Annotated in this window: 66 protein-coding genes (1 of these 66 cut by a window edge); 29 read left to right on the top strand and 37 right to left on the bottom strand. The window is 62.2% G+C overall.

Annotation, left to right across the window (positions count from 1 at the left end; translation table 11 throughout):
- The 11 genes from IE095_RS14595 to IE095_RS14645 form a co-directional block, all read left to right on the top strand.
- The coding region (locus tag IE095_RS14595; RefSeq protein ID WP_229804698.1) for an EF-Tu C-terminal domain-related protein at positions 1-72 on the top strand (72 nt) is incomplete at its 5' end.
- 55 nt (positions 73-127) lie between these two features.
- Complete coding sequence (rpsJ, locus tag IE095_RS14600; protein WP_164626364.1) at positions 128-436, top strand: 30S ribosomal protein S10; 309 nt, start codon at positions 128-130, stop codon at positions 434-436.
- A 12-nt stretch (positions 437-448) separates the two neighbouring features.
- Complete coding sequence (gene rplC / locus IE095_RS14605; protein WP_189412417.1) at positions 449-1,174, top strand: 50S ribosomal protein L3; 726 nt, start codon at positions 449-451, stop codon at positions 1,172-1,174.
- A complete protein-coding gene (rplD, locus tag IE095_RS14610; protein ID WP_189412418.1) occupies positions 1,171-1,791 on the top strand; it encodes a 50S ribosomal protein L4 in 621 nt (206 codons plus the stop codon). Before rplC ends, rplD begins: the two co-directional genes overlap by 4 nt.
- Positions 1,788-2,084: a 50S ribosomal protein L23 gene (locus tag IE095_RS14615; protein ID WP_189412419.1), complete on the top strand. Its 297-nt coding sequence runs from the start codon at positions 1,788-1,790 to the stop codon at positions 2,082-2,084. Before rplD ends, IE095_RS14615 begins: the two co-directional genes overlap by 4 nt.
- A 268-nt stretch (positions 2,085-2,352) precedes the next feature.
- Positions 2,353-3,189, top strand: coding sequence for a 50S ribosomal protein L2 (gene rplB / locus IE095_RS14620; protein WP_189412421.1), 837 nt, complete (start codon positions 2,353-2,355; stop codon positions 3,187-3,189).
- A gap of 3 nt (positions 3,190-3,192) precedes the next feature.
- A complete protein-coding gene (gene rpsS / locus IE095_RS14625; protein ID WP_189412422.1) occupies positions 3,193-3,471 on the top strand; it encodes a 30S ribosomal protein S19 in 279 nt (92 codons plus the stop codon).
- 3 nt (positions 3,472-3,474) lie between these two features.
- Complete coding sequence (gene rplV, locus IE095_RS14630) at positions 3,475-3,855, top strand: 50S ribosomal protein L22 (protein ID WP_189412423.1); 381 nt, start codon at positions 3,475-3,477, stop codon at positions 3,853-3,855.
- Positions 3,855-4,565 carry a 30S ribosomal protein S3 gene (gene rpsC, locus IE095_RS14635; RefSeq protein ID WP_189412425.1) on the top strand — a complete coding sequence of 237 codons (711 nt, stop codon included), beginning with the start codon at positions 3,855-3,857 and terminating at the stop codon, positions 4,563-4,565. The genes rplV and rpsC overlap by 1 nt, the downstream gene beginning before the upstream one ends.
- Positions 4,566-4,579: 14 nt before the next feature.
- Positions 4,580-4,993: a 50S ribosomal protein L16 gene (gene rplP, locus IE095_RS14640; RefSeq protein WP_189412427.1), complete on the top strand. Its 414-nt coding sequence runs from the start codon at positions 4,580-4,582 to the stop codon at positions 4,991-4,993.
- 78 nt (positions 4,994-5,071) lie between these two features.
- Positions 5,072-5,695, top strand: a complete 624-nt coding sequence (locus IE095_RS14645; protein ID WP_189412429.1) for a TIGR02466 family protein — start codon at positions 5,072-5,074, stop codon at positions 5,693-5,695.
- Between the two features lie 212 nt (positions 5,696-5,907).
- Here the strand turns inward: IE095_RS14645 and trxA are convergent, their stop codons facing one another.
- From trxA to nth, 3 genes are all read right to left on the bottom strand, one after another.
- On the bottom strand, positions 5,908-6,234 hold the full coding sequence (gene trxA / locus IE095_RS14650; protein WP_189412430.1) for a thioredoxin: 327 nt from the start codon (positions 6,232-6,234) through the stop codon (positions 5,908-5,910).
- A gap of 123 nt (positions 6,235-6,357) precedes the next feature.
- On the bottom strand, positions 6,358-7,347 hold the full coding sequence (locus IE095_RS14655) for an adenosine kinase (protein WP_189412431.1): 990 nt from the start codon (positions 7,345-7,347) through the stop codon (positions 6,358-6,360).
- Positions 7,344-7,988 carry an endonuclease III gene (gene nth / locus IE095_RS14660; RefSeq protein ID WP_189412432.1) on the bottom strand — a complete coding sequence of 215 codons (645 nt, stop codon included), beginning with the start codon at positions 7,986-7,988 and terminating at the stop codon, positions 7,344-7,346. The genes IE095_RS14655 and nth overlap by 4 nt, the downstream gene beginning before the upstream one ends.
- A gap of 156 nt (positions 7,989-8,144) precedes the next feature.
- On the opposite strand from nth, the gene IE095_RS14665 reads away from it, so the two are divergent.
- Positions 8,145-8,798, top strand: coding sequence for a YiaD family glycine zipper/OmpA-like lipoprotein (locus tag IE095_RS14665; RefSeq protein WP_189412433.1), 654 nt, complete (start codon positions 8,145-8,147; stop codon positions 8,796-8,798).
- A gap of 80 nt (positions 8,799-8,878) precedes the next feature.
- Here IE095_RS14665 and IE095_RS14670 read toward each other — a convergent pair whose 3' ends face one another.
- The 5 genes from IE095_RS14670 to IE095_RS14690 all read right to left on the bottom strand — a co-directional run bounded on the left by IE095_RS14670 (position 8,879) and on the right by IE095_RS14690 (position 11,434).
- A complete protein-coding gene (locus tag IE095_RS14670) occupies positions 8,879-9,439 on the bottom strand; it encodes a F0F1 ATP synthase subunit B (protein ID WP_189412434.1) in 561 nt (186 codons plus the stop codon).
- Between the two features lie 4 nt (positions 9,440-9,443).
- On the bottom strand, positions 9,444-9,980 hold the full coding sequence (locus IE095_RS14675; protein WP_189412435.1) for a F0F1 ATP synthase subunit B': 537 nt from the start codon (positions 9,978-9,980) through the stop codon (positions 9,444-9,446).
- Between the two features lie 83 nt (positions 9,981-10,063).
- Positions 10,064-10,300 (bottom strand): F0F1 ATP synthase subunit C, encoded by a 237-nt coding sequence (locus tag IE095_RS14680; protein WP_189412437.1) that lies wholly within the window; start codon positions 10,298-10,300, stop codon positions 10,064-10,066.
- A gap of 56 nt (positions 10,301-10,356) precedes the next feature.
- Positions 10,357-11,109 carry a F0F1 ATP synthase subunit A gene (locus tag IE095_RS14685; RefSeq protein ID WP_189412439.1) on the bottom strand — a complete coding sequence of 251 codons (753 nt, stop codon included), beginning with the start codon at positions 11,107-11,109 and terminating at the stop codon, positions 10,357-10,359.
- Positions 11,099-11,434 carry an AtpZ/AtpI family protein gene (locus IE095_RS14690; protein ID WP_189412440.1) on the bottom strand — a complete coding sequence of 112 codons (336 nt, stop codon included), beginning with the start codon at positions 11,432-11,434 and terminating at the stop codon, positions 11,099-11,101. Before IE095_RS14690 ends, IE095_RS14685 begins: the two co-directional genes overlap by 11 nt.
- Positions 11,435-11,638: 204 nt before the next feature.
- Between IE095_RS14690 and IE095_RS14695 the strand changes: the two genes are divergently transcribed.
- Entirely contained in the window at positions 11,639-11,977 is a 339-nt protein-coding gene (locus IE095_RS14695; RefSeq protein WP_189412441.1) for an ArsR/SmtB family transcription factor, read from the top strand.
- Between the two features lie 231 nt (positions 11,978-12,208).
- Here IE095_RS14695 and IE095_RS14700 read toward each other — a convergent pair whose 3' ends face one another.
- From IE095_RS14700 to rplS, 5 genes are all read right to left on the bottom strand, one after another.
- On the bottom strand, positions 12,209-13,003 hold the full coding sequence (locus IE095_RS14700; RefSeq protein ID WP_189412442.1) for a division plane positioning ATPase MipZ: 795 nt from the start codon (positions 13,001-13,003) through the stop codon (positions 12,209-12,211).
- Between the two features lie 93 nt (positions 13,004-13,096).
- Positions 13,097-13,861, bottom strand: coding sequence for a hypothetical protein (locus tag IE095_RS14705; RefSeq protein WP_189412443.1), 765 nt, complete (start codon positions 13,859-13,861; stop codon positions 13,097-13,099).
- Positions 13,858-14,391 (bottom strand): hypothetical protein, encoded by a 534-nt coding sequence (locus IE095_RS14710; protein ID WP_189412444.1) that lies wholly within the window; start codon positions 14,389-14,391, stop codon positions 13,858-13,860. The genes IE095_RS14705 and IE095_RS14710 overlap by 4 nt, the downstream gene beginning before the upstream one ends.
- A gap of 85 nt (positions 14,392-14,476) precedes the next feature.
- The gene (gene rpmE / locus IE095_RS14715) at positions 14,477-14,698 is read right to left on the bottom strand and encodes a 50S ribosomal protein L31 (protein WP_189412445.1); all 222 of its coding nucleotides are present in this window, start codon (positions 14,696-14,698) and stop codon (positions 14,477-14,479) included.
- An 11-nt stretch (positions 14,699-14,709) separates the two neighbouring features.
- Positions 14,710-15,087, bottom strand: a complete 378-nt coding sequence (gene rplS / locus IE095_RS14720; RefSeq protein WP_189412447.1) for a 50S ribosomal protein L19 — start codon at positions 15,085-15,087, stop codon at positions 14,710-14,712.
- Between the two features lie 295 nt (positions 15,088-15,382).
- Here rplS and IE095_RS14725 point away from each other — a divergent pair, with 295 nt between their 5' ends.
- Positions 15,383-16,252, top strand: coding sequence for a DMT family transporter (locus IE095_RS14725; protein ID WP_229804824.1), 870 nt, complete (start codon positions 15,383-15,385; stop codon positions 16,250-16,252).
- On the opposite strand, the gene trmD is transcribed toward IE095_RS14725, so the two are convergent.
- The 12 genes from trmD to IE095_RS14785 form a co-directional block, all read right to left on the bottom strand.
- Positions 16,243-17,061: a tRNA (guanosine(37)-N1)-methyltransferase TrmD gene (gene trmD, locus IE095_RS14730; protein ID WP_189412452.1), complete on the bottom strand. Its 819-nt coding sequence runs from the start codon at positions 17,059-17,061 to the stop codon at positions 16,243-16,245. The two genes, IE095_RS14725 and trmD, sit on opposite strands and share 10 nt — an antisense overlap.
- 43 nt (positions 17,062-17,104) lie before the next feature.
- The gene (locus IE095_RS14735; RefSeq protein WP_189412455.1) at positions 17,105-18,004 is read right to left on the bottom strand and encodes a hypothetical protein; all 900 of its coding nucleotides are present in this window, start codon (positions 18,002-18,004) and stop codon (positions 17,105-17,107) included.
- A 50-nt stretch (positions 18,005-18,054) separates the two neighbouring features.
- Entirely contained in the window at positions 18,055-18,558 is a 504-nt protein-coding gene (gene rimM, locus IE095_RS14740; RefSeq protein WP_189412457.1) for a ribosome maturation factor RimM, read from the bottom strand.
- Positions 18,559-18,567: 9 nt separating this feature from the next.
- Positions 18,568-19,233, bottom strand: coding sequence for a 5,6-dimethylbenzimidazole synthase (gene bluB, locus IE095_RS14745; protein ID WP_268247725.1), 666 nt, complete (start codon positions 19,231-19,233; stop codon positions 18,568-18,570).
- On the bottom strand, positions 19,230-19,583 hold the full coding sequence (gene rpsP, locus IE095_RS14750) for a 30S ribosomal protein S16 (RefSeq protein ID WP_189412459.1): 354 nt from the start codon (positions 19,581-19,583) through the stop codon (positions 19,230-19,232). Before rpsP ends, bluB begins: the two co-directional genes overlap by 4 nt.
- A 96-nt stretch (positions 19,584-19,679) precedes the next feature.
- Positions 19,680-19,976, bottom strand: coding sequence for a chorismate mutase (locus IE095_RS14755; protein WP_189412462.1), 297 nt, complete (start codon positions 19,974-19,976; stop codon positions 19,680-19,682).
- Positions 19,963-20,541 (bottom strand): GNAT family N-acetyltransferase, encoded by a 579-nt coding sequence (locus tag IE095_RS14760; RefSeq protein WP_189412464.1) that lies wholly within the window; start codon positions 20,539-20,541, stop codon positions 19,963-19,965. Before IE095_RS14760 ends, IE095_RS14755 begins: the two co-directional genes overlap by 14 nt.
- On the bottom strand, positions 20,538-21,050 hold the full coding sequence (locus IE095_RS14765) for a GNAT family N-acetyltransferase (RefSeq protein WP_189412466.1): 513 nt from the start codon (positions 21,048-21,050) through the stop codon (positions 20,538-20,540). Before IE095_RS14765 ends, IE095_RS14760 begins: the two co-directional genes overlap by 4 nt.
- Positions 21,047-21,583: a GNAT family N-acetyltransferase gene (locus IE095_RS14770; RefSeq protein ID WP_189412468.1), complete on the bottom strand. Its 537-nt coding sequence runs from the start codon at positions 21,581-21,583 to the stop codon at positions 21,047-21,049. The genes IE095_RS14765 and IE095_RS14770 overlap by 4 nt, the downstream gene beginning before the upstream one ends.
- Positions 21,580-23,088: a signal recognition particle protein gene (ffh, locus tag IE095_RS14775; protein WP_189412469.1), complete on the bottom strand. Its 1,509-nt coding sequence runs from the start codon at positions 23,086-23,088 to the stop codon at positions 21,580-21,582. Before ffh ends, IE095_RS14770 begins: the two co-directional genes overlap by 4 nt.
- A 293-nt stretch (positions 23,089-23,381) precedes the next feature.
- A complete protein-coding gene (locus tag IE095_RS14780) occupies positions 23,382-25,091 on the bottom strand; it encodes an alpha/beta hydrolase (protein WP_189412470.1) in 1,710 nt (569 codons plus the stop codon).
- 16 nt (positions 25,092-25,107) lie between these two features.
- A complete protein-coding gene (locus IE095_RS14785) occupies positions 25,108-25,575 on the bottom strand; it encodes a hypothetical protein (protein ID WP_189412472.1) in 468 nt (155 codons plus the stop codon).
- Between the two features lie 183 nt (positions 25,576-25,758).
- On the opposite strand from IE095_RS14785, the gene IE095_RS14790 reads away from it, so the two are divergent.
- Both IE095_RS14790 and IE095_RS14795 read left to right on the top strand, forming a co-directional pair.
- Positions 25,759-26,640, top strand: a complete 882-nt coding sequence (locus IE095_RS14790; protein ID WP_268247727.1) for a LysR family transcriptional regulator — start codon at positions 25,759-25,761, stop codon at positions 26,638-26,640.
- Positions 26,641-26,650: 10 nt separating this feature from the next.
- Positions 26,651-27,565 carry a DMT family transporter gene (locus IE095_RS14795; protein ID WP_189412476.1) on the top strand — a complete coding sequence of 305 codons (915 nt, stop codon included), beginning with the start codon at positions 26,651-26,653 and terminating at the stop codon, positions 27,563-27,565.
- Here the strand turns inward: IE095_RS14795 and IE095_RS14800 are convergent.
- A complete protein-coding gene (locus tag IE095_RS14800; RefSeq protein WP_189412478.1) occupies positions 27,562-28,380 on the bottom strand; it encodes a sulfotransferase family protein in 819 nt (272 codons plus the stop codon). The two genes, IE095_RS14795 and IE095_RS14800, sit on opposite strands and share 4 nt — an antisense overlap.
- Before the next feature lie 113 nt (positions 28,381-28,493).
- Between IE095_RS14800 and IE095_RS14805 the strand changes: the two genes are divergently transcribed.
- The gene (locus IE095_RS14805) at positions 28,494-30,071 is read left to right on the top strand and encodes a DUF5928 domain-containing protein (RefSeq protein WP_189412480.1); all 1,578 of its coding nucleotides are present in this window, start codon (positions 28,494-28,496) and stop codon (positions 30,069-30,071) included.
- A 3-nt stretch (positions 30,072-30,074) separates the two neighbouring features.
- Positions 30,075-30,437, top strand: a complete 363-nt coding sequence (locus tag IE095_RS14810) for an HIT domain-containing protein (RefSeq protein ID WP_189412482.1) — start codon at positions 30,075-30,077, stop codon at positions 30,435-30,437.
- Positions 30,438-30,440: 3 nt separating this feature from the next.
- Here the strand turns inward: IE095_RS14810 and IE095_RS14815 are convergent, their stop codons facing one another.
- The 8 genes from IE095_RS14815 to IE095_RS14850 form a co-directional block, all read right to left on the bottom strand.
- Positions 30,441-30,794, bottom strand: a complete 354-nt coding sequence (locus IE095_RS14815; protein WP_189412484.1) for an MmcQ/YjbR family DNA-binding protein — start codon at positions 30,792-30,794, stop codon at positions 30,441-30,443.
- 40 nt (positions 30,795-30,834) lie between these two features.
- On the bottom strand, positions 30,835-31,191 hold the full coding sequence (locus IE095_RS14820; RefSeq protein ID WP_189412486.1) for a hypothetical protein: 357 nt from the start codon (positions 31,189-31,191) through the stop codon (positions 30,835-30,837).
- 16 nt (positions 31,192-31,207) lie between these two features.
- A complete protein-coding gene (gene polA, locus IE095_RS14825; RefSeq protein WP_189412488.1) occupies positions 31,208-34,027 on the bottom strand; it encodes a DNA polymerase I in 2,820 nt (939 codons plus the stop codon).
- A 56-nt stretch (positions 34,028-34,083) separates the two neighbouring features.
- Positions 34,084-34,902 (bottom strand): class A beta-lactamase, encoded by an 819-nt coding sequence (bla, locus tag IE095_RS14830; RefSeq protein ID WP_229804826.1) that lies wholly within the window; start codon positions 34,900-34,902, stop codon positions 34,084-34,086.
- 95 nt (positions 34,903-34,997) lie between these two features.
- Positions 34,998-35,885, bottom strand: coding sequence for an energy transducer TonB (locus IE095_RS14835; protein ID WP_189412492.1), 888 nt, complete (start codon positions 35,883-35,885; stop codon positions 34,998-35,000).
- Positions 35,882-36,304: an ExbD/TolR family protein gene (locus tag IE095_RS14840; RefSeq protein WP_189412495.1), complete on the bottom strand. Its 423-nt coding sequence runs from the start codon at positions 36,302-36,304 to the stop codon at positions 35,882-35,884. Before IE095_RS14840 ends, IE095_RS14835 begins: the two co-directional genes overlap by 4 nt.
- A 1-nt stretch (position 36,305) precedes the next feature.
- The gene (locus IE095_RS14845; RefSeq protein ID WP_229804828.1) at positions 36,306-36,704 is read right to left on the bottom strand and encodes an ExbD/TolR family protein; all 399 of its coding nucleotides are present in this window, start codon (positions 36,702-36,704) and stop codon (positions 36,306-36,308) included.
- Positions 36,705-36,708: 4 nt separating this feature from the next.
- Positions 36,709-37,431 (bottom strand): MotA/TolQ/ExbB proton channel family protein, encoded by a 723-nt coding sequence (locus IE095_RS14850; protein WP_189412497.1) that lies wholly within the window; start codon positions 37,429-37,431, stop codon positions 36,709-36,711.
- A gap of 301 nt (positions 37,432-37,732) precedes the next feature.
- Between IE095_RS14850 and IE095_RS14855 the strand changes: the two genes are divergently transcribed.
- The 7 genes from IE095_RS14855 to IE095_RS14885 all read left to right on the top strand — a co-directional run bounded on the left by IE095_RS14855 (position 37,733) and on the right by IE095_RS14885 (position 45,679).
- Positions 37,733-38,794 carry a hemin-degrading factor gene (locus IE095_RS14855; protein WP_189412498.1) on the top strand — a complete coding sequence of 354 codons (1,062 nt, stop codon included), beginning with the start codon at positions 37,733-37,735 and terminating at the stop codon, positions 38,792-38,794.
- Positions 38,794-39,624 carry a heme/hemin ABC transporter substrate-binding protein gene (locus IE095_RS14860; protein ID WP_189412499.1) on the top strand — a complete coding sequence of 277 codons (831 nt, stop codon included), beginning with the start codon at positions 38,794-38,796 and terminating at the stop codon, positions 39,622-39,624. The genes IE095_RS14855 and IE095_RS14860 overlap by 1 nt, the downstream gene beginning before the upstream one ends.
- 1 nt (position 39,625) lies before the next feature.
- Positions 39,626-40,687 carry a FecCD family ABC transporter permease gene (locus IE095_RS14865; RefSeq protein ID WP_189412500.1) on the top strand — a complete coding sequence of 354 codons (1,062 nt, stop codon included), beginning with the start codon at positions 39,626-39,628 and terminating at the stop codon, positions 40,685-40,687.
- Positions 40,684-41,469, top strand: a complete 786-nt coding sequence (locus IE095_RS14870; protein ID WP_189412501.1) for a heme ABC transporter ATP-binding protein — start codon at positions 40,684-40,686, stop codon at positions 41,467-41,469. The genes IE095_RS14865 and IE095_RS14870 overlap by 4 nt, the downstream gene beginning before the upstream one ends.
- A 120-nt stretch (positions 41,470-41,589) precedes the next feature.
- Positions 41,590-42,627, top strand: a complete 1,038-nt coding sequence (locus IE095_RS14875; protein ID WP_229804830.1) for a calcium-binding protein — start codon at positions 41,590-41,592, stop codon at positions 42,625-42,627.
- A 47-nt stretch (positions 42,628-42,674) separates the two neighbouring features.
- On the top strand, positions 42,675-44,636 hold the full coding sequence (locus tag IE095_RS14880) for a TonB-dependent receptor domain-containing protein (RefSeq protein WP_189412502.1): 1,962 nt from the start codon (positions 42,675-42,677) through the stop codon (positions 44,634-44,636).
- Positions 44,637-44,659: 23 nt separating this feature from the next.
- Positions 44,660-45,679 carry a calcium-binding protein gene (locus IE095_RS14885; protein ID WP_189412503.1) on the top strand — a complete coding sequence of 340 codons (1,020 nt, stop codon included), beginning with the start codon at positions 44,660-44,662 and terminating at the stop codon, positions 45,677-45,679.
- 16 nt (positions 45,680-45,695) lie between these two features.
- On the opposite strand, the gene IE095_RS14890 is transcribed toward IE095_RS14885, so the two are convergent.
- The 3 genes from IE095_RS14890 to IE095_RS14900 all read right to left on the bottom strand — a co-directional run bounded on the left by IE095_RS14890 (position 45,696) and on the right by IE095_RS14900 (position 47,179).
- Positions 45,696-46,337 (bottom strand): DUF2459 domain-containing protein, encoded by a 642-nt coding sequence (locus tag IE095_RS14890; RefSeq protein ID WP_229804832.1) that lies wholly within the window; start codon positions 46,335-46,337, stop codon positions 45,696-45,698.
- Between the two features lie 38 nt (positions 46,338-46,375).
- Positions 46,376-46,561, bottom strand: a complete 186-nt coding sequence (locus tag IE095_RS14895; protein ID WP_189412505.1) for a zinc-finger domain-containing protein — start codon at positions 46,559-46,561, stop codon at positions 46,376-46,378.
- 69 nt (positions 46,562-46,630) lie between these two features.
- On the bottom strand, positions 46,631-47,179 hold the full coding sequence (locus tag IE095_RS14900) for a DUF1285 domain-containing protein (RefSeq protein ID WP_189412507.1): 549 nt from the start codon (positions 47,177-47,179) through the stop codon (positions 46,631-46,633).
- An 84-nt stretch (positions 47,180-47,263) separates the two neighbouring features.
- Between IE095_RS14900 and IE095_RS14905 the strand changes: the two genes are divergently transcribed.
- The 4 genes in view from IE095_RS14905 to IE095_RS14920 are tightly spaced (at most 1 nt apart) and all read left to right on the top strand, a layout consistent with a single transcriptional unit that may run on beyond the window.
- Positions 47,264-48,262, top strand: a complete 999-nt coding sequence (locus IE095_RS14905) for an AAA family ATPase (protein WP_189412508.1) — start codon at positions 47,264-47,266, stop codon at positions 48,260-48,262.
- Positions 48,259-49,137 carry a DUF58 domain-containing protein gene (locus IE095_RS14910; protein ID WP_189412509.1) on the top strand — a complete coding sequence of 293 codons (879 nt, stop codon included), beginning with the start codon at positions 48,259-48,261 and terminating at the stop codon, positions 49,135-49,137. The genes IE095_RS14905 and IE095_RS14910 overlap by 4 nt, the downstream gene beginning before the upstream one ends.
- A 1-nt stretch (position 49,138) precedes the next feature.
- The gene (locus IE095_RS14915) at positions 49,139-51,898 is read left to right on the top strand and encodes a DUF4159 domain-containing protein (RefSeq protein ID WP_189412510.1); all 2,760 of its coding nucleotides are present in this window, start codon (positions 49,139-49,141) and stop codon (positions 51,896-51,898) included.
- On the top strand, positions 51,899-53,938 hold the 5' portion of the coding sequence (locus IE095_RS14920) for a glutamine amidotransferase (RefSeq protein WP_229804833.1). It continues 42 nt past the right edge of the window; 2,040 of the gene's 2,082 nt are visible here — the first part of the coding sequence; the start codon lies at positions 51,899-51,901; its stop codon lies off the right edge, out of view.

A 53,938-nucleotide genomic window follows, 5' to 3' on the forward strand; every position in this document is an offset into this window, starting at 1 on the left:
AAGCTCCGCTTCGCCATCCGCGAAGGCGGCCGCACCGTCGGCGCTGGCGTCGTGTCGAAAATCATCGAGTAACCAGAACGCGTGGGATGGGTGGAAACACCCATCCCGCCTAACGAAGGGCATGAAAATGCAAGGCCAGACTATCCGCATCCGGCTGAAAGCCTTCGATTACCGCGTCCTGGATGCCAGCACGCAGGAAATCGTCAGCACAGCCAAACGGACCGGCGCCACCGTACGGGGCCCGATTCCGCTGCCGAACAAGATTGAGAAGTTCACGGTTCTCCGTGGTCCGCACATTGACAAAAAGTCGCGCGACCAGTGGGAAATCCGCACGCACAAGCGTCTTCTCGACATCGTTGACCCCACCCCGCAGACCGTGGACGCGCTGATGAAGCTCGACCTCGCTGCTGGCGTGGACGTCGAAATCAAAGTGTAAGGGGGCATCACCATGCGCTCTGGCGTTATTGCAAAGAAACTGGGCATGACCCGGTTGTTCCTCGAAGACGGCAAACAGGTTCCTGTCACCGTTCTTCAACTGGACAGCCTGCAAGTCGTGGCTCAACGCACCGCAGACCGTGACGGCTATACCGCCGTCCAACTGGGTGCAGGCGTGGCGAAGGCCAAGCGGACCACCGCTGGCATGCGCGGCCATTTCGCGAAAGCGAATGTCGAACCGAAACGCAAGATCACGGAATTCCGGGTTTCCCCGGAGAACTTGATCGATGTGGGGGCCGAGATCACGGCTGACCACTATCTGGCGGGTCAGTTCGTCGACGTCGCAGGCACCTCGATTGGTAAGGGGTTCCAAGGGGCGATGAAGCGGCACAACTTTGGCGGTCTGCGGGCCAGCCACGGTGTGTCGGTCAGCCACCGTTCGCACGGTTCGACGGGCCAATGCCAGGATCCTGGCAAGGTCTTCAAAGGTAAGAAAATGGCCGGCCATATGGGTGCCGTTCGTGTGACGACGCAGAACCTGCAAGTCATGCGCACCGATGCAGACCGTGGCCTGATCATGATCAAAGGCGCAGTCCCCGGTTCGGCCGGTGGCTGGGTCACGATCAAGGATGCGGTGAAAAAGGCGGCTCCGGCTGGCCTGCCGCTTCCGGCAGCGATCCGCTCGGCCGTTGCAGCAGCTCCGGCAGCCGAAGTGGCTGTCGAAGGGGGTGAAGCGTGAAACTTGATGTGATCCAACTGGACGGCAAGAAAGCCGGTTCGATTGACCTGAGCGAAGATCTGTTCGGGCTGGAACCGCGTGCCGACATCCTGCACCGTGTTGTGCGCTGGCAGCGGGCGCGTGCCCAAGCTGGCACCCATTCGGTGCTGACGCGTGCCGAAGTGTCCTACTCCACCAAGAAGATCTATCGCCAGAAAGGCACCGGCGGCGCGCGCCACGGTTCCAAGAAGGCACCGATCTTCCGCCACGGTGGTGTGGTCAAGGGCCCGATCTCGCGCAGCCATGCGCATGACCTGAACAAGAAGTTCCGGGCTTTGGGTCTGCGCCATGCTCTTTCTGCCAAGGCGAAGGCCGGCGAGCTGATCATTCTGGATCAAGCCGTCATGGCCGAAGCCAAAACCACCTTGCTGGCCAAAGCCGCCAAGGAACTGGGCTGGAAGCGTGTGCTGATCATCGACGGTGCCGAAGTCAACGCAAACTTCGCTTTGGCCGCACGCAATGTCGAAGGTATCGACGTGCTGCCGACGATGGGTGCAAACGTCTATGATATCCTGAAGCGTGATCAGCTCGTGATCACGAAAGCGGGTATCGAAGCACTGGAGGCTCGTCTGAAATGAGCGCGAAACCCGAACATTACGACCTGATCAAAAAGCCGGTCATCACAGAAAAAGCCACGATGGCGTCGGAAAACGGCGCTGTGGTGTTCAACGTGAAGATGGAAGCGACCAAGCCGCAGATCAAAGAGGCCGTTGAGGCCGTCTTTGGTGTGAAGGTGAAGGCCGTGAACACGACGATCACCAAGGGCAAAGCCAAGCGTTTCCGTGGCCGTCCCGGTGAGCGTTCCGACCGCAAGAAAGCCTATGTGACCTTGGTCGAAGGCAACACGATCGACATCTCGTCGGGCCTCTAAGCCCCAGAGGCGTCTGGTAAAGGCCCCTGCTTTGGCGGGGGCCTTTTGCATTGCGGCTGTTGCGACCGGACGCTGCGTTAGCCCCCAAATGAATCTTCGCAAAACCGATACAACCGCACTGGACGCGCCCAAGGATTTCCCCTATGCAGCGCCCTGTCGCTTGGCCCCGGATTCGCTCCGGGGCTTTGTGATTTGTTATCTGGGATCTTCGGAGCCCTTCACCCGGAACCTCGCAAAAGGTTCCGCAAGCAAACGGAAGACAGAAAGCATGGCACTCAAGTCGTATAAGCCGACGACGCCAGGCCAGCGTGGGCTGGTTCTGATCGACCGTTCGGAGCTTTGGAAAGGACGTCCGGTTAAAGGCCTTACAGAAGGTCTTACGAAAACCGGCGGACGGAACAATACCGGACGCGTCACGATGTGGCACAAGGGCGGTGGCGCAAAGCGTCTTTACCGCATCGTGGACTTCAAACGCCGCAAGTGGGATATGGCCGCTGTTGTGGAACGGATCGAATATGACCCGAACCGCACCGCCTTTATCGCTTTGGTGAAATATTCGGACGGCGAGCTGGCCTATATCCTGGCCCCGCAGCGTCTGGCCGTGGGTGACAGCGTTGTCGCCGGCGCCAAGACTGACGTGAAACCGGGCAACGCGATGCCGTTCTCGGGGATGCCGATCGGGACGATCGTGCACAACGTCGAACTGAAGCCAGGCAAGGGCGGCCAATTGGCCCGTGCAGCTGGCACCTATGCCCAGTTCGTCGGTCGTGACGGTGGCTACGCCCAGATCCGGCTGTCGTCGGGCGAACTGCGCATGGTCCGTCAGGAATGCATGGCGACCGTTGGTGCCGTGTCGAACCCTGACAATTCAAACCAGAACTTTGGTAAAGCCGGTCGTCGTCGTCACATGGGCATCCGCCCGACCGTTCGCGGTGTTGCGATGAACCCGATCGACCACCCGCATGGTGGTGGTGAAGGCCGGACCTCGGGTGGTCGTCACCCGGTTACGCCTTGGGGCAAGGGCACCAAGGGCAACAAGACGCGCAGCAACCGCGCTACGGACAAGTATATCGTTCGTTCGCGTCACGCGAAGAAGGGGCGCTAAGCCATGGCACGTTCAGTCTGGAAGGGCCCGTTCGTCGATTCTTACGTCTTGAAAAAGGCCGAGAAAGCGAAGGATTCGGGCAAGAACGAAGTGATCAAGATCTGGTCGCGTCGTTCGACGATTCTGCCGCAGTTCGTTGGTCTGACCTTTGGGGTCTACAACGGCAAGAAACATATCCCGGTCAACGTGACCGAGGAAATGATCGGTCAGAAATTCGGGGAATATTCGCCGACGCGGACCTACTATGGTCACGCCGCCGACAAGAAAGCGAAGAGGAAATAAGCCATGGGTAAGGAAAAGAATCCGCGCCGCGTGGCCGATAACGAGGCGATGGCCAAGCTGCGCATGCTGCGCACTTCGCCGCAAAAGCTGAACCTCGTCGCCGGTCTGATCCGGGGCAAGAAGGTCGACAAGGCGATTGCCGACCTCACCTTCTCCAAGCGCCGCATTGCGAACGACGTGCTGAAATGCCTGCAATCGGCCATTGCCAATGCCGAGAACAACCATGGCCTTGACGTGGATGAACTCGTTGTGGCCGAGGCTTGGTGCGGCAAGAACCTGACGCTGAAGCGTGGCCGTCCGCGGGCACGTGGCCGTTTTGGCAAGATCATGAAACCGTTCAGCGAGCTGACCATCAAGGTGCGGCAAGTCGGGGAGTCTGCATAATGGGTCAGAAGGTCAACCCTATCGGGATGCGCCTACAGGTCAACCGGACCTGGGACAGCCGCTGGTATGCGGACACCAAGGACTACGGCAATCTGCTGCTGGAAGACCTCAAAATGCGCGAATTCGTGCATGAAGAGTGCAAGCAGGCTGGCGTGTCGAAGGTGATCATCGAACGCCCGCACAAAAAGTGCCGGGTGACGATCCACACCGCACGTCCGGGCGTGATCATCGGCAAGAAAGGTGCAGACATCGAAGGTCTGCGCAAAAAGCTGGCGAACTTCACCAAGTCGGAACTGCACCTGAACATCGTCGAAGTGCGCAAGCCCGAGATGGATGCTCAGCTGGTGGCCGAGTCGATTGCACAGCAGATGGAACGTCGCGTTTCGTTCCGTCGTGCCATGAAGCGTGGCGTGCAGAACGCGATGCGGATGGGCGCTCTGGGCATTCGGGTGAACGTTTCGGGCCGTCTTGGCGGCGCTGAAATTGCACGTACCGAATGGTATCGCGAAGGCCGGGTTCCGCTGCACACGCTGCGGGCTGACATCGACTATGCCCTGTCCGAGGCGGAAACGCCTTATGGGATCATCGGTGTGAAGGTCTGGATCTTCAAAGGCGAGATTCTGGAACACGACCCGCAGGCGCATGACCGCCGGCTGGCCGAAGCCCAGGACGGCCCCGCACCGCGCGGCGCTCGTCGCGATCGCGCGTAAGGGAGTAGGGACAAATGCTGCAACCGAAACGGACGAAGTTCCGCAAACAGCACAAGGGCCGGATCAGCGGCGAAGCCAAGGGCGGCTTTGACCTGAACTTTGGCACCTATGGTCTGAAAGCGACGGAACCCGAGCGGGTCACCGCTCGTCAGATCGAAGCGGCCCGCCGCGCGATCACCCGCCACATGAAACGCCAAGGTCGCGTCTGGATCCGGATTTTCCCGGATGTTCCGGTCTCGGCCAAGCCGGTCGAAGTGCGGATGGGTAAAGGCAAGGGCTCGGTCGACTATTGGGCGGCCAAGGTAAAGCCGGGCCGGATCATGTTCGAGATCGACGGCGTTGCCGAAGTGATCGCGCGTGAGGCTCTGCGTTTGGGCGCGATGAAACTGCCGGTCACGACCCGCGTCGTGGTGCGTGAAGACTGGTAAGGAAGATGGGCAGATTGCCCATCCTACAAATAGAGGCCCCGCCGGAAACGGTGGGGCCTTTTCAACAGGGAGAAGACCATGGCCGAGATTTCCACGCTTTTCGTGACCCGCCTGTATCGCGCGGCTTTGAATGATCTGGCGAAGGTGCCGGTGGATTATGATGAGCTGAAGCGGACCTGCGAGACCTTTGCTGAGGATGACGAGGCGGGGCAGCAGTGGTGCGAGGACAACGGCTATCCCGGCTATACCAGCTATGCCTCGCTTTCTGATCTGGCCTGGCGGTCTCCCTTGTTTGCCGACCTGACGAAGGCGCTGGACAAGCATGTGGCGGCGTTTTGCAAGGCGTTGGAGTTTGATCTGCAAGGCAAGAAGCTGAAATGTGACAGCCTGTGGATCAATATCCTGCCCGAGGGCGGCACCCATGCCAGCCATATTCACCCGCATTCGGTGATTTCCGGCACGACCTATGTTTCGATGCCCGAGGGGACCAGTGCCCTGAAACTGGAAGACCCGCGCCTGCCGATGATGATGAATGCCCCCCTGCGGAAGAAGGGAGCGGATCAGGCGGTGCGGCCCTTTGTTTATGTGAAGCCTTTGGTGGGCGATGTCCTGCTGTGGGAAAGCTGGCTGCGGCATGAGGTGCCGATGAACATGGCCGAGGAAGAGCGGATTTCGGTGAGTTTCAATTACAACTGGGGCTAGGTTTTCACGCGTGAAATTGGTTCTATAGTACTGACATTGATTATATATTTAGACTATAGAATATATTAAACGGCCAGCCGAAGGCATCTGCTGTGGCAAGTCGCGTCAATTGGGGCGGATCTTGCCGCAGAGCGCTGGGGACCTGGTCGGGACACCAAGCGCAAAGAAAAGGCGGCCCCGAAGGACCGCCTGTCATTCCGAATGGCAGGGAATCAGATCGCCGTCTTGATCCAGTTTTCCAACGCGGCTTTGGGCGCAGCGCCGACCTTGTTGGAAATCACTTCACCGCCCTTGAACATGAAGAGGGCAGGGATACCGCGAACACCCAGTTGCGCCGGGCTGTCCGGGTTCTCATCCACATTGACCTTCACGATCTTGATCTTGCCGGCGTATTGCGCGGCAAGTTCTTCCAGCGCCGGGCCAATCTGGCGGCAGGGGCCGCACCATTCGGCCCAGAAATCCACGACAACCGGCACATCCGACTGGCGCACTTCGGCGTCGAAGGTCTGGTCGGTTACGGCAACGGTGGCGACGCCCATGATCCATACTCCTTGGATGCGGCTTGAACAGGACCATGAACCTAAGAACCTGATCTAGCCCCGTCAAGGGCAAGAGCCGCAATCCGTCGTATCAAAGCCGCCTTGCATGGGCCGCATGGCAGCTTAGATCAGGCCCGCGCTGCGGAACAGCGCCTTGACGTCTGACTGGGGGCGCGCGCCGACATGGCCGATCACCTCACGCGCGGCGATGACACCCATTTTGGCGGCGCGTTCCAGCGATTGGCCGGTGGCCATCCCGTAAAGGAAGCCCGCCGCGAACTGATCGCCCGCGCCGGTGGCATCGACGGGGGTGACGCGGCTGACGGGCGCCTCGGCGCGTTCATCGCCGTGGAAAACCAGCACGCTTTCGCCCGAACGGGTGCAGACCACCGTTTCACAGGCGGCCCGTGCTTTGGCCAAGGCGGCATCCAGATCGTCGGTTTGGTAAAGCGAGGTCCATTCGTGGACATTGCCGATCACGAAATCCATCTGTTCGTTGATCAGCCGAATGAAATCGTCGCGGTGACGGTCCACGCAGAAGGGGTCTGACAGCGCAATCCCCGCCTTGCCGCCACCCGCATGGCAGGCATTCGCGGCCTTGAGGAAGGCCTGTTTGCCCTTGTCTTTGTCGAACAGATAACCCTCAAGGAACAGCCAATCGGTCTGGCCCGCCACGGCCTCGCTCACATCCTCGGGCCCCACCTCGGAGGAGATCCCCAGATAGGTGTTCATCGACCGCTCACCATCGGGCGAGACAAAGATCATCGAACGGCTGGTCGGCAGATCGGCCCCCGCGACCGGCGCATTCGGGAAATCGGTGCCATCCTTGGCCAAGGCCTTTTCATAGAACCGCCCCAGCGCATCATCCCGCACCCGTCCGATGAAAGCGGTCTTAAGGCCCAAGGCCCCTAGCCCGGCCAGGCTGTTGGCCACGGAACCGCCCGGCACCTCGGAATGGTTCTTCATCGCCGCGTAAAGCGTTTCCGCCCTTTCGCGTTCGACCAGTTGCATGATGCCTTTCTCGATCCCCATCAGGTCCAGAAACACGTCATCGGCCTGTGCCAAGACATCCACAATGGCATTGCCGATGCCCACAACCTGATAGCGGCTCATGCAGTCTTCTCCTCGAACGGACAAAGGTCGTTGATCAGGCAATCCGCACAGCGCGGTTTGCGCGCTTGGCAGATATACCGCCCATGCAGGATTAGCCAGTGGTGCGCATGATGCTGGTATTCGACGGGAATGTTGTCTTCGATGGCGCGTTCCACCGCCACCACATCGCGGCCCGGACAAATTCCCGTCCGATTGCCGATACGGAAGATATGCGTGTCGACGGCCTGTGCCGGATGGCCCCACCACATGTTCAGCACCACATTCGCCGTCTTGCGGCCCACCCCCGGCAGGCTTTCCAAGGCTGCCCGCGAACTGGGCACCTGACCACTAAAGCGTTCGACCAGCAGGCGCGACAGGGCGATCACATTCTTGGCCTTGTTGCGGAACAGGCCGATGGTCTTGATGTGCTGCGTCAGCGCCTCTTCACCCAAGGCCAGCATCTTTTCTGGCGTGTCAGCGATGGGGAACAGCGCGGCAGTCGCCTTGTTCACCCCGATGTCGGTTGTCTGCGCCGACAGGGCCACCGCCACCAACAGGGTAAAGGCGTTTGTATGGTGCAATTCGCCCTTGGGTTCAGGTTCCACCGCCTGAAAGCGGCGAAAGACTTCGCGGATCGTGTTATAGTCCATCTGGGGCTGCATATCTTCCTTCTGCCAAAGCCCGCGCCCTTGGGCAAGCATCGGCGGAAAGCGGCGCATTTCGCCTTGCGGCTATCGGGAACCAGAGGTGGTTGGTATACGTTGAGACATGGCCTGCCCTGATGCAGGCCGGCAACAACATTGGGCACGAGCCACATCATGATGAAAACCCCGCTGATCCTTTCCTTTGCTGGCGTTCTGGGCCTTTCGGCCTGCGTCTCGAACGATCCCTATGCCAATTCCAACGACCCGAACGCCCGCGCCAAAGGTGGTGCGATCACCGGCGCGTTGATCGGCGGTGCTTTGGGGGCGATGACCTCGGACAAGCACAAGGCCGACAAGGCTTTGGCCGGGGCCGTCTTGGGTGGTCTGGCCGGTGGCGCCATTGGTGCGGGGCTGGACAAGCAGGCGGCCGAACTGCGGTCGGTGAACAGCGCCTTTACCGTGACGAATATGGGTGACTATCTGATCGTGAACATGCCGCAGGACGTGCTGTTCGCGACTGACAGCGCCGCGCTGCGCCCGGATCTGCAATCGAGCCTTGCAGCCGTGGCGGCGAACCTGAACCGCTATCCGAATTCGACGATCGAGGTGATCGGCCATGCCGACAACTCCGGCACGGCGGCCTATAACCAAGATCTGTCCGAACGCCGCGCTTTGGCCGTGGCGGGCGTGCTGCGGGCCAATGGCGTGGCCGGGGGCCGTGTGGGGGCCTATGGCCGGGGCGAGGCACAGCCTGTCGCATCGAACCTGACGCCCGAGGGGCGGGCGCAGAACCGGCGCGTGGAAATCATCATCCGCCCGACCCGCTGAACGGGCGATACGCAAGGAAAAGGGCAGGCGAAACGCCTGCCCTTTTGCTTTGGTCTGTGTCGCTTTTAGTGAAGACGCTTTTAGTGAAGGCGGGCCGCCACCTGGATGATCGCATCGTCAATCGACGATTGCGCTTTTTCCTTGGTGGCCTGTGCCGCCAGAACCTCGGTCGCCGCAGCCACGGCCACGTTCACCGCTTTCTCGCGCACTTCCCGCACCGCCGCCGCCTCGGCGCTGGCGATCCGGTCGGTTGCCGCCGCCAGACGGCGGGCAATCGAAACCTTCAGCTCTTCCTTGGCTTGCGCCGCAGCGGCCATCGCCTCTTCCTTGGCCGAAGCTACGATCCGTGCCGATTGCTCTTGCACTTCACGCGCCTTGCGGTCGTAGGAACCCAAAAGCTCCTTGGCCTCTTCCCGCAGGGCGCGGGCTTCGGCCAGTTCTGCTTTGATCTGCTCGGCCCGCGCATCCAGCATGCCCGTGACCTTGCCCGGCACCTTCATGTAGACAAGGATGCCCACGAACAGAAGGAAGGCCAGCAGCACCACGAAGTCGGTGTTGCGCAGCGAAAAGAAGGGGCCGGTGGCCGCAAAGGCCGGGCTTGCCATCAGCGTTGCGGCCGTCGAAAGGATCAGCTTGTTCATCAGATTACCCTTTCAGTCGGGCAGCAACCGCTGCCTGAATAGAGGCCGCATCGGCATTGCCACCCAGAACCGAAACCAGTTCTTGCGCGGTTGCGCCGGCCACTTCGGTCACGCTTTGCAGCGCGCCGGCCCGGATTTCGCCGATGACCTTTTCCGATTCCGCCGTCTTGGCCGCGATTTCGGCATCGGCCTTGGCTGTCGCCGCATCCAGATCTTTCTGGATTTCAGCTTTCGCTTCGGCCACGATTTTTGCCGCTTCGCTCCGCGCGGTTGCCAGCGCGTCGTTGTAGGCTTTTTCCGCGTCGCGGGCTTTTTGCTTCAGCTCTTCGGCCGCCGCCAGATCATTGGTGATCGTGCCACGACGTTCGGCCAGAACCGCCCCGATGCGCGGCAGCGCGATGCGCGACAGCACGACATAGATGACGACCAGCGCCACCAGAAGCCAGAAGATCTGGTTCGGGAAATGGGCGAACTCAAGTTGCGGAATGCCCGCTTTCGCGGCCTCGGCCCCGTGTTCCGCCACTGTTGTCTCAGTTGCCACGTTGTCCTCCTTCGGATCCGTTTAGCGGATCAGCGGCACCCGGTTAGGATGCCGCTGTCCAGATACAGGATTCGAATTCCGGATCAGACCGCGAACATCAGCAGCAAAGCGACGAGGAACGAGAAGATCCCCAGAGCTTCGGCAAAGGCCAGGCCGATGAACAGCGTCGCGGTTTGCGAGGCAGCAGCCGACGGGTTGCGCAGGGCACCGGCGAGGAAGTTGGCAGCCACGTTGCCGACCCCCATAGCGGCCACGCCCGAACCGATGGCGGCCAGACCGGCACCGATGAACTGACCCAGGTTTGCGATTTCGCCTTCCATGATTTCTCTCCTTGGATGGTATTCTGATGTGTTTCGGTTGTTCGTATTGACGCTGGTCAGTGGCCCGGATGCAGGGCGTCTTTCAGATAGACACAGGTCAGGATGGTGAAGACATAGGCCTGAATAAAGGCGACCAGCACCTCCAGCCCATAGACGGCGGCGATGCCAAAGATCGCCAGCGGGCTGATCAGCGTGACTGCTGCAAAGCCTGCGAAAACCTTGATCATGGCGTGACCGGCCATGATGTTGCCGGCCAGACGAATGGAATGGCTGACCGGACGGACGAAGTAGCTGATCACCTCGATCACCGCGATGATGGGGCGCAGGATCAGCGGCGCATCGGACATCCAGAACAGGCCCAGAAAATGGGTGCCGTGTTTGATCAGGCCCAGCAGGGTGACGAAGATAAAGACGCCAAAGCCCAGAACCGCCGTCACCGCGATATGCGAGGTGGGTGTAAAGGACATGGGCAAGAGGCCCAGCATGTTGGCGAACAGGATGAAGACGAAAAGGGTCATGATCATGGGGAAGTATTTCACTCCGTCATGCCCCGCGATTTCCTCGACCATCTTGTAGACCATGCCATAGGCCATTTCCGCCATCGACTGGATGCGGCCCGGAATGACAGCGCGGCCACGGGTGCCGAAAACGAACAGGGCAACCACGACCAGCACGCAAAGGCCCAGCCAGAGGGTCACGTTGGTCGGCGTATACCAGTGGATCGGACCATCGCCGAACAGCGGCTTGATCTGGAACTGGTCCAGAGGATGGAAAACCAGTCCGCCTTCCTCGTGCGCTTCACCCGCCATTGTCTTCCCCTTCACCGGCCGCCTTGGCGACCTCTCTTCTCTGCACTTCACGGGCCGAACGCAGCATGGTCTTTATCCCTGCCGCAAGGCCCGCCAGAATGAACAGCACCAGAAACAGCGGCATGGTCCCCAAGACCTTGTCCAAACCGAAACCGATGCCAAAGCCGATCATCAGACCGGCCACCAACTCGATCACCATCCGCCAGGCCAGGTTGGCCTGACGAAAATCCTTTTCCGCGCGGGGCGGCGGCGTGTTGGCCGCTTTGACCTTGGTCAACCGCTCCTCAAGCCGCTCGAGCTGGGCGCGGGTCGCATCATCGGTCATGGTCAGAACCCCGTGGAATTCGCGGGCAAACTAGGTGCGAGGGGGGCAGGAGTCAAGGCGGCATTTCATGCGGAGAAAGCCAATTAAGTATATGATTTAAAATTATAAATTATGTAGCCCGACATTACCGGCCATCCGGGCGCGGCCCAGCCCATATTCAACCATCCGGTTGACGGTTTGCCCGCAAAAGGGCAAAGCAGGGCCATGGATGCCGCCCTCGACACCGCCTTTGCCGCCTTGGCCGACCCTACCCGCCGCGCCATTCTGGCGATGCTGTTGGAGGATGACATGGCCGTGACCGATGTTGCCGCCCCCTTTGCCATGTCGCTGGCCGCCATATCCAAACATCTGAACGTTTTGGCCGACGCGGGACTGATCACGCGTGAGAAGCGCGGGCGGGTCATCTGGTGCAAGTTGGAACCCGATTCCCTGCGGGCCGCTTCGGTCTGGATGCAGGGCTTTGGCCAATTCGAGCCGGTTAACCTTGAGGCCTTTGAACGTTTCCTTGAAACCGAGTTGTCGGACCCACCGCCCGAAGAATAGCCCGCAACCGGAAACATTGCCCAGATAACGCGCCAAACAATCCCCGCGTGTGCCGCAGTTTTGCCCCGACTCCCGCAGAAGCTGAACCCATCGAAGGCAAGACAAGCGGAGTAATGATCATGCGGTTTTTGATGTCCCTGTTCGAGGCAAGCGTCGGGAATGACACCTTTACGCGTCGCCTGGACCGCTTGAGCCGCCGTCAGCCCGCCCCGGTGACGGGCCGCGTGGTCTTTAGGACTCGGTCAGCACGTCGGGGAGCCTGAGTTCCCGGATCAGGTCGCGCAATTCCTGCCGGGCGGCGATGTTTGACATGTTCATCTGCCCCTCGCCGGTTTCTTTTAGGTCCAGCAAGGTCAGGCCCTTGGGGAACAATTCCCGAAAGATCACCCGTTCGGAAAAGCCTGGGGCGACACGAAAGCCGATGCGGCGCGACAATTCTTCCAGCGCCGCGCCCACCTTGCGCTTGTTGTTCATCGCTTGCGCGCCAAGCCGGTTGCGCAAAACGATCCAGTCGATGGGCTTTAGCCCGGCCTGCGCCCGCGACTGGCGCGCGGCCCAGACCATTTCAGCATAGATCGACGGCCCTAGAACCTTGCCGCTGTCGGGGTCGGTGCGGGCCAGAAGGTCGAAATCAATGAAACTGTCGTTGAGGGGGGTGATCAGCGTGCTGGCCGAGGCATGGGCCATCTGGCTGAGTTTCGTATGGCTGCCGGGGCAGTCGATGACAATGAAATCAGTGGCGCTGTCCAGATGCTCCATCGCCGCAGACAGGCGTTCGCCGTCCTGCGTATCGGTCTTTTGGCTGCTGGAGAGGTCGACATATTCCGGCATCGGCAGATTGTGCCCCGAACGGGCGACAAAGGCGCGGCGGTTTTCCAAGTAGCGGCCAAAGCTGCGCTGGCGCAGATCAAGGTCCAAGGCGCCGACACGCTTGCCCAGCCGCAAGAGGGCGGTGGCGACATGCATCGAGGTGGTCGACTTGCCCGAGCCACCCTTTTCATTCCCGACAACGATAATATGCGCCAAATCTTCCCCCGCGCATGGAATTCATGGGCTGGCAGGCCCGTTGCGCCAAGGGGCTATCTGTTGGCCGATGAGGGCGCAAGGGGTAACGCTATTTCAAGCCGCTCGTTCAAGGAGCCTCTGATAGACCTGATCCGAAACACTCTGCTCAATTACGTTGGCATTATGCGAAAGAACACCAAGATAGGTGCCGAGCGCTTTTTTGTCGACGACCACTGCCACACGACCGGGCGCATTTTCTAGCCTTGCCAGATCACCAAATTTTGCCGCTGCGTAAATGACGGAATTCTTATGCTCGCTGACTGCTTCGAAAACGAGTTTACGCTCTTTGACTGTTACAACAGATGTCAGATGCCATTTCGTATTTGAAGCACCGACGATTTCGACATCCCTCGCCACAAATTTCGGATCATAGACGGATCGCAGACGCTCGATCAGAAGTTCCGAGTTATCCTTATGCCTGCGTTCTGCGATTCTCATCGCAGTGAGATTGACTGCTTCTTGCGAAGCGTTTGCGATCACGGCGACTGCCCCTATCAGTTGATCCTTGTTCGCCGTCAGAAAGAAAAAGGCGGCATCATCGAAGCTGATGCCCACCGTTTCTGCGATGGTCTTGGCCTGCCGACGATAGATCCCTTCACCGCCCATCAGCAGGGCCTCTTCGAAACCCGCCCCGAAGTCGGATACAAAGAAATTTTCACCGTTCTGTTCGATGCGGACAACGACATATCCCCCGCTGGCATACATCAGGGGAGTCGTCACGAAATGCGCCCCAGCAACACTTTCTACGCTGACAAGCCGTGCAACGGCGGCGCGCACAAAGTCTTGAATCACATGGGCTTCTTGTAGCGTGGCGTTCATATCAGTCGGGCCGACCAAGGAGGTGGTGGCAGCAATGCCACGCCCTTGATTCTAAATTGTTTTTCAACAAACTCAAGGGCCTTTTCAAAGGGCATGTCCGCGACCGGAACCGCGATATCCAGGATACCGTTCCGAACACGTTTCGGGGAGTAGGCCCAATTGAGATGGAAGTCATGAAGATGCGTACCCCTGATGGCGATCATCCTATATTCGGGCGGCCCGCAATTCTTGTTATTATGCGCTTGAAATGGACGCCAATCCAGTCGGCAAATCGGTCCCCCCTTGGGCTGCGAGGTCGACGGGGAATACTCCAGCTGAAAGGCAACTTGTCGATCCGGTAGTTCAATTCGCGCCCTTGCCCGGAAGGCCAAACCGGCCATTGTTACGCCATCAATGTCTAGAGGGGATACAAGATCAGCATAATCCTTGCGCGCGGTCACAACCCAATCAGGATTGATGGCCAGTTCCTTCTGCGCCACATAAAAACTGTCGAGATCAACATCTGTCTGCATGGGCAGATAGTCCGACAATTTTTGCGTGAGTCAATCGCATCAGCGACTGGATGAAAAAGGGCGCAACCTGCGTTGCGCCCTTTTCTTTCCGCGAAGGGTTGGATCAGAAACCCAGACCTTCGTATTTGTTCTTGAACTTCGACACGCGGCCGCCGGTGTCCATCAGTTTGGCGGTCTGGCCGGTCCAGGCGGGGTGGGCCAGCGGGTCGATGTCGAGCGCCATCTGGTCGCCCTCTTTGCCCCAAGTGGTTTTGGTTTGAAAGATCGTGCCGTCGGTCATCTTGACGTCGATCAGGTGGTAATCGGGATGGATGTCTTTTTTCATCGTTCCGGTCCTTATTCGGCGTCTTTGGCTTTGTAATTGGTGACTTCGGCGATACGGGCCGATTTGCCGCGACGGGTGCGGAGGTAGTAAAGTTTCGCACGGCGGACACGGCCACGACGCACAACCTCGATCGAGTCGATGTTGGTCGAATAGAGCGGGAACACGCGTTCCACGCCTTCACCGAAGGAAATCTTGCGGACGGTGAACGAGGCCGAAATGGTCAGACCGCCCTTGCGGCTGATCACGACGCCTTCATAGTTCTGCACGCGCGAGCGGCTGCCTTCGGTCACTTTGAAACCGACGCGAACGGTGTCGCCGGCCTTGAAGTCGGGGATATTCTTGCCAAGCGCGGCAATCTGCTCGGCTTCGATCTGCGCGATGAGGTTCATGCGCTTCTCCTACATATGCTTGCGGTGGTTCCGCAAAGGTGATGCCGCCGCATTGCTTCTGGTCCTTGACCGGATCCCCGCAGTGCGAGTCCGCCAGAGTTGTGGCCTGCTTTGATCGACCGCCCCTTTCCATCTGTTCCCGCCAAAGGTTGCGGGTCCGGCAAAGGGAATCGGGTCCGACGGGCCTTTCGACCCCGGACCGTGGGCGTATAGGTCGGGTGGGGGCACGGGTCAAGAGGGGTTGCAGGGGGCAGGGCAAAGCGCGACAAGGGCAGGCTTTCAAAGGATGGTTGGGATGGATCAGGCAGGGCGGCCCCTGATGGGCGTGGCGCTGGTGTCGCTGGCGGTGTTTCTGTTCGCGCTGTCGGATGTGGTGGGCAAGCATCTGATGACGCTTTATCCGGTGCCCTTTGTGCAGGCGGGGCGGTATCTGGTGAACCTGTCGCTGCTTTTGGTGATCATGGCGCCGCGGCATGGGGCGGGGCTTTGGCAGACGCGGCGGACGGGTCTGGTGCTGCTGCGGGGTGGAATTCTGGCGATGGCGTCCTTGACGATGGGCCATGCGCTGCGGCTGATGCCGGTGGGCGAGGCGGTGACGATTTCCTATCTGGCGCCATTCCTGCTGATGCTGGCCTCGGGGCCGGTGTTGGGGGAAAGGGTGCCGGGGGCGGCGTGGGTGGGGGCAGGCGTGGCCTTTTGCGGTGTGCTGCTGATTCTGCGGCCAGGGTCAGGGTTGGACCCGGTGGGTGTCATCTGGGCCTTGGCGAATGCAGGGCTGGCGACGGGTTATATGCTGACGACACGAATGCTGACCCGCAGCGAGACGACGATGGCGATGCTGTTCCATGTGGCGCTGGTGGGGTCGGTGATCTTTGTGGGGATGGCTTTGGCCGATTGGCCTGCGGTGTTGCCGGGGGCGGGGGATGCGGGGTTGATCCTGCTGCTGGGCTGTCTGGCGACGGGGGGACATTTCCTGTTCACGGCAGCCTTCCGCGAGGCCCCTGCGGCGCTGCTGGCCCCGATCAACTATGTGCATCTGGTTTGGGCGGGGCTTTTGGGTTGGCTGGTGTTCGACCATCTGCCCGATGCCCTGTCGATTGCGGGCATGGCGCTGGTTCTGGCGGCGGGGATGTCGGTGGCCCTGCGGGCGGCGCGTCAGTCCTGATCCTGCCCGCGTCTGGCCCAAAGGTCGGGCCGCCGTGCGCGGGTGATCCGTTCCGATTCCGCCCGGCGCCATTTTTCGACGGCCCCATGGTTGCCCGAGGTCAACACTTCGGGGATATCGCGGCCTTCCCATGTCTGGGGTCTGGTGTATTGCGGATATTCCAGCAGCCCCGCCGAAAAGCTTTCCTCTTCGGTCGAGGCCTGATTGCCCAGAACGCCGGGCAGCAGGCGGATGGTGGCATCCAGCATGGCCTGGGCGGCCAGTTCACCGCCGGTCAGGACAAAATCGCCCAAGGAGACCTCTTCGATGCCATAGGCATCAAGAACCCGCTGATCGACGCCTTCGAACCGACCGCAAAGGAGGGTCAGCCCCTTGGCCCCCGCCCATTGGCGGGCCTTGGCCTGGGTAAAGGGGGCCCCACGCGGGGACAGATAGACGACGGGCCAAAGGGCGCGGTCGGCGGGCGTGTCAATGGCGGCCTGATCCAGCGCGCGGGCCACGACATCGGGCCGCAGAACCATACCCGCGCCGCCCCCGGCGGGGGTGTCATCGACATTGCGGTGCTTGCCTTCGCCAAAAGTCCGCAGATCAATGGTGTCCAGCGCCCAGCGGCCCATATCCAGCGCCTTGCCAGTCAGCGACAGGCCCAGAATGCCGGGGAAAGCCTCGGGGAACAGGGTGATTATCCGTGCCGTCCAGGCATCCTTGACGCGCACATCGGCCATCAGGTCGCGCGGCTGGGCTGAAACGCGGATGGCCAGACGGCCATGCGATTTTTGCGGGGAGGGCGGGGTGTTGTCTTCGGTCATGACCGGGCCATACAAGGAAACACGCCCCGCCGCAAAGCCCCCGCTAGCGGGCGACCCGCCGCGGCTTGGCCTTTTCGATCAGATCAGCCAGTTCCAGCAAGGGCCCGGCGTGGTTTGCATGTTCCCCCGTGGCGCTGACAATGTCTTCGGCCTGCGGAAAGCTGGACCAGAGTGTCTTATGCTGGCGCATCAGGGGCAAACTGCGGGTCAGGAACAGTTCCATCAGCCCATGATCCCCCTTGGCCAAAGCAAAGGCCTGGGCCGGGGCCGGAATGGGCATGTCGCGCAGCACCTGTGCCGGATCGGTGGCACGGAGAATAAAGGCTATGCGCGTCGCCATTGGCGCGTCGGATGATTTGATTTGCGATGTCAGGCTTTTCAGCAAAGGCCGCGCCCCGACATGGTCGGACATCGCCCTAAGATGGTTTTCCACCACGCTGGGTTTGGTGCTGTCGGGCAGTTTTGCAAGGGGGGCGGTCAGTTCGTCGGCCAGTTCAATCTCGGCTTCGTCCGAAAGGACGGTCGGCACACCGATCTTGCCCAAAGCCTCGTTCACCAAACCACCAAAGCGGGTTTCATCGCTGGGATCCCAGATCAGGCGCGAGATCGGCAAAGCCATGAAGGAAATGATCAAGGGCAACATTGTCGGCATCGAAACGTTCAGAGCGGCGATTCCTGCCATACCGCTGCCGATGGCCATACAGACCGCCACGAGGAGCGCTTGGGCGGCTGTCTGGGCGGTCGCGCGAATCCAGGTGTCGCTTTTTTCCCAGGCGTGGGGGTCACGTGGCCAGTTCGAGGGGCGCATGATGAAAAGCCAAAGCACGAAGATGGCGGTAAAAACTGGAACCATAAGCCAGCCATGCCCCGCCAGTCCGGCCAAAAGCGGCCCGATGTACAAAAGCGCGGTGGCGCCCATCAACAGCCGCAGCCGAGTTTGCATCACTTTCCCCCAGACTTGTGATTGGCGACAGTTTGCGTCGCAATCCGGGTTTAGTCCAGAGTTTCGGGCAGGTCTACAACGATGACAGCTTTGGTCAGGTCGACGGTGGGAACATTGGCCAAGGTAAAGGGCACCAGCAAGGTTTCGCCGCCTTTGAGAGGGCGGATTTCCAGAATGTCACCTGCGCCGTGGTTCTGCACCGCAATAACCTGGCCCATTGCCGCGCCGCCGGTGTCTTGGGCCATAAGCCCGATCAGATCGTTGTGATAGAATTCATCATCCGGCAGGCGCGGCAGGCGGGAACGGTCGGCGTATAGGCTAAGGCCGCGCATCGCCTCGGCCTGGTCTCGCGTCTCAACCCCGGTCAGGCGGGCCCCAAAGCCACCGGACACCGCCTTGGTCAAGCGGATTTTGAAGGAACGGCTGCCGTCCTCGGTAAAAAGGGGGCCATAAGAGGCGATATCTTCGGGATCGGCGCAAAAGGATTTGAGGCGGACCTCACCCTGCACGCCAAAAGCCCCGGATACAGCACCCACCAGAATTCGATCCGTCATTGTCTTCCCCTAGCGCCTTGCGCTGATCAAGGCGTCAGCCCGCTTTTCCCAGCCCGCGCGTTCCAATTCGGGCGTGTCATCGTCGTGTTCGGGCCAGCCAAGGCAGAAATAGCCGATGAATTGCCAGCCCGCATCCACCTGAAAATCGGCGCTCAGGCGGGCGGGGTCAAGGATGGAAACCCAGCCAAGGCCCAGACCTTCAGCGCGGAGGGCGAGCCAGAAGAGCATGAGGGCCGAAACACAGGAATAGGCGCGGGTTTCGGGCATGGTGGCCGCGCCAAGGCCTGCGCCCTTTTCGGTCGTCTGATCGCAGAACAGGGCGAACTGGAGGGGGGCCTCTTGCAGGCCCGCGAGTTTGAGGCCGGCATAGATTTTGGCCTTGTCGCCATCATAGCCCGAAAGGGCCTGTTCATTGGCGGCGTGGAAATTCTGCTGAATCTTGGCGCGGATGGCGGGGGTTTCGGCCCAGACCAGCCGCCAGGGTTCGCAAAGGCCCACGGAGGGGGCATGGCGAAAGGCGGTGAGGCAGCGGGCGAGGGTTTCGTCCGGCACCGGTGTCGTGCGAAAGCGGCGCACATCGCGCCGCCAACGCATGAGATCATGGAATTCGGCCCGAAACTCCGGGCCGAAAGCCCGCCCCTGCGGGTTGTCCTGCAAGGGCGGTGAAAGGATCACTCTTCTGCCGGGGCAGCAGCGCGGGCGGCTTTCTTGGCCGCGCGGTCCGCCATGGCTTTGCCGGGGACAGCCGATTTCGGGTTGCTGCGGGTTTTCTTTTCCAGAACGCCAGCGGCTTCCAGCATACGGGCGACGCGGTCGGTCGGCTGTGCGCCTTGGCCCAGCCAATGCTTCACGCGGTCCAGATCCATGCGGACGCGGTTTTCGTTGTCTTTGGCGAGCATGGGGTCATAGGTGCCCAGCTTTTCGAGAAAGCGGCCATCGCGGGGCATACGGCTGTCGGTGGCCACGATGGAATAGTGCGGGCGCTTTTTGCTGCCGCCACGGGCCAGACGGATTTTCATGGACATGGGTCGTCTCCTTGGGTTTTCGTGGTTGATGGGCAGATTGCCCATCCTACGGTTGGTTATTCGGTAGGATGGGCAGTCTGCCCATCTTGGGTTGCGTTACTTTTGTAGTTTCTCGTGATGCCTGATGACTTCGCTGATGATGAAGGTCAGGAATTTCTTGGCCAGTTCCGGCTCTAGATCGGCCTCGCGCGACAGTTCCTCCAGCCGGGCCATTTGCCAGGCCTCGCGCCCCGGATCGGACGGGGGGAGGTCGTGTTCGGCTTTAAGGCGGCCCACGGCTTTGGTCTGTTTAAAGCGTTCGGCAAGGGTGTAGACAAGGATGGCATCCAGCCGGTCGATGCTGGCGCGGTGTTCCTTGAGCAGGTCTTGGGCGCGGGTTTCAGGTGTGGACAAGGGTTGTCTCCTTGGTCAAATCGTGGCGCCAGACCTGACAGCCATCGCACATTGCCTCATCAAGCACCGCGCCAAGCCGCTGGGCCAGCCGGGCCGAGGCGTGATTGTCGGGGGCGACATAGCTGACGACCTGATCCCAGCCGAGCCCCGTGCGGGCAAAGCCGCGGGCGGCGCGGGCGGCCTCCGTCGCATAGCCCTGACCGCGATGGGGGGGCAGAAAGAGCCAGCCGAGTTCGGGTTCCAGATCGCCGGGTTCAAAGCCCAGCAGGACAAAGCCCAGATGGGTGGCGTCAGAGAGGCGGTCGACGGACCAAAGGCCATGGCCGCGCATCATCCAACTGCCGCAGATCGACAGAAAGACCTCGAACGCGGCGGGGCGGTCGAGGGGGCCGCCGAGATGGCCCAAGGCATCGTCGGCAAAGAGCCGGGCAAAGGCGTTGAAGTCACGCATGAGGGGCGCGCGCAGGCGCAGGCGTTCGGTGTCCAGCGTGGGGATGAGGGCGGACACGGCCCCGGCCAGCATGGCCGCGCGGCCGGTGGGGGCGTTTTCCCAAGGGGCGATCATGGCTGGCCCCCGGTGTGGCGATAGATGATGCAGTCGTGGCCTGCCAGATGGAAGTCCCCCTCGGCCTTGGCGCCCATGCGGATGGCAAGGGCTGCAGAGCGGTGGTTGGCGGGGTCGATCAGGCTGATCAGGGGCTGCGGCGAAATCCGGGCGTGATAGTCGGCTTTCGCCGCCTGTGCCGCCTCATAAGCGTAACCCTTGCCCTCGGCCTGTTCATAGACATGCCAAGCGAGTTCGGGTTCGGGCCAGCCATCATGGCAGATGACGCCAATGCGCCCGAGGAATTCGCCTTGATGGTCGTCAATGGAATAGAAGCCATAACCGCGCAGAGCCCAAAGGCCGATATTGGCGAGCAGACCGCGCCAGACATGCTGGCGGGGCGAACCACCACCGATGAACGCGGCGCGGGGACTGTCGTTGAAGGCGAGCATGGCCGGGAAATCGGTCTCACGCGGGGCGCGTAGGATCAGGCGTTCGGTGCGCAGTTCGGGGATGAAGGACAGGGTCATGCCGCCCTCCGATAGCGCCAGACATCGGTGCCTTCGCCGCCCGGCGTGGCGGCATCGCGGTCGATCTGGCCGCCCAAGCGGCGGGCGACATTGGCCGAAGGCGTGTTGGCCGGGTCGATGTAGCTGACCACGGTGTCCAGCCCGCGCGTGTGGAAGGCCCATTGCAGCAGCGCGGCGGCAGCCTCGGACGCGAAGCCCTGGCCTTCAAAGCCGTCATAGAGGAACCAGCCGAGTTCGGGTTCCGGAAAGATCGGGCCATGGCAGAGGGCGACCTGACCCACGGTCTGGCCCTGATGGGAGATCATCAGGCCGCCCATGCCCAGAAGCGGCCATTGGGCAGAGTCATTGGTGAAAAAGGACCAAGCCTTTTCCGTGCCATGCGGCCCCCCCATGAAACGGGCGCGGTCCGTCGCCAGAAACGCCTGATAGGCGGGGAAATCGTCGATATGCAGGGGGCGCAGCACCAGACGCGCCGTTTCAAGCCGGGGGGCTTGGGCAAAGCGCGTTTCTTTGTGGTGCGACAAAGCGGTCATTTCTTCTTCATCAACCCCGACAAGCCCCCAGGCAGGGTCATGCCCTTGGGCATGCCGCCAAGGCCCGCCAGACCACCGGGCATGCCGCCCATCTGGCCCCGGATCTGGCGACCGGCTTCTTCCAGTTCAGCGGGCGACATTTTCGACGGGTCGGGCAGACCACCCTTGCCCATCATCGCCTTGATTGCCTGTTTCAGCATGCCGCCCTTGCCCATCTGCTTCATCATATCGGCCATCTGCCGATGCTGTTTCAGCAGCTTGTTCAGGTCGGCCACATCCAGCCCCGCCCCGGCGGCGATGCGCTTTTTGCGGCTGGCGGCCAGAAGGTCGGGGTTGGCCCGTTCCTTTTTCGTCATCGAATTGATCAGCGCGATCTGGCGTTTGATCATGCGGTCATTCAGCCCTGCCTCATCCGCCTTGGCCGACATTTTGCCCATGCCGGGCATCATGCCCATCATGGCCTGCATGCCGCCCATTTTCAGCATCTGTTCCATCTGCATTTTCAGGTCGTTCATGTTGAACAGACCCTTCTGGAACCGCTTCATCATGCGTTCGGCCTGTTCGGCCTCAAACGTTTCCTGCGCCTTTTCCACAAGGGCGACGATGTCGCCCATGCCCAAGATACGGCCCGCGACGCGTTCGGGTTCAAACACCTCTAGCGCGTCCATCTTTTCGCCAAGGCCGACAAAGCGGATCGGCTTGCCCGTCACGGCCCGCATGGACAGGGCCGCACCGCCGCGACCGTCGCCGTCCATCCGGGTCAACACGACGCCGGAAATGCCGACCTTGCCGTCAAATTCCGAGGCGACCTTGACGGCATCTTGCCCGGTCAGACCATCGACGACCAGCAGGGTTTCGCGGGGGGCGGCGATGTCGCGCACCGCCTGAATTTCATCCATCAACACTTCGTCGATGTGCAGACGCCCGGCGGTGTCAAGGAAGAGGACGTCATAGCCCCCCATCGCCGCCTGGGTTTTCGCCCGTTTGGCAATCTGGACGGCGCTTTCGCCTTTGACGATGGGCAGGCTGTCGACGCCGATCTGCGCGCCCAAGATCGCCAATTGCTCCATCGCCGCCGGGCGGTTGGTGTCAAGCGAGGCCAGCAACACGCGCTTGTTGTTCTTTTCGGTGAAGCGTTTCGCCAGTTTGGCGGTGGTGGTGGTTTTGCCCGAGCCTTGCAGACCGACCATCAGCACCGTGGCGGGCGGGTTGTCGATCTTCAGCGCCTCAACCGGGCCTTCGCCTGCCAGAACGGCGATCAACTCGTCATGGACGATCTTGATGACCTGCTGGCCGGGGGTCACCGATTTGGTGACAGCTTGGCCGGTGGCCTTTTCCTGCACACGGGCGACGAAATCGCGGGCCACGGGCAGCGACACGTCCGCCTCGAGCAGCGCGGTGCGGACCTCACGCAGGGCGGTGGCCACGTCCGCTTCGGAAAGCGCGCCCTTTTTGGTCAGGCGGTCAAAGACGCCGCCAAGCCGTTCGGACAGATTTTCAAACATGGCCCGTTCCTTCGCATGATGCAGATGCCCCTATATCGGAACGCATCCACCCCCTGCCAAGCCCGATCCCGTGACAAAGCCGAAACGCACCCGTGGGCGCAACGCGCTGACGGATGGCGATCCCGGCATAAGCCTAGGGACCGGAAGCGCTGGCTTCCGGGGAATTGGGAAGGCCACTACGCCGGTTGGGGGGATGAGTCAAGCAAGCGCTGCCACGGGGGCGGCGAAGGGCCGTGTCCGCCCGGGGGACGGCGGACGCGGCCCGGCTAGTCGCCGGGGCGAAACAGAAAAAGCTACAACCCCTGCGCCGCAAGCCACGCGATCAAGGCGGCTTGATTGGCCTCGGTCCAGTCAGCGGGGGCCAGAACCGCCTGCCATGCCGCCAGATAATGTTCGGCCTTGTAGACATGGCCGGTGCCCACGGGCGTTGTCGTCGCCAGCATCATGTCAAAGGCCACTTGCAGAAAGCTGACCACGGGCACCCAAGTCAGCCGTTCTGACACATCCGGGGCGCGGGGGCTGTCGTACCAATCGGGCTTCCACAAGGCCATCGAGGTCTGGAAATGCACGATCGGATCAGATGGATAGGCCAGATAGACAATCCGCATCCGGCCCCAGGGCGCGGTCGCTTTGCCCGTCAGGTCGGTCTGGGTGGTAAAGCGCACCACCGAACCGTCGCGGAAGCGCGGGGCCCAAGAGGGCGTGCCCGCCAGACGGCCATCGCGGATTTCGGGCCAGGTGCGGCTGGCAAAGGGCGGGCCAGCCCAGACCGCCCCTTGATAGGGGTCATTGACCAGATCGAAATTGTCGGCGGAAAGGTCGCTGTTCAGCGCGCCCAAGCTGAGACCAAACAGATAAAGGGCGGGGCGTTGATCGGGCGGCAGGCTGTGCCAATGGCCATGCACCGCCTGAAACACCGCCTTGGCGGTTTCGGCCCCATATTCCGGTTCGACGAACAGCGACAGCCAACTGGGCAGATAGGAATACTGGACGGAAACCGAGGCGATGTCGCCGCCCGCCAGAAACTCGACCGGGGCCATGCCCGCCGGATCGACCCAGCCTGTGCCAGTGGGCGTGGCGATGACCAGAACCTTTCGGTCTAAGGCCCCGACGCGCTGCATTTCCGCCAAGGCCAGTTCGGCCCGGGCCTGCGGTGTCTCGGCATGGCGGAGGCCCACAAAGATGCGCAGGGGTTCCAGCGCCGGGCGGCCGGTGACGGCGGTGATCGCGGCGGCATTGGGGGCGGCCAGAACGCGCAGACGGCCTTGGCGGCCCAGTTCGTCCCACGACAGGAGCGAGGCGGCGCTGCCGGATTGGTCTGCGCGTTGGGGCGGGGCCTCGGCCTCGTCCAAGGCGTCGATCCGTTGATAGATGCTGTCAGCCAGTCGCAAAAGCTGTCGCACGACCAGCCGATCGCCCACCGACCAGAACAGCAACAGGGCCAACAAGGCCGCGGCAAGAATCGCCAGGCGGCGGGGGGCAAAGACCAGCAGGCGGTTGGCGGCCATCGCCATGACATGGCCGAAGAGGCGACCGAACAGGATCAGAACGGCGGCCAGACCGACGGCGACGACCAACAGGATCAGGGGCCGCACGGTTTCGACCGGGGGCAGGCCCAAGGCGTGATGCAGCGAGTTCTGATAGGCGGTGGCCAGCCAGAGCGCGGCGGCGATGGGGATCAAACCGGCCAGACGCAGGATTCTTTGGGTGCCGGTGGAAAGCCAGGATTCGCCACGCAGGCCAAGCCAGCCCAGCATGCCCGCGACGAGGGCGGCGATGCCATAGCCCGCCACAAAGCTGAGACCCGCCAGAGCGCCCTGCACCGGACCCGAGCGGGGGATCAGGCTGGGCTGGACGGCGGCCAGAAAGAACAACCCGCCAAGGATCAATCCTGAGGGCCGCAGTGGTGCCTTCCAGGGCATAGGGCGAAACAGGGGCACTTCGGCGGTGACGGTGGGGCGGGGCAGTTGCGCAGGGTTTGGCGTTGACAGCGGTCGTGCCACCGGCCTCGTCCTTGGCCTAGCCATTGGCGAGCCAGCCGTTGATGGTTTCGATCAGACGATCCGCCTCGGCCCGGCTGACCTTTTGGCTGGACAGCGGATGCTCTTTTGGGCCGCGCGGCGTTTTCAGCATCAGGGCAGGGCGCATATCAGAGCCGCCGCTGCCGGGCATCATATGCAGGGTTGCCCCTGCCAAACCGCCCAAGGGCATGCGAAGCGAGCGCGGGCCCAGCATGGACCAACTGCGCAGCCGGAATTCGTCGGTGTGGCGATCCATGGTCAGTTTCAGTGCACGTGACATGGCAAACAGGACCATGATCCCGCCTGTCACCAAAGCCACAGCCGCAATCGCGGGAAAAGATTCAGGTGGCAGGTTGGAGGAGGTGGCCAAAAGACCCCCGGCAAGAACGAGCGCAAACAACAGGCCAGGCAGGGAAGGCCCCCGCGTCAGCACCAGACGTTCAGAGTTCCGCTCGACAATCTTCATGGCAAGGATCACGCAAAAACAAACTGTTGACCGGCCCCACCCGGAATTTGACCATCATATCGGGCCGTTGTCAGAATGAAAACAAAAACCCTTGCGCAAGGCCTTTATCATGATCTTCATGCGATCATTGTGCGACAGCGCACATTTGCCTATCGTTTGCGGCAGAAGAAACAGGAGCGGGACGTGGACAACTGGGATGAATTCCGCACGGCCTTTCAGGTGGCGCGGATGGGCACGGTTTCAGGGGCGGCCGAAGTGCTGGGGGTTCACCACGCGACGGTGATCCGGCATATCGACGCCTTGGAAAAGCGGCTGGGGGCGCGGCTGTTCCAGCGCCATGCGCGGGGCTATACGCCGACCGAGGCGGGACGCGATCTGATGTCGGTGGCGAAGGCCACAGAGGAACAGTTCAGCCAGTTGGTCAGCCGGATCAAGGGGCAGGGCGAGACGGTCAGCGGTGAACTGGTGGTAACGACGATTTCGGGCCTGTCGGATCATCTGACGCCGGTCTTCCGCGACTTTCAGAAGAAATTCCCGGATGTCACCATCCGCTATTTGTCTGACATGCGGGTCTTCCGGCTGGATTACGGCGAGGCGCATGTGGCGATCCGCGCGGGGGCTGCCCCGCAGGAGCCGGACAATGTGGTGCAGCCCTTTTTGCGGCTGCGGTCGGCGCTTTATGCCTCGCGCGGGTATATCGCCGAACATGGGATGCCCCGCGGGCCGGAGGATTACGCGCAGCATTCCTTTGTCGGTTCGGACAATGCCGATAGTCGCGCGCCGTTCTATCGCTGGATGCGAGAAAGCGTGCCGCGGGAACGGATCACCTATCGGACGACCGAACAGGATGCGGCGATCAATGCGGTGCGGTCAGGCGTAGGCATCGGCTTTGTGCCGGTGCGCGAGGCGGCGGGCGATGCCGATCTGGTCGAGGTTCTGGCCAGCCGCCCCGATTGGGATGCGCCGGTCTGGCTGGTGACGCATGTTGATCTGCATCGGACGCTGAAGGTGCAAAGTTTCCTGAACCACCTGAAGGCAGCGGCGCAGAACTGGACCAATCTGTGATGTTGCAAAGATGAGTCTGCGTTCCGGCGGCCCCTTGGCCGGTCATGCGGCCATGCTGGCCTTTTCGGCCCTTGTCGCGGGTTCCTTTTCGTTGGGCCGTCTGGCGGCCCCACTGATCTCGCCCGAGGCATTGACCGTGGTGCGCTTTCTGCTGGCGGGGGCCTTGGTCGGCGTTGCTGCCGTTGCCACGACGGGCATCCGACGTGCGGCCTTGCAGGCCCCTTGGCGCTATCTGGTGCTGGGCGGGTTGCTGGCGATTTATTTTGTGCTGATGTTCTATGGTCTGAAAACCGCCGATGCGGTTTCGGCGGCGGCTGTCTTTACCCTGACTCCGCTGATGTCTGCCGGATTCGGCTGGCTGCTGCTGCGCCAACCTTTGACGGGGCGAATGGGGCTGGCCCTGACGCTGGGGGCGGTGGGGGCGCTTTGGGTGATCTTTCGCGCCGATCTGGCGGCGTTCCTGCGATTCAACATCGGGCGGGGCGAGTTCATCTATTTCTGGGGCTGCGTCGCCCATGCCGCCTATACGCCGATGGTGCGCAAGCTGAACCGGGGCGAACCGGCGGTGGTCTTTACCTTTGGCATGATGATGGCGGGGCTGCTGATCCTGACGCTTTGGGGGGCGCCCGCCGTTATTGCCACCGATTGGACGGCTTTGCCCCCCATTGTCTGGATCGCGCTGGTCTATCTGGCGGTGGCGGCCAGTGCGATGACCTTTGTTCTGCTGCAATATGCGACGCTGCGTCTGCCTTCGGCCAAGGTCATGGCCTATACCTATCTGGTGCCCGCCTGGGTCATCCTTTGGGAAATCGCCCTGCACGGCGCATGGCCACCCGCGCTTTTGCTGGTGGGTGTGGTCTTGACGGCACTGGGTCTGATCTTGCTGCTGAAAGACGAAGACGGGCCGCGCGGGGCACCGGGCTAATCGCCCAGTTTCGCGTGGACTTCGGCCAGATCGACCGGACCTTTCGGCATCTTGTTGGCCGGGTTGTCGAAATCATACTGAAACAGCTGGAAATCGCGTTTGTAGATTTCCCACATCAGATGCATCGACAGATCGTCAAAATAGGCTTCGACCGGATGCGCCCGTTTCGGCCCATGCCCCTCGCTTTCGTTGAAACGCGGGATGCTGGCCAGATCAACGGCATTTTTCACCGGCACATGGTTCAGCACCACCTGCATGCCGGGATTGAAATCCTCGGTGAAAAAAATGTGGTCGTAGGTGCCGCCGTTTACGATAAAGGTCGAGATATGTCCCGCCATCGCGGACCAATGGATGTCCGGCTCCATCGGTTTTTTCCAGCGGATGGTGTCGCGCACGAACAGAAGAAAGCGGCGAAAGCTTTTGATCTGGTCGAATTCGTCCTTGCCCTCGGGCCCGCCGACCTCGATCCCGTACTTCTGGGTCAGCATCGGCACCAGATTGCCGCGATAGCGTTTGCCGTTCCGTTGAATCCCACAAATCTTGTCGAAATAAGAGGATAGGACGCGCGTATAGGGGTTCCGCACACAGGTGAAGGCATAGGATTTATGCCCCCGCACATTCGCCTCGATCAGCGGCTGGCTATCCTCACGCGCCCATTTGTGCAGGCCCTGCGTCGCATCATGGATATCGCCGTCAAAGAACCGCCCGTGATCGGCATAGAACATGATCTGCCCGATGGTCGAACAGGCGCATTTTGGCACCACCCGATAGACCATGCTTTCGCTTTCGGTCATCCATGTTCCTGGAAATCCCATCTCGCCCCCACGATCAAACCTTTACCTGCGTCACCAAAGCAAAGAAACGCTGTCAATTCAATCCGTGATGCGGCAAAGGTCAGGCAAGACGACGAAGGAACGACTGCCCGACCATGGCCCGGATCGCCTATATCCTGCTTTGCCACAAAGACCCCCAAGGCATCATCGCGCAGGCGCAGCGGATGACGGCCAGCGGCGATTTCATGGCCATCCATTTCGATGCGCGATCACCCAAGGCAGCCTATGCGCAGTTGGTCGAGGCCTTGGGTGACAACCCCTCGGTGACCTTTGCCAAGCGGCGGGTGAAATGCGGCTGGGGGGAATGGTCGCTGGTGGATGCCACGCTTCAGGCGCTGAAGGCGGCGGAACAGGCGTTTCCGCAGGCGACGCATTTCTACATGCTGTCGGGCGATTGTATGCCGGTGAAATCGGCGGCCTATGCGCGGGCCTTTCTGGACCGGGATGATGTGGATTACATCGAAAGCTTTGATTTCTTTAAATCCGACTGGATCAAAACGGGGATCAAGGAAGAACGGCTGATCTATCGCCATTGGTTCAACGAACGGACCCAGAAATGGCGGTTCTACAAATCCTTTGAATGGCAAAAGCGTCTGGGCTGGACGCGCGACGTGCCTGCGGGTCTGGCGGTTCAGATCGGCAGCCAATGGTGGTGCCTGCGGCGCAGGACTGTCGAGGCAGTGTTGGATTTCGTGGCCACCCGCGCCGATGTGATGCGGTTTTTCCGCACGACCTGGATCCCGGATGAGACGTTCTTTCAAACGCTGGTGCGGCATCTGGTGCCGGATCGGGACATTCGTTCGCGGACGCTGACCTTTCTGATGTTCACCGACTATGGGATGCCGGTGACGTTCTACAACGATCACTATGATCTGCTTTTGTCGCAGAACTATCTGTTTGCCCGAAAGATTTCGGCCGAGGCGCGCGAGTTGAAGGCGGGCTTGGGCGATCTTTACACCTCGGGCCGGATGGATTTTCCGATCTCGGACGAGGGGCGCAATCTGTTCCGCTTTCTGACCGGGCGGGGGCGGCAGGGCCGCCGTTTCGCACCAAGGGCGTGGGAGGCAGGGGCCTCGCTGGGCCGAGAACGCGAATTGCTGATCGTGACCTGCAAGAAATGGCATGTCGCCAAACGGCTGATTGATCGGGTGGGGCAGGTGGCGGGGATGAAGGGCCTGCACTACCTGTTTGACGAAGAAGCGACTGAACTGCCCGATCTGGGCGGGATCGAGGCGACGCTGGCGAAACGCGGTCGTCACCGCCGCGCGGTGATGCGGATGCTGTTCGAGGCGCTGGACACCGACCGTCTGGTGATCTGCGTCGATCCGTCAAACCTGGCCCTGATCCGCGACTTTCACCATGACCGCGCCAAGGTGCGGCTTTTGGAAATCGAATGCGATTTTACCGACGACTATCTGACCGGCCACGCCCGCCGCGTGGGGCTGGCGGGGGCGGAAACGCCCGATGCGGTGATTGCGCGGCTGCTGCCGACGCTGCGGTCGGACATGGCGTTTGAAAGCGAACAGATCGCCGATGCTGCCTTTGCGGGCATGGAAAAGCTGCGGCAGGGGGCAAGTCTTGCCGAAAACACGCTGGCCTTGGCGGCGTTTCTGGATATTCCTGCGGATCAAGCGCAAGAAATTGCGGAAACCCATTATCTGTTCACGGACTAAGCCATGACCCTTACCTATGACCCCCAGAACATCTTTGCCCGCATCCTGCGCGGCGAGATTCCGAACAAGACGGTGAAGGAAACGGCGCATACCCTGGCCTTTCACGACATCCGCCCGCTGGCCCCGGTGCATATTCTGGTGATCCCGAAGGGCGCCTACGTCACCTTTGGCGACTTTGCCGCCAAAGCCAGCGCCGAGGAAATCGCCGACTTTCACCGCACCTGTGCCGCGATCATCGCCGAGGCGGGCTTGGATGCAGGTTACCGCGTGATCAGCAACGCCCATGACCACGGCGGGCAGGAAGTGCCGCATTACCATCTGCACATTCTGGGCGGGGCTGCTTTGGGACCGATGCTGGCGCGTTAGCCGTCAACCTTGCGCGGCATCCCAAGCCTTTAGCCAACGCTTGGGTGCCGCCTCCCGCCATTGCCGGATCAGCCGGGCGCGGGCCCAATCGGGGTCAATCCGCCCGGCGCGGACCAGAACCAAGCGGTGCGGCGCATAATGCGGATGCAGGAAAAAGGTCTGCGGATCGGCGGCCATCAACGCCTCGCGTTCATCATGGTCGGCCTTGAACACGGCGGCATCTTCATAGACCGACCAATAGCACCACAGCTTGCCATGCGCCTTCAGCACCTCATGCCCCCAAGGGTGGTCGATGGCGACCTCGGGCAGGTTCAGCGCGAGGGCAAAGTCGCGCAGTTGGGGCCAAGTCTGGATCATCGGAATTGCTTTCCCTCGATCCCCCCTCGCGGTGGGATCGTCAAAGACGGCATTTCGTCAGATGTTCCCAAGGCAGATCTTGCCGGGGAAATCCGATTTCGGCCCCACTCTCAAAGGTCGCAAGAAAGCCGCCGTTTGCCCAGCCGAAGGTTCCTTTGCCAAATACCTTATGAAAAGCGTCGCAGTCCTTTCCAAAATAAATGACATCCAAGCCATCCACGACGTATGAGTTCGCCCCTGCCTCGACAAAACGCGACTTAGGATACAGCGATGTGAGGATCCCACCGTTTTCATTTTCTGAGATGCTATAGCGGTCACCTGCTGAGGAAACGACTGTCGGCGTTTCCGCATAGGCCATATTTGCGCTCATAAAGAGCAGAGGGATCGCCCGAAACATCATTCTATCCCTTTGATCAATGCGCCGCTGCCCAAGTCTGGCCGCGTCCCGCCTCAACCTCCAGCTTGACTGACAGTTTCACCGCCGGATCCGACGCCCCCTCCATCACCTCTTTCGCAATCGGGATCAGCTTTTCCACGTCCTCCTCGGCCACTTCGAAAAGCAGTTCGTCATGCACCTGCAACAGCATCTTGGCATCCAGACCTGCAATCGCCCCCGGCATCCGCACCATGGCACGGCGGATCACATCGGCCGCGGTCCCCTGAATGGGCGCGTTGATGGCGGCGCGTTTGGCAAAGCCCTGACCCGGCCCTTTCGCGTTGATATCCGGCGTGTGGATTTTGCGGCCGAACAGGGTTTCGACATAGCCCCTTTCCTGCGCGCCCTTGACCGTCGCCGTCATGTAATCCTTGATCCCCGGAAAGCGTTCGAAATAGCGGTCGATGAAACCCTGCGCCTCGGCCCGCGGGATGCGCAGGTTCCGCGCCAGACCAAAGCCGGAAATCCCATAGATGACGCCAAAGTTGATCGCCTTGGCCTGACGCCGCACGTCGCTGGTCATCTGGTCCAGCGGCACGTTGAACATTTCCGATGCCGTCATTGCGTGAATATCATGCCCATCGCGGAAGGCCTGTTTCAGTGCCGGAATATCCGCAATATGCGCCAGAATCCGCAGCTCGATCTGGGAATAATCCAGCGACACCAGAACCCGGCCCTTGGGCGCGACAAAGGCCTCACGGATGCGGCGACCTTCTTCGCTGCGCACGGGAATGTTTTGCAGGTTCGGATCGGTGGAGGCCAGCCGCCCCGTGACCGCGCCACTGATGGAATAGGAGGTATGCACCCGCCCGGTGTCGCGGTTGATATGTTCCTGCAAAGCATCGGTATAGGTTGATTTCAGTTTCGCCAACTGCCGCCAATCCAGCACCAGCGCGGCCAGTTTCGCGCCCTGCGGATGGGTGTCTTCCAGCGTGGTGACATCCTCAAGGATATCCGCACCGGTGCCATAGGCCCCGGTCTTGCCCTTTTCGCCGCCCGGCACTTTCAGCACGTCGAACAAAATCTCGCCCAGCTGTTTCGGACTGCCCACATTAAAGGGCTGGCCCGCCACCTCTTGCACCTCGGCCTCCAGCCCCGCCATCTTTTGCGCGAAAGCGTTCGACATGCGCGACAAGGTATCGCGGTCCACCTGAATGCCGGCCATTTCCATATCCATCAGAACCGGGATCAGCGGGCGTTCCAGCGTTTCATAGACCGTCGTCACCTTGGCCCGATGCAGCATCGGCTTGAACTTTTGCCAAAGCCGCAGCGTTACATCGGCGTCTTCGGCGGCGTATTTCACCGCCTCATCAATCGCCACCTTGTCAAAAGTGACTTGCGTCTTGCCCGAGCCAATCAGCGTTTTGATCGGAATCGGCTGATGGTTCAGATAACGGTCCGACAGTTCATCCATGCCATGGTTATGAATGCCGCCGTGCATCGCATAAGACATCAGCATCGTGTCGTCGATCGGCGCAATCCGCACGCCTTGGCGCGCAAAGATCTTGGCGTCGTATTTCAGGTTCTGCCCGATTTTCAGGATCGAAGGATCCTCGAGCAGCGGTTTCAGCGCCGCCAGTACCTGATCCAAGGGCAGTTGATCGGGCGCAAGGGCCGAGCCGCCAAACAGATCATCACCGCCTGTCTTATGGCCCACGGGAATATAGCAAGCTTTGCCCGGCGTGACGCATAGGGAAATGCCCACGATTTCCGCCAGCATTTCGTTCAGACTGGTGGTTTCGCTGTCAAAAGCCACATAGCCCGCCTCGTAAATCTCGGCGATCCACTGGTTCAGTGCGCCCATGTCACGCACGGCCTGATAGGCCGTATGGTCAAAGGGCAGGACGGGGGTTTCCGGTGCCGCCTCCGCCGTTTCGGTCAGGGCAGGGGCCTCGGGCGGGGCGACGCCCAGCTTGTCGGCCACCCGCCGCGTCAGGGTGCGGAATTCCATCTCGTTCAGGAAATCCATCAGCTTGGTCGCGTCAGGGGCTTGAAGCTCCAAAGTCTCCAACCCGAAATCCAGCGCCACCTGATCGTCGAGCTGCACCAGACGCTTGGAAATCCGCACCTGTTCGGCATTCTCGATCAGGCTTTCCCGCCGTTTCTGCTGCGGAATCTCATGCGCCCGTTCCAGCAGCGTTTCCACATCGCCAAATTCCTGAATAAGCAGCGCCGCCGTCTTTGGCCCAATCCCCGGCGCGCCCGGCACATTGTCGACGCTGTCCCCCGAAAGGGCCTGCACATCGACCACCTTGTCCGGCCCGACGCCAAACTTTTCAAACACCTCATCCGGCCCGATCTTGCGGTTCTTCATCGGGTCCAGCATTTCGACGCCGCCCCCCACCAACTGCATCAGATCCTTGTCGGACGAAATGATCGTCACCCGCCCCCCCGCCTCCCGCGCTTGGCGGGCGAGGGTCGCGATGATGTCATCCGCCTCAAAATTCTCCAGCTCCAGACAGGCGATGTTGAAGGCCTTGGTCGCGGTGCGGGTCAGGGGGAATTGTGGCCGCAGATCCTCGGGCGGTTCAGGACGTTGGGCTTTGTAAAGGGGGTAGATTTCGTTGCGAAAGGTTTTGGAGGAATGGTCAAAAACCACCGCAATATGCGTGGCGGCATCGCTGCCCTTGTCTTTGGTCAGTTCGTTCCAAAGAATGTTGCAGAAACCCGCCACGGCCCCCACCGGCAGACCATCAGACTTGCGCGTCAGGGGCGGCAGGGCGTGATAGGCCCGAAAGATATAGGCCGATCCGTCGATCAGATGCAGATGGCAACCCTTGCCGAATGTGCTGGTCATGTCACGTCCCCCGGTTTGTTCCCTTTCCTGCCATGAATGGGGGCGGGGGGGAAGGCTCAGGGGGCTGCCGCAATCACCTTGACGACCGCCGCCCCCAATTCGGAAACTGCGGCGTTGCGGGTGGACCAGTTGGCGGGCGTATCCGACAGATAGATCGCCACAAACCACGGCGCGCGGCCCGGTGGCGTGATCATCGCCACGATGTTGCGCGTATGGCTTCGCCCGCCGCCCGAACGGTCAGCAATCGCCCAGTCTTGCGGGGCATGGACACGCAGCAGAGGCCCGGTGACGCCCCCCAAAGACATCCAGCCCGCCAGCAAAGCGCGCGATTCCGGTTGCAGCACATCGCCCAGCAACAGCGTCTCCCAGGTCTGCGCCATCGCTCTGGGGCTGGTCGTGTCGCGTGGGTCACCGGGGGCGAACAGGTTCAGCGCGGGTTCCTTCCTGTCCAGCCGCGTCGTTTCATCACCGATCCGGCGCAGAAAGGCCGTCACCTCCTCGGGGCCGCCCAATCGGTCGATCAACAGGTTGGCCGCGCCGTTGTCGCTTTGATCCAGCGTGGCCAGACACAATTCATCCACGCGCAGGCTCTCACCGACCCGGTTTTCCGTCACCGGCGCATGGCCATGAATTTCGCCTGCGCGGATGTCCAAGCCTTCGTCCAAGGTGATCTGACCCTGATCAACGCGTTCCAGAACCGCGCCGCAAAGCACAGATTTGAAGGTGCTGGCCATCAGAAAGCGTTCGTCCGGGCGATGCGCCCATTCCCAGCCCGTGCCACTGTCGCGGAGGAACAGGCCGATGCGGGCATCCAGCCGCTTTTCTAATGCGCGGATGGTGTCGCCCAAGGCATCAATGGGATCAGGCCCGGCCATTGCGGGGACCGGAAGCAGAAATGCCGCGAGGGCGAAGGCAAGACAGCGGTTCAACATGATGTTGGATAGCCCGTTTCGCGGCGATCAATCCATCCCTAGCGCTTGAAATCCAGCGGCAGATTAAAGCTGTATTGCCCAGCCGCCAACCCTTTGGGGGCTGCGGGGAACCGGGCCGACTGGACGGCTTTCACCGCCGCCTGATCCAGAGCGGCATTGCCCGAGGATTGGGTGATGCCGACACCCACAAGGTTCCCGCCGGTATCCACCGTCAGGCGCAGCTTCACCCGACCCTGCGCCCCATCGGCCCCGCGCGGATAGGATTTGCGGCGTTCGACCCGGGCGCGGATCGTGGCACCCCATTCGGCCTTGATGCTGTCCTGCCCCTTGGCCCCTGTCGCCGCCTGCGCCTTGCCACCGTCGCCCGCCGTGGCCCCGCCGCCTGATCCAGCGGCCACCTGGCCTTCTGATCCGGCCTGCGGCTGCACCGGCTTTTCCTTTTTCGGTTTTTCCCTTTTGGGCTCGGCCCGTTCCTTTTTCGGCTCGGGCTTGGGTTCCGGTTTCTTCACCGGCTCCGGTTCTGGCACCAGTTCCGGCACCGGCTCGGGCGCGACCGGGGCTTTATCGGCCACTGGGGCGGCATCCATCACCGGCAGAGCGACCGAGGCAGGCATGTCGGGCATCGGTGTGATCGGGGCCAGTTCCGGCATTTCGGGCAGGGCTACCGGCGCGACCGGCGTTTCCGGCATCGTTTCGACCACTGGCGGCGGGGCCTCCCATTCCTTGATCAGCGCGGCCAGATCGTCAGTCACCTGTTCCACCGCCACAACCGGGGCCACGGCGGCCATCGATACCAGCGCCTCGCCCCCCGCCCCTGCGGCCGTGGCCGCCCCGCTGTCCGAGGGCATCAGTGCAAAGGCCGCGCCATGCAAACCCAGCGCCAGCCCCAAGGCCACCAACCCCTGAATGCGCCCCGCCTGTCTCATGCCCCGCGCCCGTCCGTCACCAGTTCCACCCGCTGAAAGCCCATCGCCGCCAGCTGGGGCATGATCCGCGTCAGCGCCACCGCTGGGGTCTTTTGATCGGTATGCACCGCCACCAAGGGCGGTTCCGCCGCGCAATCTGTTGCGGCGCAGAACGTTTCGCGCGCGCGGGCCAGTTCGGCCAAAGCCACATCGCCGACCATCCGGCGAAAGCCGGGTTGCCCCGTGGGCGACAGGAACAGGGCCATCGTGCTGCGGGTTTCATCACCTGCCGCAACGCGCGGCAGATCGACGGCAAAGGGTGCCGCCGGGGCCATGCGGGCCGCGATCAGGAAAAAGATCAGCAGGACGCAAACCACGTCGATCAAGGGCAAAAGCCCATCAGCATGACCGCGCGTTTTGGGTTGGGGGTTTATCCGCATGTCATTCCACCAACAGGATGCGCACCATCCCCGCCTTTTGCAAAAGGTCCAGCACCGCGCCCAGTTCCTGCATCCCGGCCCCTTCCCCTGTCCGCAGGATCAGGGCATCCCCCTTGTCCTGCATCAAGGGTTCCAAGGCCGCCACCAACGCCTCGGGCGCGACGGGCACTCCGTTCAGGGCCAGCCCCTCGCCCCGCAGGTCAATCAGGCGCGGCGGGCCGTTCCAGACAGCCCCTCCGGCGTTGGCCGAAGGCCCCGCCACATCCAATTGCAATCCGTTCTGCCCGCCGAAACGGGTGGCCAGCATGAAAAAGACCAAAAGCAGAAAGATCAGGTCGATCATCGGAATAAGGTTCGGCCCCCGCCTTTTGCGCGGGCGCGTCAGGCTTTGGATTGCCACGGCCCTACTCCGCCGCCGCTTGGGCGTGCATCCGGAAGGGCATCACCTCATGCGTCCCACTGTCCACCCGCGCCATGCGCCGCGCCAGAATGCGGGTGGCATTGTCCTCCATATCCAGCGCCAGCCGGTCGGTCACGCTCTCATACCAGGTCAGCGCCACCTGCGCCGGGATGGCGACACCCATGCCCGCCGCCGTGGTGATCAGCAATTCCCAGATGCCCCCAGCCAGCGTCGCCGGATCCGCGTTGGCCCCTGCCGCCTGCAAGGATTTGAACGAGGCGATCATGCCCGTGACGGTGCCCATCAGACCCAGCAAAGGCCCCAGAACGGCCGCCAGTTCCAGCCCCCGCAGCCCGGCCTGCGCCTCGGCCAGCAGACGCCGTGCGACGCGCGTCACCTCGGCCTCGGCCTCGGCGCTGGTCAGGCTGTCGTCCGTCGCCACGTCCATGGCCGCGCGGATCAGGCGGAAACGGGTGCCGCTTTTGCCCTCCACCAGCGCCCGCGCTTGGGCACGCTGGCCCGCCTGCCACAGATCGACAGCGCGGTTGGCACGGCCACGGCCCGTCCAGGCCCCCAGCGACAACAGCCGCATCGCCTTCCACAGGATCAGCGTGACCGTGACCACCGACAGAAAGGCAATCGTCCAAAGCGGCAGGCCGCCCATCGCCAGAATGGCCAGAACTTGGCCCCAAAGGCCCTCGGCGCCGGTCGCGGCATGCAATTCCATCGGTCTGTCCTTGTTTGCAGGCCGCCCCTGATTCGGTGCGTCCCATGCGGGGCATGATTGGTGTTGGATGCCTGGGCCAATCTTTGCGGGCTGGGCTTGCCTTCGCCTGGCTTGGGTGCTGCATTTCTGACTTTTTCAGTCGGAATGGTCAAGACCTGTCGGAATAGCTCTTGCCAGAGGCCCTGCAGCCCCCTTATCGGAAAGGCTGACCGCCCGGGGAACAGCCACGGGCAGCGCCGCCAGCCGGGCCTTTCGCCCATCGCCAGTCACGCGCTTCGCCATTTCTAGGGGAAGACTGACCATGCGAAAGAACCTGACAGCCGAGGCGATCCGCGCCCTGCGCGCCGAACATCCGAAACCCCGCGCCCGCGATTTTGCCGAAGAGCAGGGTATTGCCGAAGGGCAGTTGGTCGCGGCCTATGTTGGCCAGCCGCATGGGCCCGTGCGGATTGAGGCAGGGCCGAAACGGTTGCTGCCCTTGGTGACGGCTTTGGGCGATGTGATGGCCCTGACCCGCAACGAAAGCGCCGTGCATGAAAAGCGGGGCGTCTTTGGCGAATACAAGGGCAGCGACCATGTGGGCTTGATTCTGGGCCGCGAAATCGACCTGCGGGTCTTCCCGTCGCATTGGGTCAGCGCCTTTGCTTTGGAAGAACCGGGCGATGATGGGTCGATGAAGCGCTCGATCCAGGTTTTTGATGCGGCGGGGGATGCCGTTCACAAGATCCATCTAAAGCCGGAAAGCGATGCGGCGGCTTTTGCGGCGCTGGTCGCCGAATTGCGTCTGCCGGAACAGTCGTCCGATCTGCCCGTCGCGCCCCGCAAAGCGGAGCCGGGGCCAAAGATTACCTCGGAAAACCTGGCGGCCATGCGTGCCGAATATGACGCGATGACCGACCCGCACCAATTCATCATGATGGTGCAAAAGCACGGCTTCAACCGTCTGGGTGCCTACCGCGCCTTGGGGGCGCCGCGTTGCAAGCTGTTGGCCAAGGACACAGTGACGACGGTTCTGGAGGCGGCCTCGCAAGGCGGTTTCCCGATCATGATTTTCGTGGGCAACGCGGGGATGATCCAGATCCATTCCGGCCCGGTCGAAAAGATCATGCCGATGGGCCCTTGGATCAATGTGATGGACCCGCGTTTCAACCTGCATCTACGCGCGGACCATGTGGCCGAGGTCTGGCTGGTGGAAAAGCCCACCAAAATCGGGCCTGCCGTGTCGATCGAGGCGTTTGATGCCCAAGGCGGGCTGATCCTGCAAATGTTCGGGCGGCGCGATGCTGAAGACACCTATGCCGGAGTGGAACAATGGAACGCCCTGGTGCGCGGCCTGCCGCCCGTGGAAATGGAGCTAGCCTGATGCGCGGAATTCTTTTGGGCCTGACGCTGGCTTTGGCCAGTGGGCAGGGGGCTTTGGCTGAACGGATCATTTCGCTGGGCGGGACGGTCACGGAAATCGTCGTGGCCTTGGGGCATGAGGGCGATCTGGTGGGGCGGGATATGACCTCCACCTATCCCGAAAGCGTGCGGGCCGTGCCGGATGTGGGCTATTATCGGCAATTGGCCGCCGAAGGGGTGCTGTCGCTGACGCCCGATCTGATCCTGGCCGATGCCGATGCCGGCCCGCCCGAGGTGGTGGCGCAGTTGCAGGCGGCGGGGGTGAAATTCGTGCAGACCGCGCCGGATGAGGGGATCGAGAATATTGCCGCCAAGATCACCACCATCGCCGCCGCCTTGGGCGAAGAGGCGAAGGGGGCCGAACTGGTGGCGAAAGTGACGGCCGATCTGGCGGCGGTGCAGGCCGAAGCGGCGGCGGTGGAAGGCCCGCGCAAACGGGTGGTCGTCATTCTGGCGGTGCAGGGCGGCAAGATTATGGCCGCAGGGCAGGACACGACAGGAGAGCTGATGCTGGCGCTTTCGGGGGCCGAGAACGCCTTGCAGGGCTTTAGCGGCTATAAGCCCGTGACGGATGAGGCGATGCTGGCCGCGGCACCCGATGTGATTCTGATGATGGACCGGGGGCCTGAGACGATGTCGAACGCCGATCTCTTCGCTTTGCCCGCGCTGAAAGGTTCACCGGCTGCGGCAGACCAAGCAGTGATTCGCATGAACGGGGTGAAACTGCTGGGCTTTGGCCCGCGCACGGCAGAAGCGGCCCGCGAATTGCTGACCGCTTTTTACGGGGGCTAGAATGGTCACGGTCGATCCTACCGATCTGGGCGGCGGCGCGCCGCGCGGTCTGCGGATCGACCTTGGTCTTTGGGCCTTGCTGGCGCTGGCGGTCTGGCTGGGGCTGACCGTCGGCGCCACCGGCATTTCGGTGCCGGGTCTTTTCTTTGATTGGGTGCAGGGCCTGCCCCTGTCGGACCGCGACCGCATCATCCTGATGGAAATCCGCCTGCCGCGTCCGGTGGCGGGGGCGGCCGTCGGGGCCGCTTTGGCGGTCTCGGGTGCCCTGATGCAGGGCCTGTTCCGGAACCCCTTGGCCGATCCGGGCTTGGTGGGGGTTGGTGCCGGCGCGGGCCTTGGCGCTGTCAGTGCCATCGTGCTTGGCAGCCTTTTGCCTGTGGGCGTGCTGGCCGCCGTGGGGATGCATCTTGTGCCCCTCGCGGCCTTCCTGGGCGGCTGGGGCACGACCCTGCTGCTTTACCGCATGGCGCGGCAGGGTGGGCAGGTCAGCATTGCCACGATGCTGCTGGCCGGTATTGCCATTGCCGCGCTGGCTGGGGCCTTGACCGGTATCCTGATCCAGATGGCCGATGATAACCAATTGCGTGACCTCACCTTCTGGGGCCTTGGTTCATTGTCCGGCATTGGTTGGGAACGTTTGGCCTTTGCCCTGCCGTTGATCCTGCCCGTTCTGCTGCTGTCACCCCGTCTGGCGCGGGGCCTGAATGCCTTGGCGATGGGTGAACAGGCCGCTTGGCAGATGGGGATTGAAACCGAACGGCTGAAATCGCTGACCGTCCTGTCGGTGGCCGCAGCCACCGGCGCTGCCGTCGCCATTTCCGGCGGCATCGGCTTTGTCGGCATTGTCGTGCCCCATCTTCTGCGCATCGCCCATGGCCCCGACAACCGCCTGCTTTTGCCCCGCGCCGCCCTGCTGGGGGCGGCCCTCCTGTTGCTGGCCGATGTTGCCGCCCGTTCGCTTGTGCCACCCTCGGAACTCGCCATCGGCATTGTCACCGCCTGCCTTGGTGCGCCGGTCTTTCTGTGGATCCTGCTGCGCCCCGGACAGGGGGCCCATCTATGATCCGCGCCGAGAAATTGACCTTGGGCCACGGTAGCCGGACCTTGATCCGCGCCTTGGATTTTGAGGCAAAGCCGGGCGCGATCACCGTCATCGCCGGGCCGAACGGCGCGGGTAAGACCACGCTTCTGCGCGCCCTTACCGGCGAATCCCGCCCCTTGGCGGGGCAGGTCACATTGAACGGCCGGAATCTTGCGGCCCAAAAGCCTGGCCATCTGGCCCTGCAACGCGCGGTTCTGCCGCAATCGCCGCAAATGGCCTTTGCCTTCCGTGCCGATCAGGTGGTGTCGATGGGGCAAGAGGCGGGTCTTGCCGCCGGGCGCCGCGGCATCGTCCCCGCCGCCTTGGCCCGTGTTGGCCTCTCTGATTTCGGCCCAAGGGTGCTGACCACCATGTCGGGCGGCGAACAGTTGCGCGTCCATCTGGCCCGTGCCTTGGCACAAGTCTGGGAACCCGTCGGCCCCAATGGCCCCTGCTGGCTTTTGCTGGATGAACCCGTCGCCAGTCTGGATATCGGCCATCAGTTGCAAGTGATGAACCTTGCGCGCGCCTTTGCCGATGCCGGGGGTGGCGTCATTGCCGTGCTGCATGACCTGAATCTGACGGCCATGTATGCGGGCCATGTCTGCCTTCTGGGCAAATCCGGGCGGATTGCCGAAGGTCGCCCCGATCAGGTGCTGACCGATTCCCATCTGCAATCGGCCTATGATTGTGCCATTCGCGTCAACACTTTGCCCACCAATGGCCCATTCCTGCTACCTCAGGTCGCAGGCGCTGCCGCTTGATCGCTTTCACCTTCTAGCTATTTGACAAAAATTGTCGGGAATGTTAGCCCGCCTCATCCGATGCAGCCCGCCCCTTGCCAGTCAGCATCCCGAAAAACGCTGATAACGGGAAAACCAAAAATGGCCGCTGCTGCAAATACCCTCACCATCGACGCCACCGCCTTGGACGGCATCCATTTCAACACCTATATCGCCGACTACTTTGCCGGGCTTTCGGGGGGCACCCAGAAATTCTATGGCGGCACGCCGGACGCGGCCTTTGGCCAGACCTATTACATGAACGGCGACCAGTCGGTTTACCGTTTCAAAACCGGTGAACCTGCGGTCGATTCGCCCAAGGCCGTTCTCGTCGGCGGCGATGAGATCGCCTATGACTTCATCCACCACGGCGCGGCCAATGGCCACGGTTTCTCGGGCACGATCGATTCAATCACCTTTGGCAATTGGATCGAAGGCACCACCACCGGCACCCAAGGCAATGGCGATGCGGGGCTGGTCACCGGCTTTGAAAACCAACTCATCCTTTCGGGCTTCAATCTGGTGACAGCTGTCGGAACCGGGCCGGGCACCAACAACCTTGTTCATACACTGCACAACCTTTTGCGCACCGGCAAAGCTTTGGGCGATGCCGAAGGCATCGGCATCTATGACATCATCGACGACTATTCCCTGGCCTTCAACGGCTCGGCTGGCCAAGACACCGTCAATGGCTTTGCCTTTGACGATGTTCTGAAAGGCAATGCCGGGGCTGACGTGCTGCGCGGCTTTGGCGGTGATGATCAGGCCATCGGCGGCATCGGCACCGACACGCTGACGGGCGGCGAAGGCAATGACAGCCTTTGGGGCCAAGGCGGCAACGATCGTCTGAACGGCGGCGCTGGCAACGACTATCTGCATGGTGGCTTTGGCGCAGACCGCCTGACAGGCGGGGCAGGGGCCGATCTGTTCGTGTTCCAAGTCAAGGGCGGGGTGGATACCGTCGTCGATTTTGGCAATGGCGCAGACAAGCTGGACGTTTCGGCGCTGGGCCTTTCCGGTCTGGCTGATTTCAAGATCACCGAGACCAAGAAATATGTCCAACTCAGCGCCGAAGGCACGACGATCCGTCTGCTGGGCCTGGATGCCGACGATCTGTCGGCGGGCGACTTCCTGTTCTGATCACGCTGCAACAAAGGGGGCTGGCCTTCGCAGGCCAGCCATTTGCCATGTCTCGCAACGCCACCTGCCTTATTTGTCTGGCCGCCTTTTGGCCTGCCACCCTTGTTGCGCAAGAAGCGGGCGAGGTGACGGATCTGGATGCCATCACGGTCACAGCACCGGATCAGACCGCAGGCAGCGGCGTGGCCGGGTTGGGGCTGGATCAGCCGGGCGAAACCGCCCTTTCCGGCGCGGCTTTGTCCCGGCAGCAGGGGCAGGGTCTGGCGGGTATGCTGGGCTCTGTCGCGGGCGTCACCATCGACCAGCCCGCCGAAGAGGCGGGCATGGCCGTCAACATCCGCGGCATGCAGGATGTGGGCCGCGTCGCCGTCACCATTGACGGCGTGCGCCAGAACTTCGCGCGTTCGGGGCATGGGGCCAATGGCCAGTTCTTTGCCGACCCCGAAATGCTGCGTTCGGTCACCGTCACCCGTGGCCCGCAGGGCGGGGCAGGGGCTGTCGCGGGTGGTGTCGCCCTGACCACCGTTGGGGCCGATGATCTGATCGACGATGGCGAGACTCAAGGGGGCGAGGTCCGCCTGCGCTATGGGGATCTGACCGACACCCCCACTTTGCATCTGGCCTGGGCCAAAAGGTTCGACAACGGGCTGGATCTGACCTTTGCCGGAACCCGCACCGACGAAGGCGACTATCGTGCTGGCAATGGTGACGACATCTTTGCCGCCCAGACCAAGAACAGCCTTCTGGCCAAAGTCGGCTATGAACTGGCCAGCGATCAGCGCCTGCAACTGGGCTTTTCGCATCTGCAAGAAGATTACACCACCGGCAAGGCCGCCGGAACACCCCGCGCCAATACGGCGATCAACGACACGATCACGCTGGATTACAGTTTGAACCCCTCGGATCGGATCGATCTCAAGGCCACGGTCTATCTGACGGAAACCGAACTCGATCAGCGCGCACTTTTGGCAGGCCTCACCACCCGCTCTTATGCCACCCGCACCACCGGGTTAAAGCTGGGCAATATCATGCTGTTTGACGGGCTGGGTGCTGAACACAGCCTGACCCTTGGGCTTGAGGCGTTTCGCGACAAGGTCGCCACCGAAGACCCGGACAACACCGCTGGAACCCTCACCCCCTCGGGCGAACGCACCGTTTGGTCGCTTTCCGCCGAGGATCGCATGGATTTCGGCCGCCTTGCCCTGACCTTTGCCGCCAAGGCCGAAGGCTATGACCTTTCCAGCGTCGATGGCGGTTCTGACGGCCATGGTTTCACCCCCCGCCTTGGCGTCGATTTTGAACTGAACGAGGGGCTGACCCTCTTTGCCAGCGCCGCCAAGACCTTCCGCCCCCCCGCCTTGTCCGAAGCGCTGGTGAACGGCAGCCATCCCCCGCCGGCTGACTTTGACATCCGCCCCAACCCCAACCTTTTGCCCGAACGCGGTGAAAATCTGGAACTGGGCCTGTCCCTTTCTGCCCAAGATGCTTTTGCCGCTGGCGACAGCCTGACCGGTCGCCTGACCGCCTTCCGCAACGATCTGCGCGACTATATCGGGCTGGAATGGCAGGGCGGCTTCTTTGACGGCTATTACCAATATGCCAACATCAGCGCCGTCCGCATCGAAGGGGTCGAACTTGAGGCCGCCTATGATAGCGGTCGTTTCTTTGGCAGCCTTTCCGCCCAATCCATGCGCGGCATCGACCGCACCACTGGCGCGGAACTGGAAAGCGTTTCGCCTGACAAACTGGTGCTGACCGCAGGCCTGCGTTCCGCCGATGAGCGCACCGAATACGGCCTGCGCGGCACCATGACCGGGGCCAAGGAAAACATGGCCTTGGGTGGCGAGCGTTGGCAGACCCTTGACCTCTTTATCAATCACGAGGTCGGCGAAAATGGTCTGTTCAGCCTAACGGTGAACAACCTGACCGACCAAGCCTATATCCCCCATCTCTCCACCGAGCCAGCGCCGGGAATCAACGCGCAAGCCTCGTTCACCCTGCGGTTCTGACCGCAGCAAAGAAAGGACCGACCATGGCCATCAAGATCACCCTCACCGCCAATGCTGAAACCGGCGCAGGCGTCGATTTCAACGCGGATTTCGCGGCTTTCTTCAAGGATTTTGAACCCTACGGCTTTCCCCTTATGCTGAACCCCGCTGGCAGCGATCAAACCACCCAGATCGTGCACTTGGATACCCCCGTGAATGGCCAAGAGGCCAACACCAAGGCCCTTGTCCTGAATGGGGCTAACTTCACCTATACCTTCTCCAACCACTCCGTCAGCGGCCGGATCGATTCACTCCAGCTTGTCACCCTGGGTGGCGCTTGGAACCCCAACACCAACGACGTCCGCTATGAAAACGGCCTGCTGTCGCCCAACACCACCGGAATGATCAGCTTTAGCGGCCTGAACATCACCAACCCCGTCGGCGTCAAAGGCCGCGTCCACGAGATCGTCAAGGAATTCATGGGCGGCGGCCCGGATGGCAACAAGGCCGGATCGGCCGCGATCACCAAGGAAATCTGGGCCAAGGCCCACAATGTCATCGGTTCCACCGGCGACGACCGCTATCTGGGCAGCAAGTTTGGGGATGTGGTCAAAGGCAACGGTGGTGGCGACCACCTGAACGGGCGCGTTGGCAATGATACGATCACCGGCGGTGCTGGCGATGACAGGCTGCTGGGCGGTGCCGGTGCTGATCGTCTGGTGGCCGGCGCAGGCGATGATATCCTGACGGGGGGCAAAGGGGCCGATCGCTTTGTCTTTGCGACGATGGACGATGACGCCGCCCATCGGATCACCGATTTCAAACCCGGCCAGAAGGACAAGATCGACCTGCGGGCGGTGGACGCCAATACGCTCAAGACCGGCGACCAAGCCTTTGCCTTCAAGGGTCAGGCCGCGTTTTCTGGCAGCGCAGGCGAATTGGTCTTTGCCAAAAGCGGCACCAGCCTGATCTTGCAAGGTGATATCGACGGTGACGGTCTGGCCGACTTCAGCATTACCTTGAACAATCTGGCCACCCTGCGCGCCGCCGATCTGTTCCTCTAACCCCGACGGCCCACCGCTAGGGTTTCTTGTGCCAACGGTGGGCCAGACGCACGGCAAAGGGGGCGGGGGTCCAGATTCCATAGGGAATATCTCCCGCCTTCATCATCCGCGCCATCCAGACATTGCAGGTGTTCAGCGCCGAAAAATGCCCCTTGGCCGGGAAAAACGCGTCCGACCATGTAAACCCCGCCTCGGGCAGGGCTTCCCTCGCCGTGAACTCTGCCAAGACCGCGCTGCGCAAAGCGCCCATCTGATCCGCATTCACCGGCACCAGCAGAATGTTGCTGAAATCCTCGATCCGCCCCGCCACATCCAGCCGGATCACCGCCGCGTCCCCCGTCGCCGCCGTCCAGACGGTATCGGCCCGCATATCGGCATAGGTTCCCGTGGCCGTGTAAAGCGCCTTTGACCCCCAGCCCACGATCAGCCACTCCGCCCCCGGATCCAACACCGGAACCCCGGCGCTTTCCGCAAAGGCAAAGGCCGCGCGCGTCTCAGCGGTCAGGGGCAAAAGAATGTCGGTGTGGATGCCGCCGACCAAAAGGCCGATGCGCTGATCTTTCGGCAGACCCGCGTCAGGCGACGCCCCGTTGCCGATCAAAGCCCCCAGAACTGCCGCGAAAAGCCACAGTGCCAGCAGCCCCAAAAGGGCCGCCAAACCCCCGATGATCCATCTGAAAAGGCGGCGCAGAAGCCTTATTTCGTAGCCTCAGCCGCTTTGGAGGCATGGACGAACCGCTTGTCGCAATAGCCGCATTCGACAAAGCCCGTCTCCTCGGGGATCGACAGCCAGACACGCGGATGGCCCAAAGCCCCCTCACCCCCGTCGCAAGCCACTTTCCACTGGGTGACCACTTCGGTTTCCGGGGCATTCGGCGACATTGCATTCTCCTGCTGGCTAGCGCTGGGCCAATTGTAGCGAAGGTGGCGGGGAAGGGGAAGGGTGTGGCGCTAGCCCATATCCTTGGCGCGCATCAGCGGAAAGAACACCCCGTCCGAACGCACACCGAACCAATCCTCCCCCTCAAACCGCTCCACCTTCCCCATCTCCACCAGCCGAAAGAACGTCTTGCGATCCACCCGCGCTTCCAGCCCGGCGCGGACCATCACATAGGGCGTGTCCCACTTCAGCCGCAAAGGATGATCCGCCCCCAAACGCGCCAGATCGCCCTGCCCGGTGATAAAGCTGATTCCCTGATCGTCCTGTTCCAGATCTACGGCCACAAAGGGCACATCCTCCACCGCGATGGACAGTTTTTCGACCGGCGTGACCAGAAAATAGGCATCTCCCTCGCGCTTCAGAATTGTTGAAAACAACCGCACCAAGGGCGCGCGGCCAATCGGCGTGCCCTGATGAAACCACGTCCCATCCCGCGCAATCCGCATCTCACTGTCGCCGCAGAAATCCGGGTTCCACAAATGCACCGGGGCCGGGCCTTTGCCCCCGGTCAGCGCCATCGCCTGTTCCATCAGCCCTGCTCTCGGCGCTTTCACGATCATTTGTGGCCCCTTGCGTTTTGGCGTTTGTGCCGGGCATCTAGTTTCTGTCTAATGCAAGAATAGAACGGCAGAGGTGAGATTGTCATGACGGAAGCACTGGTTGGCGAAATCGAGGCGCTGGGCGCGAAACTGGCGCAGGCCAAGGCCAGCATCAACCAGCGTTTTATCGGGCAGGGCAAGGTTGTCGATCTGGTGCTGGCCGCCATGCTCTGCGGCGGGCATGGTCTGCTGGTGGGTCTGCCGGGCTTGGGCAAAACGCGGCTGGTCGATACGCTTTCCACCGTGATGGGTTTGAAAGGCAGCCGCATCCAATTCACCCCCGATCTGATGCCCGCCGATATTCTGGGGTCCGAGGTGCTGGAAACGGCGAAAGACGGCAGCCGCGCCTTTCGCTTTGTCGAAGGGCCGGTGTTCTGCCAGCTTTTGATGGCCGACGAAATCAACCGGGCCAGCCCACGGACGCAATCGGCCCTGCTGCAAGCGATGCAGGAGCGTGAGGTGACAATTGCGGGCGAACATCGCCCCCTAGGTCGCCCCTTCCATGTGCTGGCAACGCAGAACCCCATTGAACAGGAAGGCACCTATCCCCTGCCCGAAGCGCAGTTGGACCGTTTTCTGGTGCAGATCGACGTGGAATACCCCGACCGGGCGACGGAACGCGACATCCTGATCGCGACGACCGGGGCGGAAGAGGCGCAGGTGCATCAGGTGTTCACGGCGGATGAGTTGATCGCCGCGCAATCGGTGCTGCGGCGGATGCCGGTGGGCGATCAGGTGATCGAAAAGATCCTCGATCTCGTCCGTTCCTGCCGCCCCGGCGAAGCCGAAGGCCGCGATCTGGCCGATACCCTGTCCTGGGGTCCGGGGCCGCGCGCCGCGCAAGCCTTGATGCTGACCGTCCGCGCGCGCGCCTTGCTCGATGGCCGTCTGGTGCCTTCCGTCGCCGATGTGGCGGCCATGGCGCGGCCTGTGTTGACCCACCGTATGGCGCTGAATTTTGCCGCCCGCGCCCGTGGGGAATCGCTCTCCACCGTCATCGACCGGGTGACCGGGCGCGTTCTGGGTCTTGAGGCTGCCGCGTGACGCAAGCGGTCGACATTGCGCTGCGCCCAAGGGCCGAGGTTCTGGGGCAAGCGCTGCCCGCCCTGCTGGCGGCGGCCGATCATCTGGCGGGCTCTGTGATCCTGGGCGATCACGGGCGTCGCCGCGCCGGGATGGGCGATGAATTCTGGCAATTTCGCCCCGCCCATGCGGGCGATACCGCCCGCATGATCGACTGGCGGCGTTCAGCGCGGGGCGACGCCACCTTTGTGCGCGAACGCGAATGGCAGGCGGCGCAATCGGTGATGCTGTGGGTCGATCCGTCGCGGTCCATGCAGTTTTCCGGCGACAAATCCCGTGCCTCCAAAGCCGACCGCGCGCAACTGCTCGCCTTGGCGCTTGGCATCCTTTTGCTACGCGGCGGGGAACGGGTGGGCCTTGCCGGGCAGGACGTGCCCGCCCGCTCTGGCCGCGCCCAAACCGAACGCCTAGCGCGCGGTATTCTTGCCGCCGGGGCCGAGGATTACGGCAAGCCCGACACAACCGGCCTTGTGGCCCACGGGCGCATGGTGATCCTGTCGGACTTTCTGGGCGATCTGGCGGGGGTCGAAGACGCCATCGCGCGGGCCTCTGACCGGGGCGTGCGCGGCGCCTTGGTGCAGGTTCTGGACCCGGCCGAGGAAGAATTTCCCTTTGACGGCCGCACCATCTTTGAATCCATGGGCGGCAGCCTGCGCCACGAAACCCTGCGCGCGGGCGATCTGCGTGCCCGCTATCTCGCCCGTCTGGCCGAACGCAAGGAACGCCTGGCGACCTTGGCTCGCGCCTCGGGCTGGCACCTGACCGCGCATCACACCGGCCAATCGGCCCAATCCGCCCTGCTCTGGCTTTACCGCGCGGTGGAGGCGCCGTTCTAACATGTGGATGATCGGCCCCATCGGTTTCACCGCCCCCCTGTTGCTGCTGGGCCTGATTCTTTTGCCCGTGCTGTGGTTCCTTTTGCGCGCCATCCCCCCGGCCCCGATCAAACGCCGCTTTCCCGGTGTTGCCCTGCTGCTGGGGCTGGATGATGAAACCACCGAAACCGACAAAACCCCTTGGTGGCTTCTGCTGCTGCGCGCCTTGGCCATTGCCGCCGCCATCATCGCCTTTGCAGGCCCCGTTTTGAACCCGCAGGCCCGCGCGCCGGGCAACGGGCCTTTGCTCGTTCTGATCGACGGCGGCTGGGCCGATGCCCGCGACTGGACGCGGCGGCAAGATCGCTCTGTGGCCTTGGTTGAAGAAGCAGGTCGCAATGGCCGCCCCGTGGCTGTCGTTCGCCTGTCCGATGCGCCCGAGGCGGTGGTGTTCCAGACCGCCGACGCCGTCCTGTCACGGCTGGCGGCGATGGAGCCGCAGCCCTTTGCGCCGAATGCCTTGCAAGGCTGGGTCGATGTGCTGCCTGCGGGGGAATTTGATTCCTTCTGGCTGTCGAACGGGCTGGACCATGAAGGGCGGGCCGTTTTGGAAACCGCCTTGCAGAATCGCGGCGCGCTGACCGTCTTTTCCAGCCCAAGGCCGATTTTCGCCCTGCATCCCGCCAGCTTTGCCGAGGGTATGGTGAAAATCGCGGCCTCTCGTCTGCCTGCCACAGGCGAGGTTCAGGCCGAAGTGGTGGCGCGTGGCCTTGATCCTTCGGGCATTGAACGCGAATTGGCGCGGGTCGCTGTAACCTTCCCCGATGGGCAATCGCAGACGGAAGCGGCGTTTGACCTGCCCCCCGAACTGCGCAACCGCATCACCCGCTTTGAACTCGTGGGCCAGCGGACGGCAGGGGCGGTCAGCCTGACGGATGACAGTCTGAAACGCCGCAAGATCGCGCTGATCACCGGCGAATCCGATGCCGAGGGGCTGCTTTTGCTGTCGCAAAGCCATTACCTGCGCCAGGCCTTGGCCCCGGTGGCCGATCTGCTGGATGGCGGCTTGCAGGATGTCTTGCTGGCCAACCCCGATGTCATCGTTCTGGCCGATGTCGCGCGGCTGTCAGCCGAGGATGAAAAGGGCCTACTGGAATGGATCCAGAAAGGCGGGCTTTTGCTGCGCTTTGCAGGGCCGCGCATGGCGGCCAGCGAAAGCGCCGTGGATGGAACCGATCCCCTGTTGCCCGTTACGCTGCGTCAAGGCGGTCGGGCCATTGGCGGCGCGATGAGCTGGGGGGAGCCGAAACCCTTGGCCCCCTTCGCCGAAGACACGCCCTTTCACGGGCTAGAGGTGCCGCCCGAGGTGACGGTGACGGAACAGGTTCTGGCCCAGCCAGGGCCGGAACTGGCAGGGCGCACGATTGCCGCCCTTGCCGACGGAACGCCGCTGGTGACGCGCCGGGTCGAAGGGCAGGGGCAAGTGGTGCTGGTGCATGTCACGGCCAATGCCGATTGGTCGAACCTGCCGCTGTCGGTGTTGTTCGTGCAGATGCTGGAACGCTTGGCGGTGTCCACCCGGCCTGCCGTGCCCGAGGAAAGCGATCTGGCGGGGCAGATCTGGGTGCCGGAAGAGGTGGTCGATGCCTATGGGCAAGTGGTGGCCGTTGATGATCTGCCGGGGGTTCCGGGCGAGGATCTGGCCAAGGCCATACCGGGCCGCGCCATGCCGCCGGGGCTTTATGCTGGGGCAGAACGGCGTGTGGCATTGAATGTGATGGCGGCAGACACGGCGTTGACTCCGGCGGAATGGGCCGAGGGCGTGGCGGTGGAAGGTATCGAAATGGTGCGTGAAACGGCCTTGAAGGGGGCTTTCCTGTCCGGGGCCTTGGCGCTGCTGATGGTGGATATTCTGGCCGCCCTGTTCCTGTCGGGCCGTCTGGCGGCACGGCTGGGGCCGGGGGTGGCGGTGTTGATCCTGGCTTTGGCCCTGATGCCGCAGGGGCGGGCACAGGCTCAGGATAGCAGCCTGCCGGATGATGCGCTGGCGCTAGAGGCGACGACTGCGCTGCGGCTGGCCTATGTGATGACCGATGATCAAAGGGTCAACGACATGGCCAAGGCCGGCCTTCTGGGCCTGTCGATGCGGCTTTGGGACCGGACCACCGTGGAACCCCTGGAACCCATCGGGGTTGATCTGGAAAAGGATGATCTGGCGTTCTTCCCCTTTCTTTACTGGCCGATGACGGCGAACCAACCGATCCCCTCTTCCGAGGCTTATGCCAAACTGAACCGCTTCATGCGCACGGGCGGCATGCTGTTTCTGGACAGCCGCGATGGTGGCATGACGGGCAGCCCCGAACAGCGCCGGATGCAGGAAATCGCCCTGCGTTTGGACATTCCGCCCTTGGAACCGATCCCCCCGGATCACGTCCTGACCCGCACCTTCTATCTGCTCCAAGACTTTCCCGGCCGGTTCATCGGCCAACCGTTGTGGGTCGAAGCCGCCCCCCCCGATGCCGAACAGGCCGAAGGTATGCCTTTCCGCAATCTGAACGACGGGGTGACCCCGGTCGTGCTGGGCAGTGCCGATTATGCCGCCGCCTGGGCCGTCGATGATTACGATCAGCCGCTGGTGCCGGTGGGGCGCGGCAATTCCGGCGAAAGACAACGCGAGATCGCCTATCGCTTTGGCATCAACCTGATCATGCATGTGCTGACAGGCAACTATAAATCCGATCAGGTGCATGTGCCCGCCCTGCTGGAACGTCTGGGGCAATAGATGAACATCGCCAACCTGACCTTTGATCCGCTGATTCCCCTGCCCGCCTTGGCCGGGCTTGCAGCCTTTGCCCTCCTGTTTTTGGCGTTGGCCCTGTGGCGCAGGTTGGCGGGCTGGTGGCTGCGCGGGCTTGCTGCGCTTGCTGTGCTGGGGGCTTTGGCGAACCCGGCCTTGCAGGAAGAGGACCGCGCCCCGCTGACCGATATTGTCATCGCCGTGGTCGATGAAAGCGCCAGCCAAAAGGTGAACGACCGCCCTGACCAAGCCGCCGCCGCCCTTGCGCGGGTTCAGGCCGAGGTCGCGGCGATGGAGAACACCGAACTGCGCGTGATCCGGCTGGGTGACGGCGAAGGCGATACGGGAACACAAGCCATGACGGCCCTGTCCGAGGCTTTGGCCGAGGAACCGCGCTCCCGCGTGGCCGGGGCCATCCTGATCACCGACGGGCAGGTGCATGACATGAGCCTTGCCCCCAATCTGCCCGCCCCGGTGCATGTGCTGCTGACAGGCCGCGACAGTGATTGGGACCGCCGCCTGATCATTCGCAACGCCCCGGCCTTTGCCATCATCGGCGAAGAAACCCTGATGACGATCCGCGTCGAAGACAGCGGCGATGTGCCGCCAGAAGTGGCGGGCATCGCGGAACTGTCCATTGCGGTGGACGGCGAAACGCCGATGCCGTTTTCGGTCCCAGTGGGGCAGGATATGGAACTGCCGTTGAAATTGACCCATGGCGGCATGAACGTGCTGCAATTCGCAGTGACGCCCGTGGTGGGCGAATTGACCGACCGGAACAATGCAGCGGTCATTCAGGTGAACGGCGTGCGCGACCGTCTGCGCGTGCTGCTGGTGTCGGGTGAACCCCATGCCGGTGAACGCGTCTGGCGCAACCTTTTGAAATCCGACCCTTCCGTCGATCTGGTGCATTTCACCATCCTGCGCCCGCCAGAAAAGCAGGATGGTGTCCCGGTTGAGGAACTGTCGCTGATCGCCTTTCCAACGCGAGAACTGTTCATCGAAAAGGTCAAGGAATTCGACCTGATCATCTTTGACCGCTTCCGCCTGCGCGGCATCCTGCCCACCGAATATCTGGAAAACATCCGCGATTACGTCCGCGAAGGCGGCACCGTTCTGGTCGCCGCGGGCCCCGAATTCGGCACCGTCGATGGCCTCTGGCGCTCGCCCCTGAACGACATCTTGCCCGTCGATGTCACCAGCCGCGTACTGGAAGGCGGCTTTCGCCCCAAGCTCACGGACCTAGGGCGAAAGCATCCCGTCACCCAGGGCCTTGATGCCGATGCCCCCGATGAAGGCTGGGGCCGCTGGTTCCGCCAAATGGAAATCTCGGCGCGGGAGGGGGGCCAGGTGGTGATGAGCGGGGCAAACGACCTGCCCTTGCTGGTTCTGGCGCGCGAAGGCCAAGGGCGGGTGGCGGTGCTGGCCTCCGATCACGCTTGGCTTTGGGGCCGGGGCTATGAAGGCGGCGGGCCGCAGTTGGAAATGCTGCGCCGTCTGGCCCACTGGATGCTGAAAGAGCCAGAACTGGAAGAGGAAACCCTGACCGCCACTATCGAAGGCGATCTGGTGAAAATCGAACGCCGCACCATTCTGGACGTGCCGCCGGGGGCCGTGACGGTGACCGCGCCGGATGGGACGGAAAGCGCTGTGGCGCTGGATGAAGCGGGGCCTGGCCTGTTCACGGGTGGCTTCACTGCCACTGGCTTGGGCCTTTACCGTCTGGCCGAAGGCGACCTAGAACGGGTCATCGCCGTCGGCCCGCCCGCACCCAAGGAATACGAGGAAATCATCGCCTCGGGCGACAAACTCGCCAGCTTTGTCGAATCCACCAAAGGTGGTATCCTTCGCGTCGAGGATGGCCTGCCCGACATCCGTCAGGTGGCCGAAGGCCGCGTTGCCGCGGGGCGGGGTTGGATCGGCCTGACCCCACGCGGGGCCTATGTCACGCAAGACGTTCGGGTTGCCGCCCTGCTGCCCGGTTGGGTCTGGCTGTTGCTTGCGGCGGGCCTGTCCCTCGCGGCC

Source organism: Neogemmobacter tilapiae (assembly GCF_014652215.1).
Classification (GTDB): domain Bacteria; phylum Pseudomonadota; class Alphaproteobacteria; order Rhodobacterales; family Rhodobacteraceae; genus Neogemmobacter; species Neogemmobacter tilapiae.

Bases quoted from the DNA above. Each gene is read 5' to 3' on its own strand.
- trxA (WP_189412430.1), bottom strand. From the start codon at position 6,234: ATGGGCGTCGCCACCGTTGCCGTAACCGACCAGACCTTCGACGCCGAA.
- IE095_RS14615 (WP_189412419.1), top strand. From the start codon at position 1,788: ATGAGCGCGAAACCCGAACATTACGACCTGATCAAAAAGCCGGTCATC.
- IE095_RS14870 (WP_189412501.1), top strand. From the start codon at position 40,684: ATGATCCGCGCCGAGAAATTGACCTTGGGCCACGGTAGCCGGACCTTG.
- rpsS (WP_189412422.1), top strand. From the start codon at position 3,193: ATGGCACGTTCAGTCTGGAAGGGCCCGTTCGTCGATTCTTACGTCTTG.
- IE095_RS14850 (WP_189412497.1), bottom strand. From the start codon at position 37,431: ATGGAATTGCATGCCGCGACCGGCGCCGAGGGCCTTTGGGGCCAAGTT.
- IE095_RS14840 (WP_189412495.1), bottom strand. From the start codon at position 36,304: ATGCGGATAAACCCCCAACCCAAAACGCGCGGTCATGCTGATGGGCTT.
- polA (WP_189412488.1), bottom strand. From the start codon at position 34,027: ATGACCAGCACATTCGGCAAGGGTTGCCATCTGCATCTGATCGACGGA.
- IE095_RS14765 (WP_189412466.1), bottom strand. From the start codon at position 21,050: ATGACCCTGTCCTTCATCCCCGAACTGCGCACCGAACGCCTGATCCTA.
- IE095_RS14900 (WP_189412507.1), bottom strand. From the start codon at position 47,179: ATGATCGTGAAAGCGCCGAGAGCAGGGCTGATGGAACAGGCGATGGCG.
- IE095_RS14705 (WP_189412443.1), bottom strand. From the start codon at position 13,861: ATGAACGCCACGCTACAAGAAGCCCATGTGATTCAAGACTTTGTGCGC.
- trmD (WP_189412452.1), bottom strand. From the start codon at position 17,061: ATGACCGAAGACAACACCCCGCCCTCCCCGCAAAAATCGCATGGCCGT.
- IE095_RS14735 (WP_189412455.1), bottom strand. From the start codon at position 18,004: ATGCAAACTCGGCTGCGGCTGTTGATGGGCGCCACCGCGCTTTTGTAC.
- IE095_RS14835 (WP_189412492.1), bottom strand. From the start codon at position 35,885: ATGAGACAGGCGGGGCGCATTCAGGGGTTGGTGGCCTTGGGGCTGGCG.
- IE095_RS14760 (WP_189412464.1), bottom strand. From the start codon at position 20,541: ATGATCGCCCCTTGGGAAAACGCCCCCACCGGCCGCGCGGCCATGCTG.
- rimM (WP_189412457.1), bottom strand. From the start codon at position 18,558: ATGACGGATCGAATTCTGGTGGGTGCTGTATCCGGGGCTTTTGGCGTG.
- IE095_RS14810 (WP_189412482.1), top strand. From the start codon at position 30,075: ATGACCCTTACCTATGACCCCCAGAACATCTTTGCCCGCATCCTGCGC.
- IE095_RS14875 (WP_229804830.1), top strand. From the start codon at position 41,590: ATGGCCGCTGCTGCAAATACCCTCACCATCGACGCCACCGCCTTGGAC.
- IE095_RS14805 (WP_189412480.1), top strand. From the start codon at position 28,494: ATGGCCCGGATCGCCTATATCCTGCTTTGCCACAAAGACCCCCAAGGC.
- IE095_RS14915 (WP_189412510.1), top strand. From the start codon at position 49,139: ATGTGGATGATCGGCCCCATCGGTTTCACCGCCCCCCTGTTGCTGCTG.
- IE095_RS14820 (WP_189412486.1), bottom strand. From the start codon at position 31,191: ATGTTTCGGGCGATCCCTCTGCTCTTTATGAGCGCAAATATGGCCTAT.
- rplS (WP_189412447.1), bottom strand. From the start codon at position 15,087: ATGAACCTCATCGCGCAGATCGAAGCCGAGCAGATTGCCGCGCTTGGC.
- IE095_RS14695 (WP_189412441.1), top strand. From the start codon at position 11,639: ATGGATGCCGCCCTCGACACCGCCTTTGCCGCCTTGGCCGACCCTACC.
- IE095_RS14880 (WP_189412502.1), top strand. From the start codon at position 42,675: ATGTCTCGCAACGCCACCTGCCTTATTTGTCTGGCCGCCTTTTGGCCT.
- IE095_RS14645 (WP_189412429.1), top strand. From the start codon at position 5,072: ATGGCCGAGATTTCCACGCTTTTCGTGACCCGCCTGTATCGCGCGGCT.
- rpsJ (WP_164626364.1), top strand. From the start codon at position 128: ATGCAAGGCCAGACTATCCGCATCCGGCTGAAAGCCTTCGATTACCGC.
- IE095_RS14725 (WP_229804824.1), top strand. From the start codon at position 15,383: ATGGATCAGGCAGGGCGGCCCCTGATGGGCGTGGCGCTGGTGTCGCTG.
- IE095_RS14855 (WP_189412498.1), top strand. From the start codon at position 37,733: ATGCGAAAGAACCTGACAGCCGAGGCGATCCGCGCCCTGCGCGCCGAA.
- IE095_RS14800 (WP_189412478.1), bottom strand. From the start codon at position 28,380: ATGGGATTTCCAGGAACATGGATGACCGAAAGCGAAAGCATGGTCTAT.
- bla (WP_229804826.1), bottom strand. From the start codon at position 34,902: ATGGCCGGGCCTGATCCCATTGATGCCTTGGGCGACACCATCCGCGCA.
- IE095_RS14905 (WP_189412508.1), top strand. From the start codon at position 47,264: ATGACGGAAGCACTGGTTGGCGAAATCGAGGCGCTGGGCGCGAAACTG.
- IE095_RS14685 (WP_189412439.1), bottom strand. From the start codon at position 11,109: ATGGCGGGTGAAGCGCACGAGGAAGGCGGACTGGTTTTCCATCCTCTG.
- IE095_RS14680 (WP_189412437.1), bottom strand. From the start codon at position 10,300: ATGGAAGGCGAAATCGCAAACCTGGGTCAGTTCATCGGTGCCGGTCTG.
- IE095_RS14665 (WP_189412433.1), top strand. From the start codon at position 8,145: ATGATGAAAACCCCGCTGATCCTTTCCTTTGCTGGCGTTCTGGGCCTT.
- IE095_RS14785 (WP_189412472.1), bottom strand. From the start codon at position 25,575: ATGAAGATTGTCGAGCGGAACTCTGAACGTCTGGTGCTGACGCGGGGG.
- IE095_RS14815 (WP_189412484.1), bottom strand. From the start codon at position 30,794: ATGATCCAGACTTGGCCCCAACTGCGCGACTTTGCCCTCGCGCTGAAC.
- IE095_RS14865 (WP_189412500.1), top strand. From the start codon at position 39,626: ATGGTCACGGTCGATCCTACCGATCTGGGCGGCGGCGCGCCGCGCGGT.
- IE095_RS14860 (WP_189412499.1), top strand. From the start codon at position 38,794: ATGCGCGGAATTCTTTTGGGCCTGACGCTGGCTTTGGCCAGTGGGCAG.
- rplV (WP_189412423.1), top strand. From the start codon at position 3,475: ATGGGTAAGGAAAAGAATCCGCGCCGCGTGGCCGATAACGAGGCGATG.
- ffh (WP_189412469.1), bottom strand. From the start codon at position 23,088: ATGTTTGAAAATCTGTCCGAACGGCTTGGCGGCGTCTTTGACCGCCTG.
- IE095_RS14885 (WP_189412503.1), top strand. From the start codon at position 44,660: ATGGCCATCAAGATCACCCTCACCGCCAATGCTGAAACCGGCGCAGGC.
- IE095_RS14795 (WP_189412476.1), top strand. From the start codon at position 26,651: ATGAGTCTGCGTTCCGGCGGCCCCTTGGCCGGTCATGCGGCCATGCTG.
- IE095_RS14670 (WP_189412434.1), bottom strand. From the start codon at position 9,439: ATGAACAAGCTGATCCTTTCGACGGCCGCAACGCTGATGGCAAGCCCG.
- IE095_RS14690 (WP_189412440.1), bottom strand. From the start codon at position 11,434: ATGACCGATGATGCGACCCGCGCCCAGCTCGAGCGGCTTGAGGAGCGG.
- nth (WP_189412432.1), bottom strand. From the start codon at position 7,988: ATGCAGCCCCAGATGGACTATAACACGATCCGCGAAGTCTTTCGCCGC.
- rpsP (WP_189412459.1), bottom strand. From the start codon at position 19,583: ATGTCCATGAAAATCCGTCTGGCCCGTGGCGGCAGCAAAAAGCGCCCG.
- IE095_RS14895 (WP_189412505.1), bottom strand. From the start codon at position 46,561: ATGTCGCCGAATGCCCCGGAAACCGAAGTGGTCACCCAGTGGAAAGTG.
- rplP (WP_189412427.1), top strand. From the start codon at position 4,580: ATGCTGCAACCGAAACGGACGAAGTTCCGCAAACAGCACAAGGGCCGG.
- rplB (WP_189412421.1), top strand. From the start codon at position 2,353: ATGGCACTCAAGTCGTATAAGCCGACGACGCCAGGCCAGCGTGGGCTG.
- rplC (WP_189412417.1), top strand. From the start codon at position 449: ATGCGCTCTGGCGTTATTGCAAAGAAACTGGGCATGACCCGGTTGTTC.
- rpsC (WP_189412425.1), top strand. From the start codon at position 3,855: ATGGGTCAGAAGGTCAACCCTATCGGGATGCGCCTACAGGTCAACCGG.
- IE095_RS14655 (WP_189412431.1), bottom strand. From the start codon at position 7,347: ATGAGCCGCTATCAGGTTGTGGGCATCGGCAATGCCATTGTGGATGTC.
- rpmE (WP_189412445.1), bottom strand. From the start codon at position 14,698: ATGAAAAAAGACATCCATCCCGATTACCACCTGATCGACGTCAAGATG.
- IE095_RS14770 (WP_189412468.1), bottom strand. From the start codon at position 21,583: ATGACCGCTTTGTCGCACCACAAAGAAACGCGCTTTGCCCAAGCCCCC.